Below are 57,460 nucleotides of genomic sequence, written 5' to 3'. Positions count from 1 at the left end.
CCAAATGGTGAACTCCCGATCCTTTTCATTTCATTGTGAAACGGAATGGGGAGTGTCGCTGCCGGGCAGTTGTCAGGTCAAAGAGATGGACGAACTGGAAGCAGCAGTCGCTGATCTGGCGGCTCAGAAGGGAAAGGAAGAAACAGCCTGGGTGCTCAAGGCCGATTTCAGCATGTCCGCTCGCGAGCGGATGCTGGGCAGAGGAGACGGCGTGTCCAACCCGATCAGAGACTGGGCGAAAAAACGATTCTCTTATCCGCAGCCTCTGTTTCTGGAACCGTGGGTACAGCGCGTCGCGGAAGCCGGTCTGCAGTTCGAAATACCGCAACAGGGGGAACCCGCATTTCTGGGGCTCGCGCAATTGTTGTGTGATGACCGCGGTCAGTATCGCGGCAGTCGCATCTGTGTGGATGCGCAGATACAGGAAACATGGCAGCCCGCGATTGAAATGGGGCAGCGCGTCGCAGCGCGCGTGCAGCAGGCTGGTTACTTCGGGCCCCTGGGCATCGATGCGATGCAGTATCGCGATGAGCGGGGAGCGTTGCAGTGCCGCCCGATTCAGGATGTGAACGCGCGCTATACCATGGGACGGCTGGCACTGGGTTTTAAACGGTTCCTGAAATCAGGGCAGGTAGCCAGCTGGCTGCATTTCCCCTGGAAAGAGTCGTATGGTCAGCCCTTTTCAAAGTGGTTAAGATGTGTCGCGGACACGCAGGAGTCAGGCACGCGATTGGTGGCGACATCTCCTGATCAGATCGATGGTCAAACGCTGCGACTGGTCAATGTACTGCTGATTTCCGAGACGACTGATGAATTAGACCGAAACGAAGAGGCACTGATGCGGGCGGTTGCTGTTTTAGCAGAGACTGCCTGTTGAGGCAGGCGAAGTATAGAAGAGAATTGAACACGGCGTATGACCGAACAGCGGGAATCTGAACCACAACGACGCAGCTGGCCTCGTCGTCTGCTCAACCGAATGGAAGTCAATCGGGCTGTGTTTTACGCGCTGGTCGGTCGAGGCTGGCAGTTTGTCTCCGGCCCGGTCACGATGCTGCTGATCGTCGCCTTTTTTTCCAGTGAACTGCAGGGGTACTATTATACCTTTGGTGCCCTGATCGCGCTGCAGACCTTTGTCGAGATGGGGATGCAGGTGGTGACGCTCTACCTGGCCAGTCATGAATGGTCGAAGCTGGAAATTGACGAACAGGGGGCGTTAACCGGCGATCCGGATGCGCTCGCGCGTATTCGCAGTCTGGCTGTACTGGTTTTGAGATGGTATACGATCGCCGGGTTGTTGTTCGTCGGTGGAATTGGTATGGCCGGCTATTATTTCTTTTCCGCGCAACCGGTCGGTGGTGTCGACTGGCAACTTCCCTGGTTGTGTGTGGCGGGTTTGACGGCACTGACTTTGATCGCGACCCCCTGTCTGTCACTGCTGGATGGTTGTGACCAGGTTTCGGTTACCAACCGCTATCGGGCCTTTCAAAGTATCACGGGCACGCTGGTGGCTTGGGTCGTGATTTCCAGCGGAGGCGGAATCTGGACCAGTGTTGCAATTTGTGCCGTGCGCCTGTTCTGGGAACTGTGGCTGATTGGTGTTCGCTATCGGCAGTTTTTCATCTCATTATTGCCTCCACGCTCAGGGGAACAGGTCAGCTGGTCGGAAGAGGTCTGGCCAATCCAGTGGAAGCTGGCGGTGCAGGCAATGGCGACGTACTTCACCAGCTCCTTTGTCATTCCGCTGATGTTTGAATATCAGGGACCCGAGGTTGCCGGCCGCATCGGTCTGACGTGGACCGCGCTGATTACGCTGCAGATGGCGGCCTGGTCCTGGCTGATGACACGCGCTCCTTTGTTTGGTTCGCTGGTCTCACAGAATAACATTCCGGAACTGAATCGCGTCTTCCGCCGCCTGACACAGGTTTCCACGATTGTGCTTCTGAGCGGCGGAATTCTGTTCTGTCTGATAGTCTGGGGGCTGCAACTGTTACGAGGCGTGGAATTACCAGCAGGCTGGGATGTGCTGGAACCGGTCTGGTATCTGATCCAGAAACTGCAGGAACGGATTCTGCCTCTGTACCCAACGGTCCTGCTGGCGCTGGCTCTGGTTCCCATTCATATCTCGCAGTGTGTGATGGCGTATATTCGTCCGTTTAAACAGGAACCCTTCCTGATTTTGAATACGCTGACGCAACTGGTTACGGGACTGCTGGTCTGGTACCTGGGGAAAATGTACGGGCCTGTCGGCGCTGGTTGGGGGTTTCTCATCGCAGGCTATTTACTGACGATCCCCGGGTTTCTACTCATTCTGCAGCGATTTATAACCCGACAGAAATAACGTAACTTCCGTGGACCATTGATTGACGCATCGGTGTGTCACAATTTCGTCAAGAAAAAAGTTGACAGCTCGATATCCTGATTTTACTATCAGTAGATATTCATCCATTCATTGCATGCTCGTTCTTATTGTCTGATTTCATTTCTTTCATCGTTCAGATTCGAGGCCCGGGTAAAGTTCATTCGCGCTGCTGGCATCCAGTAGATACGGGCATCTTTGACGAGTACATGGTTATCGCTTCTGAATCATTCTCTCTATGGATTTTCTGAGAGTCGGTGAGATAGATCAATTCGAGATGACATTAGTAAGGAGTGCGCATAATGAAATGGTTTATAAAACGAAATCACCTGTTTACCCTGTTTCTGTGCATCTCCGCAGGCTGGGTGCTGATGACCGTCAGTGCGGAAGTGGAGCAGAACACCAGAATCAACGATCCCGAGCTATTGCCTGAGTCAGATCACAATACCACAGATCGAGATTTCTTTGCCAGTTTGCAGAAAAGCCAACCTCTTCAATCGGATCAAAGGAATTCAGAGGCCTCGGGAAAGAAGATCATTGAGTCCTTCTATCCGCCGTTGACACCAGGGGAACAGGCCGTGCTTCAGGAACTCAATGCGGCAACAATAGCGAAGTTTCCTGACGTGCCATTATCAGAAGCCCTGAATACCTTACAGAAACAGCATGGCATTAACGTTTTTCTGGATGGGCGGGCATTGCGTGAACAGGGGCTGACCACAGAAGAACCCATCAATGTGTCGCTGCACGGGGTTACGCTCAAGTCCGCACTCGACACCATTCTGAGACCTTTGGGCCTGGATTATGTCGTCGATCAGCAGGTTCTGAAGATTACGTCGATTGAAGAAGCAAATCGTACTCTGATATTACGGATCTATCCGATTGCCGACTTAGGCAGCTCGCCAGAAGAATTCAAGGCACTCGAAAATGTGATTCGCAATACCTGTCTGCCTCCTTCTCCGATTCGAGAAAAATATTATCCGGTGGATGATCTGGTGATTGGTGGAACTGCAAATTCAAGTCGAAAATCAGTTGCGCAATACTCCAGTCGCAGTTTTTCCGTGGTGCCCCAATGCCAGGCACTGGTGGTGAATGAAACGGATCGGGTGCATTTCAAAATAACAGAATTACTGAAACTGCTCAGACAGGTTCGCGATGATCAGGCCAGCCTGAGATCTGAAGTGAAGTGATTTTCAATTATCAAATTTTTCAAGCAGAGGACTGGTTATGAATTGGCTACTGAAACAGAAGATGGTTGCAGTCCTGTTTTGCTTCCTGGCAGTCGGAAGCACGGTACTGGTGGCGACTGCGGAAGTGAAGAAAAAAACGGTTGCTCCTGTAACAAAAAATCCTGTGGCCCAGTCGATGGTGTCATTTGAAACAGCGCTGACAAAATATCAGGTAAAGAAAACGCAGAATTTTTTTCCGGCGCTCACGAAACGCGAACTGAAGATAGAAGAGGCTCTGGGAACAGAAACCGATTGTAGATTCCTTGACCAGCCTTTAGCGGAAGTCATGGCGTTCTTTGCAGAGAAACATGCGATTCCCATTATCATTCTGGGTATTGACCTGGGTGAAGAAGGCTTGACGGTGGACGAGCCTGTTGATTTCGATGTCAATAATGTGACTCTGCACGATGCACTGGAACTCATTTTAAAACCCATCGGTTTAACTTATATCGTGGAAAATGGTGTCGTGAAGATTACGACAACATTTAAAGCGAGTGAGAAACTGACCTCGCGTGTTTATCCTGTCGGCGATCTCTGCCGGACTGTCGAAGATTATCTCACGCTGGAATCCGCGCTCAGAAACGCCGACCTGGGTGACTGGCGGGAGCGGAAAACCGGTTGTGCATCGGAAAAGACCCAAAATCAACCACAAAAGCCCGGTGCCTCTCATCCCGGAGGAGGAGGTTTTTTCAACATACCCGATGGGAATTTCAAGGGAGGGGAAAGTGTCGCTCCCCTGCTTTATGAAGACGGAGATGGCGGAACGATTACGATTGTTCCGCAGAGTCATGCACTGGTCATCACACAGACTTACCATGCGCACAAGGCCATCGTCGATCTGTTAACGCAAATCAGAGAAGCCGGTGTTCAGGAATAGGTGACGCAGAGGAAACAGTTCGAACATGTAATTGGAATCAGAGTGGAATTTATTCTGAAGACAGCTATCGCAGGAGAGGGAGATGAAACAGATTTCCGATATCGGAAGCCGAAGAAAAAAAGTTACGTTTACACTGTTGAGCTGCCTGGTAGCGGCGGGTTTTCTGATCACGGCAAATGCGGAAGAGAAACAGAAGCCGAAAGATGCTTCTGCGAAGAAGCCTGCTGTCAACGCGAATTCGAAATCAAGTGCGCCCGTGGTGCAGAATAAAGCGAAAGCGGCAATGCCGGTCTTTTATCCCGCGCTTACTGATCGCGAGCAGACATTCGAAGTCGCACTGAAATCGGATACCGACGCCGAGTTTGTCGAAACGCCTCTGGAAGACGTGATTGGGTATTACATTGACAGACATAACGTACCGATTGTGATCCAGGCGAAAGACCTGGAGAATAATCTGGGGATTACCATCGAAGAACCCGTTACTGCAGAGTTTTCCGGGATCAGTCTCAGTAATGCATTGCTGCAGATTCTGGATCCACTGGACCTGACTTATATCGTCGATCGGGGTTTGATTCAGGTACTCTCAAAAGAGACTGCGAACAACACATATAAAACCCGGGTTTACCCGGTCGCCGATCTGTGCATTATCGATGAAGATTACCTGGTCCTGGGAACTTCGATCCTGAATGCAAATCTGGGAGAGTGGAAACCCAGTCGTATCAATACTACATTGAGTAATCCGAAACCCAGTCAGGAGCAAAAAGCAGGTGGCGGCACAGGATATTTTAATGTCCAGGGTGCGTTAGGTGGAGGACTGGGAGGTGGCGGATTCGGTGGTGGCGGAGGATCAATGGCTGATTACACGAATGTACCGGGGGGCACGATCTCCGTGGTGCAGCAGTCACATGCGCTGGTGATCAGTCAGACGTATCACGCCCACAATGCGATCGTCGAATTACTGACACAACTCCGTCAGGCACAACAGGACAGTGAATAAAAACACCCGTTATCAGATCGACTGCACGCCAGTCGTTTGATTTAAAACAGGGAGGAACTTTGATGAATCGTTTTCAGAAACAACTTCGTTCCCCGCTCATGTCAGTGGGTCTGGGGGCTCTGCTCTGCGGAGTATTTACACTGGCAATCCAGGCAGAAGAAAAAAAAGCGACACCGGAGAAGAAAGCAGAGCAGAAGGTCGAACCACCACTGGTGACTGTGAAAGCACAGCCTGTCTTTTATCCCGTTTTAACCAAACGGGAAGAATTGATCGACAGCATGTTGAAGCGGAATACGCATGCAAATTTTCCCAAAGTCCCGCTCTATGAAACAATGGTGTATTTTTCCGATCTGCATAATATCCCCATTATGTTACAGGACAAATATCTGGAAGAAGTCGGCATCACCCGGGAAGAACTGATCGACGTCAAATTTACAGATCAATCCCTGCAGAATGTCCTGGAATATATCCTCGAGCCTCTCGATCTGACGTTTGTGGTCGACAAGGAAATGGTTCTGATTACCACAAAAGAAAGGGCGGCGCGGACATTCATGACGCGCGTCTATCCCGTGGGAGATTTATGCCAATCCGGTCCCGATGATTATTCTGCCCTGGAAATGGTGATTCGCAACGCACGGATCGGCGAGTGGAAACCTGAGGGAATGGATAAGCTGACTCCCGTTTATGGTTCTTCGGGTAGTGAATCCTGGGTTGATACCTTTCAGTTTAAAGGGGGAACCATTTCCGTGCATGAACCCAGCAAATCACTGGTGATCAGCCAGACCTGGCATGCCCACGAAGCGATCATCAAACTGTTGCAGGATCTGAGAAAAGCCCAGGCCGCACTGCAGAAGACGGTTGAACAGAAAATTTAAACAGTCATCGACGCATAAAAAATGGAGCAGACCGAGGGGAGCAGCCCGCTCCATTTTTATGGTCGTTATTTCCCGCCGTTGGGCGTTCGGCTCATGATATAGTTGAAGAGATCTTTCACTTCCTGATCACTCATGTTTTTGGTCAGGCCATCCGGCATTAATGACAGATCCAACGCTTTGAGGATTTCGATCTCATCTTTATTGATGAGTACCGTCTGTCCTTTGACATCCCGTAGCGTGAGAGTCTTGGTCGTCTGCTCATCTATCAGGCCTGTCACCGTTCGCCCGTCGTCTGTGACGACCAGGAAGTTGGTGAATTCTTCCCGAATCGCAGCACTCGGGTCCACGACCGCCAGCAGCATGAAGTCCAGGTTGTCCCGTTCGTAACCGGTCAGCTTGGGACCTGCTTTGCCCCCTTCGCCATACAGCGTATGACAGACGGCACACGTTTTATTGAACAGGACTTTCCCGGCTGAGAATTCGCCGCCCCCCGCTTTCACCAGTGCAGCCACCCGTTTCATCTCCTCCTGTTTTTCTGCAGGAGAGGAGCCGCGAACTTTGCCCCAGTGCTTTTTGATACTGGCTTTGATTTCGGGATCGTCGTGCAGTGACATCTGCTGTACCACATCCAGAGGAATTGTATTGGCTTTGATCCGCCACGCATCCACTTCCGTCAGGAACTGTTTGCTCCACGCTTTGCGGCTGGCGAGCACCCGTTGTGCGGTTCCGCGGACGTCGTGTTCGTCGAGGAGAGTACTGTGGTAGCGGCTTAGAATACTCTTGCCGATACTCGGGTTTTCAAAATTCATCAGAGCCTGCAGCGCGACCCGTTTCAATGAGTGAGTATCAGCTCCCGAGGAAGACAGAATCGCGGTCAACGGGCCGACGGCATCTTTAACTTTCAACTGACCCAGGATTTCAATGTAGGTCAGGCGTGTGGGGCGGTCTGCATTTTTGTCGGCAATGATTTTAATGGCGCGTTGTGTCGCTTCCTTATCACCCAGGCGTAACGCTAATGCGAGATCCGATTCTCCCAGGCTCTTCTGGTATTCCGCCAGACCTTTGCTGAGCTCTTCAGGCAGGTTGTCAATCTTCTGGCCGCGGAATGCTTCCAGCATGCCTACCATCAGTTTTTCTTTACTCTGATCCGAAGGGGCCAGCTTCAACAGTTTGGCGCACATGGCGTAGTTTTCATCGCCGCCCGCCATCGCGTAACGCTGCATGATGCGTTCGAGGATGAAGTCCTGAACCATCTGCACTTTCCAGAAGTCGGGCTTCGAGAACAGCTGTAACACCAGTTCCCGGTCGGAAGTCGCTTTACTTTCCAAGGCCCACCATAACAGCAGTGGAATATGCAGGTCCTGCAGATCCTCTTCCCGCTGCAGGAGTTCAGCGGTAATCGCCAGGCCGGCTTCCGCGGGAAGTCGTTTGGCGGTTGATGCCAGCTGAGAACGTACCTCGGCGTACGGTTCTGTTTTCGCCAGACCGACGAGTGAGGCCGTCAGCTTTTTCGAAGTCGTATGCGAATCGCCGAGCAGACGGATCGTCCAGCGACGCATGTGTTCATCGCGGTGTCCCAGCAGTTCCAGCGCCAGCTCCTTATTGAAGGCACCGAGCTGATTCAACGCCCAGAGTGCTTCCAGGCAGCGATCATCATTCTGATCTCTGGCAATCGCCAGCAGTGCGGGAACCATCGACGTGTCGCCACGCTCGCCAATCACCTGCACGGCTTTCTGACGGAACCATTTGTTTTTATGTCCCATCGTTTCGATCAGTTCCGTATTGGTCTGCTTGGAAAGGTCGAACGGTTTGAGGGGTTTATAATCGGTCGGTTTGAGACGATAGATACGACCGCTGGTTTTGTGCCAGTTGTCGCGGGGGTCAACGTGCGTCAGGCGGCTGTCGTACCAGTCGGCCAGGTACACGCTGCCATCGGGGCCCACCTTGATATCGACGGGACGGAACCAGCGGTCCTGCGTCATCACGATGGGGGGCATGTCTTCTGTACGATACGTGGATGTGTCCGGAATAAGATTACTGGCCATCACGCGGTTATGCAGTGAATTCGCAGCGAAAACGGCGCCATTGTATTTGGGAGGGAACGTGCCCCCTTCATAAATGGAGAAGGTCTGGCTGAAGCGTTCCTGATACCCTTTGTGTCGCATGTGTTCGTAATAACCAAAGGCGAACGGGTTGGTCAGTGGACCATGTTTGCCCCAGTTCTTATGAGCGTAGCCCCCTTGTGCATAGTGCATCCCGCGGGTGCCGCCGTTATTCGTACCCGAGAAGACCCGGCCTTTAGAATCGATCTCCACACTGAAGGTGTTTCCGCCCCCTTCCGCGAAGATCTCAAAGATTTTGGTTTCGGGGTGATAACGCCAGATCATCTGGCCTTTGAAGTGCACGTTTTTCGTGACGGCTGAACTCACGGTTCCCGTCGTCGTACTGCCGTTGGCACCATACAGCCAGCCATCGGGACCCCACTTGATGCTGTTGGCAACGGAGTGAGTGTCTTCCAGACCAAAGCCGGACAGATGCACTTCAGGATCGCCATCGGGAATGTCATCGCCGTCCGCATCGGGATAGAACAGCAGGTACGGAGGATTCAAAACCCAGATGCCCCCTTTGCCGACAGTGACGGCGGAGACAATGTTCAGACCGGTGATCACGTCTTTGATTTTGTCGAATTTGCCATCGCCGTTGGTGTCTTCGAGCACCGAAATCTTGTCGGCCCCTTTGAAGTGATTTGGCGGTGCAGGGGGGACCTTATCGAAGACCGCCCGCAGGTACTGGTCGTACTTCACGACTTTCAGACCGGCGGGGAACGGGTACTGCAGGTACTGTACGACCCACATTCGGCCGCGATGGTCGAAGCTGAGATAGAGGGGCTGCATGACTTCGGGTTCCGCAGCGATGCTCTCCATCTCGAAGTCTTTGTGAACCTGGAATAGTTTGACCGCATCTGCAGGGGGAGTCGGGTCCGATTCGTCGCCGACTTCACCTTTCCCTTTGAAGGCTTTCATGACTTTGTCAACCTGCTCGTTGGCAGCGACATTTTTCTTGAAGCGATCGCGGGTGATCTTGCCGGCGACATCAACCTGCGGTGGTTCTTTTTTAAGACACCAGTAGATGGCGTTGACCAGGGTGTGTGTAAACGTATTGATTTTGAAATCGCTGGCATGTCCGAGTGATGTATAGAATACCAGAGATTTTTTATAGCGGTTGGTCCAGGCGACAGGCATGTGAACCGGTTGTCCTTCTACGTTGGACAGGCCGATTAATAATGTCTTCGTGGAGCTTTTGAGGTTGGTGCTTTTATACATCGACCCTTCGCTGCGGAAGTATTTATTGCGAACGGTCGCCATGATCGGGTCCTGCTCGGCGCGCAACTGGGTGGTTACATCGGTTGGTGTTTTATTATTGAAGTCACCCGCGTATTCGCCCCCCAGAACTTCCGCGTCGAAGTTCTTCCACTCGACATATCCTTCCGCCGGTTCCCCTTTGCTGAGGGAGAAGCCGTGACTTGAGGTGCGAATGGCAACCAGGGGTTTGCCGGCGTCGAGGTAATCTTTCAGCATTTTCATCTGGGCGGCTGGTAATGTTTTTCGACGCACACTCAGGAACAGCAGGTCTGCATCTTTGAGCGATTTCAGGCCAGGAAACGAATTTGGATCCTCTTTGTCGGCGAAGACAAACTCGGTCCGAAATCCGAGAGGCTGCAGATGTTCTTTGGCAAAAGCAGGCAGGCTTTCGGCCGTCTTGTATCCTTCTTCCCCAATCACGAACAGGATCAGAGGATGGTCAGCGGGAGTCGCCGCCTTACTGGTTTGGGATTTTTCTTCAGCAGAGAGCGGGAAAACAGCCAGACTGCAGAATCCGAGAACGACAGACAGGGAGAGCACGTGCTTCAAAATCACTCTGTTGAGCATGGGGACCACTTCTTGGTGAGGTAAAACTAAAGGAAATTAAAAAATGGTGGTTCTTCATAATAACAGCCCTTTGAATGCTCTGTCACCCGTCAAAACGGATTTTTTGCGAAGAAGTGTTCACATTGCCGAAATCGACTGAGACGTTTTGGAATGCGACTTAAGTCTCTGTAGTAAATGAAGATAGAATACGGAATCCTGTTTCGTCTACACCCGATTTCTGGTATTTTGCAAGGAACGGATTCCCGGTGTTTCCTCCTGAGCTGGATTTGTCTGCATGTCGCGCCTTTATCAGCTGGTTTTTCTCTTCTCACTGCTCTGCGGCTGCTGGCTGGCGATGATGGGAGTGCACGAACTGGGGCACGTATTGGGAGGCCTTTTCTCGGGGGGCTCGATTTCACGGGTGGTTCTGCATCCGCTTTCGATTTCGCGTACGGATCTCTCCGTCAATCCTGTGCCCGCGCTGGTGGTCTGGGCGGGACCTGTTCTGGGGGTGCTGCTCCCTCTATTGTTCTGGCTGGCAGGGCATCTGCTGCGAATGCCGGTTGTCGCATTGTTACAGTTTTTCGCGGGTTTCTGTCTGATCGCCAACGGCGCTTACATCGCCGGCGGTTCTGTGGAAGGCATCGGTGACTGTGGTGTGATGCTGCAGACAGGGACGCCGCTGTGGGTGATGTGGGGGTTCGGGCTGATGACTGTTCCCGCTGGTTTCTGGCTCTGGCATCGGCTCGGTTCGTTCCAGGACTGGTGGCGGCAGCCGGAAAAAATAACCCGACGCTATGCTCTGAGCCTGTTTTTCTCTGTGGTCCTGCTCACTACTTTACTGATCTTTTTATCGCCCCGTTTCTGATTCCTGTTTGCTTCCGACGGGTTTCATCTGATACCTTGAAAGCAGCGCGGACTTTCATTTTCAGGAGAACGTTCCATGTCAGAGGTCTTCAATCGTCGCCAGATGCTGGGAATCTGTGCCGCTTCGGCTTCCGCACTGTGGTTGCCGGAACTCACGTATGCTAAAGCGGCCAAACCTAAAGTCAAAACCTTCACCTTTAAAACAGTGGGTGACCTGGAGATCAAAGCCGACGTCTATCGAGCCGACGATAATCAGAAGCGGCCCGTGATGGTCTGGTTTCATGGCGGTGCGCTGATCGTGGGACATCGCGGAGGGGTGAGTGGTCGCGTCCTGCAGGACATGCTCAATGCCGGCTACACGGTAGTCTCGTTTGATTATCGTCTTGCTCCCGAAACGAAACTGCCGGAAATCATCGCGGACCTCGAAGACGGATTTACCTGGCTGCATGAAAAGGGTCCCTCGCTGTTCAATGTTGATACCAGCAAGGTTGCCGTCTCAGGTGGTTCCGCAGGTGGCTGTCTGACGATGGTCGCCGGTTACCGGGCCAAACCCAGGCCCACGGTTCTCGTCCCTTTCTGGGGCTATGGCGATCTGATTGGCGACTGGATCGGCAAGCCGAGTCCGCATGCACGTCATCAGACGAAACGGACAAAAGCCGAAGCACTTCAGGAAGTCGGCACAACGCCAATTGCCGACTCCCGGGACAGTAAAAAAGAACGGGGGGAATTCTACAAGTATTGTCGCATGCACGGACTCTGGCCCCAGGCGGTTGCCGGCTGGGATCATCACAGTGAACCGGAAAAGTTCTACCCGTATATGACAATTAAAAATGTCACGAAAGAGTATCCGCCCACACTCATGATCCATGGCACAATAGACACTGATGTGCCTTACGAGCAATCCACAATGATGGCGGAGCAGTTCCAGCAGCATGGCGTGGAACATGAACTGGTCACCATCCCGAATGGCGAACACGGACTGGCGGGCGGCGATCCGAAACTGATTGAAGACGCCTATCAGCGGGCGTTTACCTTCATGCACGATCACATGCAGTGAACCTGTTCCTGGCTTCCGGGAAAAGAAAATAACGTGTACGACGTTCAACAGGCTCAAGTTCTGAAGCGAATTGGTCGAGAGATTCATCGTAGCCACTGTTCCATTGCTCGCTGATCAGGCTACGATCGCGTATGTGTTTTAGACTTAAAAGGATGTGAGTCTATGTTTGAGCTCTGGATGACTTTGATTCCGATTCTGATTGCGGATGTCGTCAACCCTGTCTTATTCGCTTTTCTGGTTTACGCCGCTGGCACGGATCGCCCGATTGTCAACTGTTGCGCTGTCCTGCTGGGGCATACGCTGGCTTATTATCTTGCTGGAATTGTGATTGCAGTCGGCATCGAACAGATTTCCGATCATCTCTCGCATCCGCAACTGATCGATTACATCATCGGGTTTGTGATCGGTCTGATTCTGCTCTGGGTAGGTTACCTCTCCTGGAAAACTCAAACTAAAGAACAGGCGGAAGAAAACCGCACGGTGACGCCACTCAAGGCGATCGGTCTGGGGGCAGTGGTCAGTTTCATGGGCATGCCATTCGCGCTTCCGTATTTTGCGGCGTTAGACCAAATGCTCAAGGCCGACATGACACCAGTGACGGCGCTGGTTGTGTTGGCGGTCTACAACGTGCTGTATGCACTGCCGTTTGCCCTGGTGCCCGTTCTGATAGCCACTTCCGGTCAGAAGAGTCAGGAAATCTTACGCACCATTAATTCGTGGCTGGTCAGCATCAGCAATTTTCTGATGCCTATTCTACTGACGCTGGTCGGGCTGGCGCTGATCGTCGATTCGATGATTTATTTTGTGACCGGATACGAGATGTTTTAATAGATTCCCGGTTGTCGCATTGTGTATGATAGAATCCTCTGATTCCGCCATTACTCAAATCGATTTGAATTGCGCGGTGACTTTGCCGTTTCCGGGGATTGATAGATGGATCAAAGGGATTCACCAGAACATACACAACAACTGCCAGGCGATGAGACGCCTTGCTCTGAGCAGATTCGTTATTCGCCGATCTCCATGACGGCTGTGATGTCAGCCGGGCTGGGTGTGTTCTGTATGTCGGGATTCATTTTCCCTACTCTGGCATGGCTGGCGATACCCGGCGTTGTGCTGGGATGTGTCGCGCTCAAGTCCATTCGCCATTACGAACTCAGCGGGCGGAAAATTGCGCGACTTGGAATTCAGCTTTCCCTGGTCTGTGGAATGCTTGCACCCATTTGGCATCTGACCTGGTACGAAATCCGCTTCTACTCCGAAGCGCTCCCCGGCTACCAGCGTGTCAGTTTCGGAGAGATCGTGAATGACAGAAAAAATTTCGACAGCCGAATGGAATCTCTGCTGGGAAAAAACATCTGTTTCAAAGGATTTGCCATCTATGCGGGGCAGGGATCCCACAAGCAGCAGTTTGACTTGTATTACTCTCAGCCCAGAGGGGGCTTCGGGTTTCAACCGGGACACAGAGAGGTTGTGTCAGTCCAACTGCCCCAGGGAAAAACCTGGGAATGGGATCATCAACCGATCGCTGTTTCGGGCAAACTGGTGCGTAATCCGGATGCGAAAACCGATCCGGAAGCACCGCAATTCCTGCTGGAACAGAGTGCCGTTTTCCCCGCGCGGACTTCCGATCATTTTCAGGGTCCATTCTCAGCGAGGAGAGGCTGTTGAGAACCCTGTTAACGAATCTGGTGTCTTGAGAACTGAATCTCATTTTAATCTGATCCTTGTTCCGATCCTGAAGTGCAGACATTCATGGATACAAAATCGTTTCCACCGCGCGTGCACATTTTACTCGCCCGCGACAGCCCGCATGCTGTTGTGATCAGACGGGGACCCGCTAAGCAAACCTGCATCCTGGGATGGGATCGACGTCGCAATACATTTACCGTGGGACAGTGGCTCAAAGGGCGGATTTATGAACGTCGCTGTGATATCTCACCTGATGGCAGTCACTGGATCTATTTTGCCATGAATGGGAAATGGAATTCCGAAACCGGAGGCTGCTGGACAGCGATCGCCAGAACTCCTTATCTCAAGGCATTGGATCTGGCGGGGCAAAGCAGTACCTATTACGGAGGGGGCCTGTTTATCGACAACAGGACCATCTGGGAAATGGGAGGTGACAAATATCTGCAGAGATCGGGTCTGTTCCAACAGGGCGATCCCGATTTCATTACCCGCTATTATGGCACCGGATGTCCGTCCGTGTATTATCCCCGTCTGGAACGGGATGGCTGGAACCTGCGGAGTACGACCATCAACGATACAAAGTATTCCGGTGTACTGTTCGAAAAAGAATTACCTGCCGACTGGAAACTGATCAAAGTATGCCATGTCTGGGACGAACATCTGCTGATCAGAAAAGATGGAACGATCGATACGTTTTCCAACTGGAAATGGGCAGAATGGGCAGATGAATCGATCTACTATGTTAGAGAGGGACGTCTGTTTCAAATGAAGATCATCGATGAGAAACAGTTGAGTGAACCGGTCTGCCTGCACGATTTTCATCCGTACCAGTTTGAAGCGAAGCCGGCGCCTTATTGAATGAAGCGGGAGTGATTACTGATGAACTCACATCTGTCGGAAGCCTTTCTTTCATTTGCAGGACCGGAGTGCCGGGAAACTTCGCCGCTGTACTGCAGTCTGACGGAAGCCATTGCCGCTGATGAAGAGCTGTTGCTGATTGCCGGGCAGGCTCCCGCCGGTCAGCCGGTTCCGAATCTGCTGTTTGCGGCGGTGCATTATCTGCTGGTTGCCGATCCCACTCATCCACTGGCAGAATATTACGCGACGTGCACACCGCAGCCGAAAGATCCTACCCAGGCCTTTCCGGCGTTCAAAGATTTCGTACTGAGTCATCAGCGTGAGATCATCGAACTGCTGCAGACACGACTTGTACAGACCAACGAAGTCCGCCGCTGTGCGTTTCTATTACCTGCGTTTCAATTTGCCTTGCGGCATCTCGAGCCTCGGCCTGTTGCGCTGCTGGAGATTGGCTGCAGTGCCGGGCTGAATCTGCTCTGGGACCGTTACCGTTATGAGTATGATGAGAGTGAAGAAATATATGGCGATCTTTCCTCGCCGGTACTGATTACTTCTGAATTTTGTGCAGACCATCCTGCTGTACTCAGCGATCCGATGCCTACTGTCTCAGAGCGGATTGGCGTTGATCTGAATGTGATTGATACCTCAATCCCCGCGGAAGCAGACTGGATAAAAGCGCTGATCTGGCCTGAGCATCACTGGAGACGATGTCTCATGGATGCCGCGATAAAGCGGCAGTCTGAATTTGATCTTGATCTGCGCAACGGCAACGGTTTCGTACAGGTGGAAGAAATCGCAACAGAGGTTCCTTTGGGTTCATTGCTTTGTATCTATCATACGCATGTGGCGAATCAGATTTCTCAAGCGGAGCGGGAATCCTTTTTGAAAACGTTGAATCAACTGGGACAGCAGCGCGACCTGGTTCATATGTTTAATAATCTACATGATGCCCTGTTGAGATTACAGATTTATCGGGATGGTCAGCTGAGTGAAATACCATTAGCGAACACGGACGGGCATGGTGACTGGATTGATTGGCTGGCCTAAGTGGTCTGAAATACGCTTATCTTTCAATACACGTGTATGACAACAAATTGAATAAACGACAAGCTGGTGATTCATAAGCAACACCGGACACAATATACTGCTTGTAGAATACCAGAGCACTTCAGTAGGAATTTCCAGGAAATGATTCAGAGGTAAAGCCATGCAGAAACCCATACGAGGAATGACGCTGTTGGTGATTACGGCGTTTACGATTTCGTTACTCGCCGCTGACCAGACTGAAAAGAGAACGTTTCAGGAACCGCAAACGTATGAAGATGCAGAAGGTTTGTCCCGGAAAACGGCTGGATTTAAGAATCTGCAGAAAATCGGACTGGCCATGCATAACTACCACGACCTGTTTGGGCAGTTTCCGTCGGCGGTCGTGTATGCTGCGGATGGGAAAACGTCGCACAGTTGGCGGGTGGAACTGCTGCCGTTACTGAGAGAGTTCGTTGATGGTGCAGCGCCTTTCAGGCTCAAGTATATGGATCGAGAATTGTATAATGCGGCGATCAAGGAGTGTGGTTACGATATCAACCAGCCTTGGGACAGCCCTGAAAACCTGAAAGTTCTCGATCACATTCCACCCGTCTATCACCACCCTGGAGACAAACCCGATTCTACCGAAAGCGCTTACTATGCTGTGGTCGGAAAAGGGACGGCTTTTGCTCCCGGCGAAGTTACCAGCTATACGGACATCAAAGAGTGGCCCGCTTCAACATTGATGTTGGCCGAATCGCGCAGCAGAGCGCCCTGGACGAAGCCGGTTGACATCGCTTATTCAGAAGATGCCACCGTCCCCCGCTTTGGCGGCTTCACTGCGCACGGTTATCTGACTCTCAGCTGCGATGGCGGTGTGCATTTTATTTCAGACTCCGTCTCCCCCAAGAATCTGCGGGCCTTCATCAGCAGAGACCGGACTGATACCATTCAGATTCCCGGTGTGCCTTATCGGTATTAACCGCAGTAAGCTTCTTAAAGACAAAGTTCCTCAGTATGCAAACGACAAATCGCATTGTGATCGCTGGAGGCAGCGGGTTTCTGGGATTAAACCTGGCGCAATATCTGACGGAACTGGATTATGAAGTCGTGCTGCTCTCGCGAAACGAACCCCAGCGTCAGGGGGCCTGGCGGTTTGTACGCTGGGATGCCCGCAGTGTCCGTGAGTGGTGCCGGGAACTGGAGGGAGCAACCGCGATTGTGAACCTCGCCGGTCGCACGGTCGACTGCATCAAGACTCCCGATCACTGTGACGAAATTCTGCGTTCGCGGGTAGAAGCAACGGAGGTGCTCGGTAAAGCAGTGCGGAAGATTTCCTCGCCGCCTCCGGTCTGGGTGCAGATGTCGACAGCACACCGGTATGGCGATCCGCCGGAGTGCGTCTGCGATGAAGACGCTGCCTTCGGATATGGCCTGGCTCCTTTCGTGGCGCAGGAATGGGAAGCTGCTTATTCCCGAGCGGTCCTGCCTGAGATGCGGCAGGTCATTCTGCGAACCAGTTTTGTCGTCGGCCGCAACGGAGGTGCTTTGTCGCGGCTGAGTAAACTCGTTCGCTGGGGACTGGGGGGAACTGTAGGCAGTGGTCAGCAGGGGATGAGCTGGATTCACGAACTGGATATGAATCGCCTCTTCTTTCGTGCGATCATCGATGACAGTATGCAGGGAGCTTACCTGGCAACGGCTCCGGAACCGGTTTCGAATGCCGAATTCATGCGCGCTTTACGAAAAGCACTCAAGAGGCCGATCGGTCTGCCCGCGGCAAGCTGGATGGTACGGATCGGCGCGCCGCTGCTGATGAAGACCGATCCCGAGCTGGCTTTATATGGTCGCTACTGTGTCTCGCGTCGTTTGCGGGAAGAGGAGTTTGAGTTTTCTTTTCCCGATCTGGAATCTGCGCTGCAGAACATTTATAGTTGAGGTAAGTCAGATTTGAAACGGACCGAAGCCACAGGTGTTTTTTATGAGAACCCGATTGATGACATACCAAAAGCTGACACTGATGTTGTTACTGCTCACAATGGGGTGTGAGTCTGCAAACAGCATGGATGAGGGAGTGGCTGATTCAACTGAAGTCGAAAAATCAACCCAGCCTGAAGTCATCCAGTCACCGTCGGATTCATTCGATCCGATGTATCGACCGGTGATCGTGATCATGAAAAATCTGCCGGGAGGTGCGTCGTCTTCGGTCAAATTCAGTCCTATGCATCGCTCTCCCAATAAAACGGTAAAATACGGTTTGTCTTTGGGCAGTGAGCTCCCGCAGGGAGGGTCCAAAGTAACCTGTCAGTATCTGCGAACGGATCAACAGGGAGATCATTATCGTTTCGAACGCACGTTTCTCCATGATCAATCGACACAGAAAATGGTGACGAAGGAAGTTGTCTACACAGGCAAAGACCTGGTGATCTTTCAAGACGAGGCGCAGCGCATCAGTATGCGGCCTGCAGAGGATGAATCTGAATAGCTGCAGATGGTTACGATCCAGCAGTTCAAAATAAGTCACGTTCTCATAACGTGCTGACTGAGAAGGTCACCGCTTTTCGGACCGGGTTGGATTTCGATGCAAGGCCAGACTGCGACATTCTGCCTGCATTTTTATGAACGCCTGTTTTTTAAGCGACAAACGACTTTGACTGTTGTATACTCGTACCTGGAACAGAAAATTAGTTTTCTATAGAAAATAGTCCTGAGCAGAACGACTCAGCGATGCTGTTCCGAAGAGTTGATTGATTGAACATTTTATGGAGAGGACAAGTATGTCGATCATTACTGCAAGTCGGGTCTTTCTGAAACATGCGCTCGGTGATTCAGAAACTGTCAAAGTGGAACGCATCCTCGATGATCAGGAAGGGGAAGTTTCTTTTTCTCCTGAGGATCGTCGCTGGAAGCTGAATCAGAATCAGCTGATTATTACCATTGACGTCCAGCCGACAGAAAACGTGGTGTTTGAATGCCACGACGAGCTGACTGCACTGGGCCTGCAGATTGCAGATGTTCCCGAAGTGATTATTGTCGAAGGTCTCGCGGAGTGCTCCGATGTGTGCCGTCAGATCGCAGAGCGACTGGCAGCAGAATTAGGGGGCATCACGCGTGGTGCAGAACAATGCAGTTGAGACTGCGCTCAGTCAAACTTATCAGCCGATGAAAACCGGCTCTCTGTTTCAGAACCGGTTTCGCGGCTGATTGCCGCTGATTTTTGTTGAAGAAATTTTCGTGACTCTCATGGAGTCTGCGATTGGGAAATGAATACGGCCAGTGGATTGTTGCTCCACTGGCCGCACCTGTTTTCAGCAAGCTGGCGGGTCAGATTTAATACTCGCCGATCACATTTCCGTCTGATTTACTTCCCAGGTCCTGCCAGGTGCCCAGGTTGATGTTTTCGGAAATAAACTGAATCCGTCCATCTGCGAAGAGTACATGCACGCCGCCTGTATGCTGGCTATGCGAACCCATTAGAGCCGGTCCGCCGGTTCCGCTGGAGCATTCGAGTAAGTCGGTATTCGGTCCGACCAGGGTCGTGTAGCTCCACATATGCATTGCCTGTCCCCAGAACCAGGTGTAACCTCGCAGCATCTGGTTGGCAGTACCGGTGCAGACTGTATTGGAGGTGGTATTGGCACTGGCGTAGGGAAGTCCCACGATACATTCGGCAGCGATCATGGTATTCGAAGTTCCGTCGGTAATGTCACGAATGCGGGTGGCGCTGTTCAGGAACATGATCGATTTTCCGTTGTTCGCAAAGTCAGTTCCGCCGGCTGAGAAAGTGCCGTACTGGGCTGAGCAGACAACATAGTTGGTCGGGCCATAAGCAGACTGCCCTGTGGTTCCGCGGCTGCCGGGATCGCTGGGGCAACGAAAGACCGGCAGTTCCTCTTTCATGACGGAAGTATTGGCGGTTCCGGTATTACCAGGCTGGATGCTCCAGTCGATCAGGTTGTACAGATTCGCCTGATCCACGTAAGGGAGAATGCGTGCCTGCCAGCCAATCTGGCTCGACAGCCAGCTGTTCGTGACAGTGCGCACATGGGCGGAGGGGAACGTCAACGCTGTATCGTGATAGTTATGCAGAGCCAGACCGATCTGCTTCAGGTTATTCTTACAGGTGGAACGGCGGGCTGCTTCACGCGCCTGTTGCACGGCTGGCAGCAGCAGTGCGATCAGAATCGCGATGATGGCAATCACCACCAGCAGCTCAATCAAAGTAAATCCCTGGCGGCGCTTCAGAAAAGTAGTTTTCATAGTGTTTGTGTTTCCCTCTAAGAATAGAAATAGAATGATCAATCAGATCATCGGACTGCAGAAAAATCGCTAGCGGGTCTGGAGTGAAAAATCAGCGGTGTTTTCACCGGTCTTCACTTCATACCTGAGCGTGGAATCAGCGTTGTATTTCGCAGGAATATACTGCTGCATGATTTCGGTTTTAACGCCGTCAAAGTTCTGGAATTTACCCGTTTTCCGGGTGGCGTTAACCATGATTTTATTCGCACCGACTACCGGTCCCTGGTCATTCGTCAGCGAATAGACGCCGTTGGTGATAATGGCCTGAACCGCTTTGCCATGAACCCGCTGCCCTGTAGCATCGATGTCGGGGATGAACTGAATACTCCCCTCGGAGAGTGGCTTGCCGTCAAAGCTGACCGTTCCTGAAACAGCGGCGCGTTCCAGACCTTCTTTCGAACCGCCAAAGCAGCCAGTGAGTGTCAATGCGCACAACGTCAGCGCAGAAAAAGTCGAGCGGGGAACGGAAAGCATAGTGCCTGTACTCTCGAAACAAATGGGAAAGCGTTAAAGGATCAAAGCAATTGAGCTGCGGGTCTGGCTGGTTGAGAAAGCGAGTCTTAGAGCGTCTTCAGTGAGGATCGGGGAGATCAAGGCTTGCGCCGGGCAGGTTTCGTGTCGCAGCAAATCTATGTATCTAACCCCCATTATATGTTGACCGTTCGCGGAAATTTAAAAAATTATGAAAAAATGAGGTAGAGGCGCGCTGCTAATCTTTACTCGTCTGAAACTGGTAAACACTGAAACACTTTTCAAAGCCCGTGAACTGGAAGATTGATCAGGTCATTCAAGGTCGAACTGATACGTGTACGGATATATTTGTCCTTTTTCATTGTGAATGGGTACCAGTGTCTCTTATACTTGAGAGCAGATAGAAACAATCATTCCTCAGACTCCTGCCTTATTGAATCATATGGAACCCTCCTGATTTGGACCCATCGGTCGCTTTGACAGCTGAGATTTCAAACCGATTGCTTTTCTAAACCCGACAACTGAATTTCGAAATTGTTAGAACAGACAGGCTCGCTATGTTCCCCGTTTCGCGAAAGAATTCCGTTGCGCTCTTTCTGTGCGCAATCACCCTGACCGGCTGTTTTGGTGGCTCTGCCGAGTACATCGAACGCGCTGCCGTCTCTGGTTCTGTTACCTTCGATGGCAAACCGCTGCCCGAGGGGAGTATCCAGTTCGTACCCGATGTCGACTCCGCCGGTAAACCGGTACGCGGCAAAATGGCCCAGGCATTGATCAAAGACGGAAGCTATTCCCTCTCAGCCGAAGAAGGCCCCGCCGTCGGCAATAATAAAGTCCTGATCAATGCGACCCGGAAAACGGGCAAATTTCAGGAATCGGACGGTCAGAAAACTGAGATCATGCAACAGTACATTCCCGCCCGGTACAACACACAGACCACTCTGCAGTACGAAGTCAAAGCGGGTGAGAATACCGCCGACTTTACACTCGAAGCCAAATAAATATTTTCGTCCAGTATGTATTCCGCGTACTGATGTCTTTTCTTCCCGTTTATCATTCAGAGGGATTAATCAACACTATGAAAGCGTTATTTCTGAAGCGTCGCCAGGGGTTTACTTTAATTGAACTGCTGGTCGTCATTGCCATCATCGCGATTCTGATCGCACTGCTGTTACCGGCTGTGCAGCAGGCCCGTGAAGCAGCCCGCCGTTCCAGCTGTAAGAACAACATGAAGCAGATCGGCCTGGCATTGCATAACTATCACGATACATTTGGCACTTTCCCGCCGGCCACCATTCGCCGCCAGGGAGCAACCAGCGAATGGGAAACCAGCATGATTGGCTGGCAGGCCCGCATCCTGCCTTACATGGATCAGGCGCCCCTGTTTAATAAAATCAACTGGAGTGTCGAGCCCGGAAATGGGGGCACTGCCAATACGGAAGCCCGGAACTATGAGATTCCCGCCTACCGTTGCCCCAGCGATCCCGGTAACCGTGGAAAGACCGGACAGACCAGCTATGGCCCGACCAACTATGTGACCTGTACCGCGAATACGGGAGGCTACGCAGCCGGCGGTTCGACCTACCAGAACAACGGTCGTTCGGTCATGTTCCTGAACAGCAAAACGCAGATCAAGGACATCGAAGACGGGACCTCCAATACCATGCTCTCTTCCGAGTGTGTGGTGGCACATCCATATGCCAACATCAACGCCACTTCCGGCACTGTCTGCACCGGGACGGCAGATCAGAAGCAGCGTGGTTTTTCCTGGTTCTTTGCCCAGTCGATGTATGCCTGGAGCTACACCACACTGATCGGTCCCAACTCGGACTTACTGGAATGTGCTCAGAGCACCGGGGGATCGGCTCTGCTGGGATCACGCAGTAAACACGTGGGTGGCGTTCACACACTGTTTGCCGACGGACGCATTCAGTTCATCTCGGAAAACATCCACCTGGGAACCTGGCAGAACCTGGGTAACAAAGCGGATGGTAATGTGATTGGCGAATATTAAGTCGCTTCATCGCTGAACGGTAAAACAGAAACGGCCAGAGAAACTCATTTTCTCTGGCCGTTTTTTTGTCGAGGTAAGCCGTTTATTTCTTTGCGGGGATCACGGGCAGCACGATGTGCGAAGGATGTGTGGCATCGTGGTAGATCGTATTATTCGCCTGCTGTGTGCGGCGGTTGTCGTTCAATGGTTCACCCGTATTGGGATTGATGTCGAAACGCGGGAAGTTGCTGCTGGAGATATCAACGCGGATGCGATGCCCTTTCTTGAAGACATTCGAAGTCGGATAGAGTTTGATGGTCACGGGATAGATGGTGCCGGGCTCCATCAGCTTCTCTGAGTTGATGGAATCACGGAAGCGGGTGCGGATGATGCCGTCGCCGATGTTGAGGTCGAAACCACCCGGGAAGTCAGAACTGGGGGGATACACGTCGATCAGCTTGGCGGTGAAGTCGGTGTCTTTGGCATCGGATGAGATCCAGAGGTTGACCGCCAGTTCGCCGGTCACTTCCAGATCTTCTGCCAGTGGTTCGGTCTGAAAGACGATTACATCATTGCGGGCGGAAAGGGGGATCGGCTGCGTCCAGTTCCAGATGAATTCGCTCCCTTTCTGATCCCAGCCCCCCTGCACGAGGATGTCGTTACCGCTGGAAATATTACCGCCAATCGTGGGGACCGGATTGGCAGGATCAAACAGAAAAGTCGTAGAAGACTGCTCCGCTTTCGGTGCCTGAGTCGCGAGACCGCCTTCCGGTTGCAGATGGTATTTTGTGTAAACGGTCCGTTTCAGCGGCCATTCACTTTCATTGCGCCAGTAGCCGCCATGATAAAGTTTGCCGTCCTGTGTTCTGGTTCCGTCGCCGGTTCCCATCACAAAGATCCGGACTGGTGTTTCAAAGGGAGCTTTCGTCCCCACACTATTGTCGATGCCTTTGAGCCAGTGATCGTACCATTCCTTACGCCAGCCCAGGGGATCGGCGATGGCGGCTTCTTTGCCGAAGGTCACCTGTCCGTGTGAGTAGGATCCCTGCTGCCCGTGAATCCAGGGACCCATGATCATATACACGGGGCCTTTGATGGTTTTCGACAGGACCTGGAAGTTCGCTGTGTTGTTTCTGCTCCATGAATCGTACCAGCCGCTCACCAGGTAGACGGGGATGTCTTTGTACTTCTCCGGGTAGTCGATGATGTTGTTCTGAATCCAGAAGTCATCGTTAGCGCCATGCTTCATACCCTCGACGAGCCAGTCTTCGTATTCGGGCGCCAGCTTCATCGGCGTGGTCCCTTTGCGAAGCGGGAGCTGAAACAGGTACTGCACGCGGTTCTCTGCCATTTCCTTCAGGGCAGCTGCGGTGCCGGGATCGTGTGAATGACGACTCCCTTTGCCGGCGTTGAGATAGATCCAGTTCCAGAAGCGGAGCTCAAACGCGCCCCCGTTCCGCATACTGGCGTAACCCAGGTTAGACATCGCATCGACGGGAATCACGGTTTTGAGTTCGGGTGCTTTCTCCATCGCCAGCGCGTGTTGTGTCCCGCCGACATAGGAGGTGCCGATCATGCCGATCTTTGCGTTCGACCAGGGTTGTTTCCCGATCCAGGCCGCTGTGTCGACACCGTCGACGCCATCATCGGTCAACATGTGCCACACCCCTTCGGAGGCATAACGCCCGCGCGTATCCTGCGCGACGAAGGCGTAGCCATGCGAAGCGTAATACATGCCCGACGATTTACAGCCGTTTTTGTTGTAAGGGCGTCGTTCCAGAATAGTGGGCAGTTTCTGATCCAGGACGTCACCATCTTCCACGGGAAGATAGACGTCGGTCGCCAGCTTCACGCCGTCCCGCATGGGCACCATTACATTCTTGCGTACTTCCACCGCATACGGACCACTGGCGGCAAACGCAGCTGATGTGATGAGCAGACAACAGAGAAAACCGGAAACCATCAGCCGCAGCTGAGAACGAAAAATGGAGCGGGAGATCATGGTGAAAGCTTTCTAAATCAATTCATATTCGGCGGAGGCTCATGCCGAAAAGCTCAGGTGGGAAACAGAGTTATTGCATTAAACACTGTCTCTGCAGGCTACTTGGAAGCGGGAAGGATGTCAATTAAGGAGCCTGTCGTGAAGCGCCAATTCGTGTGACTCCGGTTTGATGTATTGAATGAGGCTGCAACTTGAGAGGATCTGTTTTGAAACGGATCTTGTCTGTATTTCTGTTCTGGCATAAGATCCCAGCTTGTTCCAGCAGGCACTGGTTATCTTTTCTCAGAGGAGAATCAGAGAGATGCAAAAAACTTCTTTCACTTTGCTGGCAGGTTTGTCGCTGGCTCTGTTCAGTCTGATGCCGTTCGAAGTGCAATCGGAGGAACCGGAGAGCCCTGTTACTGCTGTGAAACCGCATGAGCAAATTATTTTGTCACACATTCCTGTGTTTGAATACTGGGAATCGGAAAATGGTCCGGTCGATTTGCGGAAACATTATCCCCGGAAAACGGCAGAGAAACGGCTGCAGAAAACTCTGGGAATCGATGTTCCGCAGCTCAAGTTTCATTATGGACCAGGCCCACGGGTTTACTATATCAATGGTCTGCCCACCAGCCAGCTTGGTTACCGTCTTCAACAGTTGAACAGTCTGTAACGGATTTTATGTCAGGCTCACTTATCTGTTTTTAGTGAAAGGCAAGTCAGATGCAGCGCGTGCTCACATTCTTTGTTCCGGTCCTGGTACTGTTGCTGATTAATCTCACTGCAGAGACGGGCCGTTCAGACCAGGCCCTGCAGCCAACAGCACCCCAGGCACCGCCTTCCAATAGAGGCAGCTCTGAGGCCACTGAAAATACACCGGATCTGAAAGTCGCAGAAAATGTAAGGCGCCTGGAAGAGGATCTGGCAGGGTGTCGTTTATTTCGAGCTCATCTGGAACTGAGCCGCCTGGTTCAAAAGTATCCTCACACAAAAGCCGGTCAACGAGCCCGTCAACTTCTCGAGGGAGGAGGCATGCACATCATCGACTTCCCGATGAAAACCTCTGATCACTATTACTACAAAGGCGTCCCCATTTATCGATATTCTTGTGGGTTTTACATCTCCACACCGGAAGATGTGATAGAGGGAATTCGCTTTTTTTGAAATGCTGGGCACGCATTTCACTCTACCGAACTCTTAACCAGATACCGTTTCAACATCGCTTCATCAATGTCCACGCCCAGTCCCGGTTTGGTTGGCACTGCCATTGTTCCCTCTTTGATCTCAAACCGTTCGGTGATGATGTCGTTCTCCAGACTGTAATAGGTGCAGTCGTTGGCGAGGGGGAAGTTCGGGGAGGAAGCCGCCATGTGCAGCATTGTCGCAGTGCGAAGACCCAGGTCGTGGGCACAGTGAAAGATACAGGGGACGTCTGCTGAAGCCGCGACTTCGCCGACAAGTTTGACGGCCCAGATCCCGCCACACTGATAAGTGTCGGGCAACAGATACTGGGCGGCGTCCAGCTCTAATATCTTGCGAACGTTTTCCATGGTCGTGACCGATTCATTCAATGCCAACGGCGTCGTGGTCTGCTTGCGGATGTCCGCCGATTCCTGCAGCAGGTCTTTGTGCATCGGCTGTTCGAAGTACTGCAGCTCATAAGGTTCCAGGTCGCGGGCCAGCTGCAAAGCGACTTCGGGTGTGTAACCCATGTTGGGATCGATGCGGAGATTGAGCTTGTCTCCGACTGACTCGCGGATCGCGCGGACCATCGCCAGATCTTCTTCCGGCGCACGACCTGCTTTCGTCTTAAGTGTGGAGAAGCCCTGCTCGACATAATGTTTTGAAATGGCAGCTGCTTCTTCCGGTCCCCGAATGCCCATACAGCAGGTGACCTCGACACGATCCCGATACAATCCTCCCAGCAGTCGATGCAAGGGGAGTCCCGCCTGTTTGCCCAGAATGTCCCAGCAGGCCATCTCGACCAGCGACTGACGGTATGGTTCCTCCCCCATTCCCCAGTCAGCGTACAGCGCGGCGATGTCGGTCGGATCTTTGCCCAGCAGAATCGGGCGGAAGTAGTCGGCTTCTGCGCCGGTAAAGCTGACAGCGTTCTGGAACGAGAGCCGTTGTGGCGTTTCGCCCCAGCCAGTGATGCCGGCATCCGTTTCAATGCGAATCAGCAGGGCACCGGTGCTCGTGGAGAAAATGTAGCGGGACTGATAGGGGGAGACAGGTGTCTGCAGGGGGACATCTACCAGAAACGTATCGACGCCTGTGATTTTCATGGTGTTTCTCCAGAGGAAGGTTCGTGCGATCGCTGGATTAATGCTAGCAGTTCGCACATTGAGCAGCAAGCAGATTGAGTATTACCTGAAGTACCCCCAGTAATCTTGCTGGGATTGAGGGGATATAAAAAAGAAAGGGTAGGCCCGAATGTAATTCGGGCCGAGCGGAGCGAGCAGGAAACTGACAGAGCAAACGATCAATCCGGATAGAGGCGGAAACTCGCTGCTCATTCAATACTTTCACTGTCAATTTCCAGTTGTCTACATCAACCCCGAAGTTCATTCGAGGCCACCCCTACTGTTTAAGAATGATCAACGGGGCAGGTTCCTGAAACATTGCACGTCGACCACGGTTGTTGTGACAGCCTGGCTTCCGTAAAGTAGAATCCAGCTCTGCTCCAGATGCTTTCCATTCCAGTAAGGCTCCGCCATGATCCCTGACATCACCAACCTGTTCACACCCTTTGAAAGTCTGCCTGATGATGAGCAGTTCGAGGAACTCTTGCGGGGCAAGTCGTGTCGGGTAGAGCGGATTGTATCCACCGGTCAGTCCACGCGGGAAGGGCAATGGTACGATCAGGAGCACGCCGAATGGGTTGTTCTGCTCTCGGGGTCGGCGGTACTGCGATTTGAGGGAGAAACCGAGGGGCGGTCCCTGATTCCCGGGGATGCAGTGAACATTCCCGCGCATTGTCGGCACCGGGTGGAAGCGACGGCAGCGGACCGGGAAAGCGTTTGGCTTGCAATCCACTATGAGCCTGTCGAGAATGGGTAGAGTAAACGACAGTTTTCAGCATACTTTTATTCCAATCGATTACAGAAAAGAAACACAGACTGATGAAAAAGAATCCGGTCAAGGCGGCGTTGAGTGAAGGGAAACCTCAGGTAGGAACATGGCTTTCATCGGGCGATATCATGATGACCCGACTGATGGCCCGCGTGGGTTTTCCCTGGCTGACGGTTGATATGGAGCATTCTCCCATCGACTGGTCGCAGGCGGCGCATCTGTTCGGTGCGATTGCGGATGCGGGTTGTGTCCCTCTGTGTCGCGTTCCCCTGGGAAAATATGAATTGATCAAGCGGGCGCTGGACGCCGGGGCGCATGGAATTATCGCGCCGATGATCAACACTGTCGAACAGGCAAAGACCGTCATTGATGCTGTCAAATATCCGCCGATTGGAAATCGCTCCGTGGGTGGCGTATTGCATGCGATGAACTTCGATGCGACTGCCGGCGACTATTACAAGCATGCCAACGATGAGATCCTCGTCATTCTGCAGACCGAATCTCCCGAAGGTGTTGAGAACGCCGAAGAGATTTACAGCCTGGAAGGCGTCGATGCGATCTTCGTAGGACCTAACGACCTGACATTCCAGATGAGCAAAAAGACCGGCGTGCATCCTTCTCCCGATGAACTGGAAGCGATGCTGCAGAAAATTCTGGAGACCGGTAAGAAAACCGGAACGCCGGTCGGCCTGCATGTGCAGACCATCGAAGCCGTCCAGCAGCGGATTGAAGAAGGCTGGCGATTCATCGCGTGTGGCAGTGAAGTGAAATTCATGGTCAACGACGCGCAACGGATTGTGAGCGGTTTGAATCTCAAAGCCGAAGCTGCCGACCTGGCGCGGTATTAAGCGAAACAGAGTCTAAGAACAACAGGCGGCCTTGTCGAAAAGCAGGGCCGCTTTTTTGTTTACTCTTCGCTGATCTGAATGATCGTGCGTTCCCGGTGTTCCCCTTTGAGCATCGCATCGACTGTGTCCTGAACCTGTTCGAGCGAGATGACTTCCGCGCGGGATTCGAGGTCGGGCAGTTTCCAGTCGGTCGCCAGTTTCTGCCAGAGCGCCGTTCGTTTCCGGATCGGATACCAGGCCGAGTCGATGCCGTCCAGCGTGACACCACGCAGAATAAAGGGGAAGACCGTCAGATCAAGTTCTGCGCCTCCCGCATTCCCACAGGCGGCGACGCAGCCATTTTGCTGGATCGAGCGAATCACGTGACTCAACATCGGACCTCCCACAGTGTCGATGGCGGCAGACCAGCGGGCTTTGAGCAGCGGCTTTTTTGAATCGTCTTCCAGTTCATCGCGACCGATGACTTCGCGGGCTCCCAGTTCAATCAGGCGGAGGGCCACGGAAGGTTTCCCCGTGACCGCGACCGGATGAAAGCCGCCACGTTTGAGCAGAGACAATGCGAAGGAGCCAACGCCTCCTGAAGCGCCGGTGACAAGGATGCTTCCCGCATCGGTGGGAATCTCGTGCTGAATCAGACTGTTGACACACATGGCGGCGGTCAGGCCGGCAGTGCCGAGAATCATGGATTCTTTCAAGGTTAGTCCCTCAGGCAGCGGGACCACCCATTCCGGCTGGACGCGAATGAATTCAGACCAGCCTCCCCAGCGTTCGACCCCCAGTTCATAACTGGTGACGATCACCGCATCTCCCACTTTGAATTGATCCGACTTCGACTCTACTACAAAGCCGGCGGCATCGATGCCAGGGATATGCGGGAAGTGTCTCACGACGCCGGGATGCCCGGTTGCCGCCAGCGCGTCTTTGTAGTTGATGGAAGAATAGACGACCCGGATTGTCACATCGCCTTCAGGGAGATTGTCAGAAGGGACTGACTGCAGCCCCCCTGTAATTTCTTTCTGTTCGTTTTTGTTAACCAGAAAGCAGGAAAGGGAGTTCTGCATGATGACGTCTTTCTGTCTGAAGTGTGCGTTTACCAGGGGCCGTCGGGTGTTTCCATTTCCAGGATCCGCCAGCAGTACCAGCTGGCGACAGTACGATAAGGCTGCCAGCGTTCGGCGATTTCGATACAGGTCTTTTTGTCCGGGCGGGTTTTGAGTTCGTAGATTTTCTGGATCCCGTTCTGAATCCCCAGGTCGTCGTGAGGAAAGATATCGGGACGACAGAGGCCGAACATCAGAAACATCTGCGCGGTCCAGACGCCGATCCCTTTGACCTGGATCAGCTCACTCGTGACCTCTTCGTCGCTTAACTGATGCATTTTATGCAGGCGGACTTGATTGTCCATCACCATTTCAGCCAGATGACGAACGTAGGTTGCTTTCTGATTGGACAGGCCGACCGAGCGGAGCTGTTCGTGCGAGAGCTGCATGATTTTTTCTGCCGTCGGTTGACCCTTACCGGTCAAAGCATGCAGCCTGAGATAAATCGTACGGGCAGCGGAAGTCGAAATCTGTTGTGAGACAATCGAACGCAACAGGAGTGCAAACCGAAAACGGTACGGTTTGAGCGGGCAGGGGCCGATGCTGTCGATGACAGGTTTCAGCAGCGGGTCTGCCTTACTCAGATGCTTTGATGCTTTCCGGAATGTTGCGGCGTGATCGCTCATTGCAGCTTTCCAGCGGGGGTATGTGTGGCCAGATCGGCAATCATGTCAATTGTGGCGACTTCGACCGCCTGTTCCCATTCCTGAGGAGCAAACTTTTCGGAGTACGGCGCTTTGCGGATTGCGAAGTTGATGCCTCGCGAGCTGTTGATGATCGCACCCAGGCCCTGTTCGTCAAAGGCACCCGCGACATCACCGGCACCTGCGCCCTGACTGCCATACCCGGGAACGAGTAGGGGAGTGTGTGGCATCAGAGCACGCAGCTGATTGAGTTCTTCGGGATAAGTCGCACCAACAACGGCACCGATAGATCCGTAGTTGCCGTCCCCTTTGGTTTTGAGAGCCAGTTCTTCGACGACGGAGGCGACGCATTCGTAGAGATTGGTACCTTCCGTTTTTCGATCCTGAAAGGTACCCGCTCCGGGATTACTGGTGCGGACGAGAACATAAATTCCGGCACCCCGTTCGACGGCGACATTGACGAATGGTTCCAGCGTGTCACTCCCCAGGTAAGGGTTCACCGTCAGACAGTCGGCGGCCCAGATTGCAGATTCCGGATTTTCACCGGCAAGGTAACCGCGGGCATACGCTTCAGCAGTAGAACCGATGTCACCCCGTTTCGCATCACAGATCACAACCAGACCGGCTTCGCGGGCTTTCAGAATGACACGCTGCAGAGCGGCGCAGCCGGCGGGCCCCCATTCTTCAAAGAAGGCCGCCTGCGGTTTGACTGCCGGGACAAACGGCGCGACCACATCGATAATACGGAGGCAGAACTCTTCAAAGGCCGCCGCTACGATCTCTGCCTGACTGTGATGATTCTTGCTCACATTGCTGACGATATCGGCGGGGAGCCAGTCAAAACGGGGATCGAGGCCGACCAGAGCGGGAGTTTTCTTCTTCTGGATGGCGGCGTTCAGTCGATCGGAAAAATGATGCATCGTGTAACTGCTTTCGGTGATTCGGTTTAGGTTTGTTTTTATGTTTTGAGTATGGCAGAATTCTTTCATGAATCATACTAAATTAAGCCGACAATGGAATAATACCGGTTTTGGAATTCCGGAGCGGAATGAGAGTTTTGCGGCAGTGCGAACCAGAGATGATGCAGGCCTCAAATGTATAGACGACCGAACTCTCATTAACACAACTCAGGTTGTCTGCAGTGCTTGCGCAGCAGGGTTCATTGCAAATCCCGGATTCAAGGAAGAATCATCGATATGCTGGATATTCTCAGCCCTTATCAGTACAGCCAACAACGAGCCGAGTATGATGCCGGCATTGCCCGGATGCGTCATTCTCATTATCTGGACTATCCCCGCCACGTGCATCTGGAGACGCTGGCACGGTGTAATGCGAGTTGTAATTTCTGCCCCTATCCCAATCTGAACCGTAAGCATACGAAGATGAGTGACGAGCTCATCGATAAGGTGTTGAATGAACTGACCGAGATTCCCCCGGAAATGAACTTTCAGATCTCACCGTTCAAAGTCAGCGAACCGTTTCTGGATACGCGTCTGTTTGACACACTGGAAAAAATCAATCACTTACTGCCTCAGGCGAAGATCACGTTGACGTCCAACGCATCGGCGATCACGGAAGGCAAGCTGGAAGCGTTACAGGAAATTAAAAACATTGCCTATCTCTGGATCTCGTTTAATGATCACCGTGAAGCGGAGTACGAACGCGTGATGGGGTTGCCTTATCAGCGAACCATCCAGCGACTGGAGATGATTCACGATATCTTTGCCGAAGGTGATGTTTATTTTGGAGTGGTACTTTCACGCGTGGGTGATGGAACTCCAGCGGATCAGGAATTTGTGCAGTGGTGTAGTATTCATTATCCGTTATTCAAATCGAATGTATTTCCCCGGATGGCGTGGACCGGACAGGTTGAAGGGTTAACCGTCAATGAAGTTCCCAACATGGGTTGTGAACGCTGGTTCGAACTTTCGATTACGGCGACCGGTGAGGTGGCCCATTGCTGTGCCGACGGGCAGGCAGAATATTCGATCGGCAATGTGAACGACCAGCATGTGCTGGAAATCTACAACTCTCCCGAGTACCGAAAACTGAGAGAAGCCACCGTGTCGCGACTGAGTGTGTCGCCGTGCAACAAATGCACGTTCATGTAAGACCGCTTCCTCTGCCGGGTACGGTTCGCGCCTCAATCTTTTTTGGGTGTGGGTTGTTTCAGATACGGCTTCAATTCAGGAACCGTTGTCGGAATTTCTTCCGCGACAAGTCGCGCGATCTCGAGTGCTCCCTTACGTGAGAAGTGTGTGCGATCGGATTCACTGGGACTGAAGTCACTGCTGCCTGCATCTCCCAGTTGATTAAACAGCGCCACACTCTTTTTGTGCAGATCGATCACGGGGACATTCTTCTCTTTGCCGACTTTGATCATGGCGTCTGCATAAGGTCGCAGGATGGTCCAGATCTGTCCGTTTTCAAAACGCCTGCGGGTCATGGGAGTGACCAGGATCGGCTTGATATTCGCAGCCCGTGCTTCATCGATGTACTGTTTCAGGTACTGCTGATAAGTTGTCGCGGGATCGGTTTCGCGGTCCCCTTTGCCGGGACAGTCGTTGTGGCCGAACTGAATGAAGAGGTAATCAGGCTTTTCTTCCAGTGCTTTTTTCCAGCGTCCCTCCCGGATGAAGCTGCTGGAACTGCGGCCGGAGGCGGCCCGGTTAAAGATGGTGACATCATTGGTAAAATATTCGCCAAAGATCTGTCCCCAGCCGGTCATGTCGGGGCGGTCTTTGGGAGGCTTATTGTAAGTCGCGACTGTTGAATCGCCGATTAGTTGAATACGGATTGGGGGAGCTGCTTGAACGGGACTGGAAAATGACAGCAGGCTGGTCAGAAGAACGATGATCAGAGTAAGCTGAATGCGGACAAGAGGTTGGGGCATGGTATCTGTTTCCTGATTCACCGGGGGAACATTGTTGATAATAGCGATGCCTGGGAGGGAATTGACAGACTCTGGTAGCGTCACGGTCTCAAGTGGGTTAATCTGATTAAAAATTGAGTTGACAGGACCAAAGTAGCAATTAAAATGGACAATGCTATCCGATATTGTTTGTATTCCTGCCTGTTTCCGGTCTGTTCATGCTGTCTGAGTTTTCAACAGCAAAACCAGACTCCTGCCATTGAGTCAATAGAGTAGCATGCCGATGTATCATTGTGAAGAATTAAACCGGGTCTCAAGAACTTTGCAGCGGGTGATTTTGACAGCGGGTCTGCTGGCAGGTTGTCTGCTCGTTCCAGCAGTTGTTTCAGCCCAGCTCAGTTTTGAAGAAGCACCCATCAATTACAACAAGGCGGAACCTGATAATCTGATTTCCCGATTTCAGAAACGCCTGGATGCGGGTGAAATCAAGCTGGCCTATGAGCGGAAGAACCGGATTGGTTATCTGCCTGCGGTTCTGGATGCATTGAAGATACCGGTTTCTTCTCAGACGCTGGTGTTTTCCAAGACGAGTCTGCAGGTGAAGCATATCGATCCGCAGTCGCCGCGCGCGTTGTATTTTAATGATGACCTGTATGTGGGATACGTGCAGGGGGGATCTGTACTCGAAGTCTCTGCCAGTGATCCTAAGCTGGGGACTGTGTTTTATACCATGTCTCAATCGCAGACATCGCATCCCACGTTTGTGCGCAAGACCTTTGAATGTACCCAGTGCCATGCGTCTTCAATGACGCAGGGAGTTCCCGGACACATCATGCGCTCGGTTTATCCGGGGCCGGACGGGATGCCCGCATTTCGGGAGGGAACGTTTCGCAGCGATCATTCCAGCCCGTTTTCTGAGCGTTGGGGGGGCTGGTATGTGACGGGCACACATGGAGAAATGCGTCACATGGGGAACCTGATCTTTCGCCAGGGGGACAGTTCCCGCAATCTGAATCGCGAACCGGGGGCGAATGCCGTTGACCTGGAGAAGTGGTTTGATACCAGCGCCTATCTGTCGCCTCACAGCGATATTGTGTCGCTGATGGTACTGGAGCATCAGGTGAAGATGCATAACCTGATTACCCGGGCGCAGATTGAAGGACGCATTACCGAGCGGGACGCTGCTGTTATGAATCGAATGCTGGAGCGCGAAGCGACGTTTCAAAGTGACAGTACAAAACGCCGTTATGAGAGCGCAGCGAATCGACTGGTGGATTACATGCTGTTTGTAGACGAACTGCAGCTGGACGATCAGATACGGGGAACGTCCCGATTTGAATCGGAGTTCTCCCGGTCGGGTCCCCGGGATAAGCAGGGGCGCTCGCTGCGGGATTTTGATCTGAAACGCCGCCTGTTCCGGTATCCGTGCAGTTACCTGATCTATTCTGAATCGTTCGATAAACTGCCGCGACCAGTGCTGGATGTGGTGTATCGGCGGCTGTGGGAAATTCTGTCTGGCAAGGATCAAAGCAGTGAATATGCCCACCTCAGTGCCGCAGACCGGCGGGCCATACTGGAAATTCTGATCGAGACGAAACAGGGGCTCCCTGAATACTGGAAGCCTGCCGAGCCCGATACCCGGCCGACGGGTGGCTGATAGCGGAAGGTTCTTATTACTTTCGAAAATCGGGCTGAATACCACCACATCTGCTTTGATAATGGTTGTTTCAGTGAATTAGCCTGCATAGAATGACCTGCGTAATGAGATTCGACAGGGTCAGTCTTCTCCGAGAACACCTCACGTATGAGCATGCTTTCCTGCTCGATCTCTCTTAACCAGTCATTTCCTGTCTGGATCATTGAAACCAGTAACCGCGCTTAGACCACGAGGAGCTTACGGGTATGCTGCCCCGCCGCGAAGTATTTCCACACGTTATTGAAATCAACTATCAGGCCAGACAGCGTTTGGGATGTTGTGTCTATCTCGTCTTTAATGACCAGAACGAATGGCTGCTGATTGATATCGGTTATGAAGACACGGTTGGTGAAATCATCGAAATGATCCGCCAGATGGATTTTCCGCTGGCCAACTGCAAATATCTGATTGCCACACACGCTGATGTGGACCATATTCAGGGATTGAGCCGCGCCAAAGAACTACTCCCCTCCGCGCAGGTTGTGGCGCATCCGAGTGCTGCCCGCTTGCTGGAAGTCGGCGATCGCATCAGTACTTATGCAGAAATCAGTGCGCAGGGAATTTCGATTGATATGCCCGCCTGTAAAGTCGATCTGGAAGTGAAAGAGGGAGACGTGATCGACCTGGGTGGGGATGTGAAGCTGGAAGTCTGGCACACTCCCGGGCATACCGACGGTCAGCTGGCATTCCGGTTTGGCGACTTGCTGTTCTCCGGAGATAACATCTACCGGGACGGCTGTGTGGGCCACATTGATGCCCATCATGGGTCTGATATTCCTGATTTTATCAAATCACTGGAACGCATTCGCGATTGTGATGCCAAATGGCTGCTGCCCAGCCATGGACCGATTTTCCAGAACAGACGGGAACTGCTGCAGTCGACCATTGATCGTTTGAATACATATCTACATATGGCTGATTTCGGAACCTGTGCTGTCGACTGGCCTCTCCAGGACGAATGGGACGAGGAACTTTTAAAGGGATTCGACCCCAAAACCGCAGAATAACTGCCTGAGGGTGTGTGGATTTTTGTTCATTTTGGCGACGATTCCCGTTGATGATTCGTCGTAAGAATGATGAACAGTTTGTCTGAAGCGGCCTTTGAGCCGCTTTTTTTGCACATTTTGCATCAGATCAGGGGGCGGACAGCGATATTCCTGCTGCCATAATCCGCAAAACTGCTATTATATGCATGATCTTCATCACAATCACAAATGTTGTGTGTGGTACGACAAGTTCAACCCGATACGGCGACGAAGAATACCAGGATGGAGCGATCGTAAAAAGCGATTATGCTTCAGCATCCGAAGCGGGCAATTCCATTTTTTTGTGCATTCGAGATTGATTCATTTAGCGAAACAGTGACAATTCAAGGGATCTGATTTGGAAAAGAACCGGCGATTACCGGAAATAAATTCAAGTCGGATGCAATCGAAATGCAGTTTTGGATCAAACAATATTCTATTTGAATTTTAATTCCCGCCTTTCTGGGCTGAAATTCATAGATTAGATAAAGCCTCTGTGGCTATTGGATTAATTAATGGCTTCGTTTTTTGAAAAGCGCGATCCATGGGGACATAGTCTGTCATTGTGGGTTGTCGTTTTGATGATCTTCGTCACTCCGCTTCTCTTTGGAGTACTGCGGGAGATCCGTCAGGAAAATAACGTCGAGAACTGGCTGCCTGAAGATGATCCCCAGTCAAAGGTTCTCTCATGGCATCGTCACAGCTTTGGCATTGAAGACCGTCTGCTGCTTTCCTGGGACGGCAGTTCGCTCTCCGATCCGCGTGCGGATCGTTTGAAACTGGCTTTGATGGGAACTCCTGATGAAGAAGGAGTTCGTCGTGGAGGCTCCCCCTATATTCAGGCAGTCTTTACGCCTCAGGACGCCATCCAGAAAATGGTGGATTACCATATCGAACCCGAAGAAGCGCAAAAGCGCCTGAAAGGAGTTCTGGTTGGTACGGGCATGCTGAAAGTTCAGCTTACTGACGCAGGCCGCAAACGACAGGAACAGACCATCCAGGAACTGATTTCCAAAGCGAAACAGGAACTGGGAGTGGAACTGACGGTCAAACCCGCTTTTAAAGAGTGGGTCGAAATTGTCGATGAAACTGAGGTAGCAGATCCGGCTGCAGAACCCGTCGCAGACAACGACGATGAAGACCGGGTTGATTTTGAAGCCCTGGTGGCCGCGATTCCCGCTCACGATTTCCAGCTGATCTGGCCGCGGATGCAACCTGATGCGGAACTGACAAAACAGATTGAAGCACTGGCACTTTCTCTGAAGCGGCCTGATATCAAGCCGGAAAAGACTACAGACGACAACCAGGACGGGAATGAGAACTCCGAGTCCCATCCCGCCTTGGTGAAAGACTGTTTCTTTGCTGTCGGGACACCGATTGCGATCGCGATTGAACTCTCCGATACCGGTGACGCCGACCATGCCGCTGCCGTTACTGCAGTGAAAACAGCTGCTGTTGAAGCAGGGATTCCTGCAGACAGCCTGCGCATGGGGGGGCGACCTGTCGCCGGCGCTGCGTTGAACCGGATGGTGAAAGAGTCCTCCTGGAATACCGCTTATCCGATCTGGCAGTTTCATCGACGTTCTGTCACGCTGTTTTCCGGATTGATTGGTATCGTACTGGCATTTCTGATGCTCAAGAGTGTGCGTCTGGCCTGTCTGGTGCTGCTGGTCTCCTACTACACCACTTTCGTCGCTGTTTCGATTGTGCCTTTGACAGGGGGCACCATGAATATGGTGCTGGTGGTTATGCCAACCCTGTTAACGGTGTTGACGCTATCCGGTTCGATCCATGTTGCCAATTACTGGAAGCATGCGGCACACGTTGATATGAAAACGGCTGTTACCAAAGCGGTCGAAATGGCAAGAGCTCCTTGTGTGATGGCCAGCCTGACGACGGCGATCGGTCTGGCTTCGCTGATGACCAGTCCGCTGTCGCCAGTCCGTGATTTCGGGCTGTATGCATCGATCGGTTGCGTGATTTCGCTGGTGATGGTGCTATACGGTTTACCTTCCCTGTTACAGTTATGGCCCGCCAAGCCTCCGAAAGCGTCTGAGATTGACGTGAAGCACTGGCACAGCTTTGGCCGGATTCTGGCGCGTCATCAGATGCTGGTGTCTGTGAGCTGCCTGGTGATCTTTGTAGCCGCCTGCTATGGATTTAAATGGTTTCGAACGGAAACCAAAGTGATTCGCTACTTTCCGGATTCCTCGCGTGTCATTCAGGACTATCTGTTCCTGGAAGAAAACCTGTCAGGAATTACGCCCGTTGATACCGTCATCTGTTTTGACGAAACGGCCCAGAAAAACATGAACTTCGTCGAACGGGTGGAACTGGTCCGTCAGATCGAACGTAAAATCGCCGAGCACCCTGAAATCAGTGGTTCGATTTCTCTCGCTGATTTTCGACCGACTTACAAACCCTTACCACCCGATGCGAGTACCTTTCAGAAGCTGCGGAATGCGAAGCTCGTCAATGAAACCGAACGCCGCGTGAAGGAGTCTTTAAAAGGGGAAGACGCCGAAGGCAGTAAGAAAGGGGCATTGAAAGACGGAACGGTCAAATCGTTTCTCCATGTCGCTGACAAGACGGCTGAGATGGAACAGGAGACTGAGAACGGGACGCGGACCGTAGTCGTGGAAAAGGGAGATGAATTGTGGCGGATCACCGCCCAGGTGGCGATTATGACCGACCTGGATTACGGTGATCTGACAGATGATCTGAATCAGATGACACAGTCCGTGCTGCGTGATCACGCCGGGACGACGCATCTGGTGACAGGCACAATTCCTCTGTTTTTAAGGACTCAACAGGCGGTTCTGGAGAGCCTGATTAAAAGCTTCGGCCTGGCGTTCATTGTGATCGCAATTGTGATGATGGTCCTGTTACGCAGTATTCTGGGGGGGCTGATTACCATGTTGCCCAACCTGATGCCCATCGGCGTAATCTTCGGGCTGTTATCCTGGATGCGAGTCTCCGTAGACATCGGCACGATGATTACCGCATCGGTGGCGCTCGGAATTGCCGTAGATGGAACGCTGCATCTGTTGACCTGGTTCAAGATTGGAATTCAGGAAGGCAAGACAAAAAGTGAAGCGGTCGCCGCTGCGTTGGGCCATTGTGGTCCTGCGATGTGGCAGACCAGCGCTGCCGTTGGCATCAGCCTGGCAATGCTGTATCCGGCGGAACTGCTGCTGGTAAGTCGCTTCGGGGTGCTGATGTGTGCATTGATCACTGCAGCGTTACTGGCTGACATCATTTTTCTTCCGGCATTACTGGCAGGACCTCTTGGATCTCTGATTGTGTCTTCGTTGAACAAAGAGCGGGAACTTGCTGAAAACGTGCCTTTGCTGCAGGACGGCAAAGAAACGAAACCGCATCTCTCGCATGCCATCAAGAGATCACAGTCCGAGAAGTCTCTCGAGACCTGAAGGGCGTCAGCGGTCTGCGGGCGAATCCGCTTTAACCATAGTGTCTGTCAATCTAATGTACCCGGTCCAAATCGACCTGGAGACGCTACAGTAAAACGGGACACAGTCTACTCGGGCTGGTCTTCAGTCGGTTCGAGTTCCCGTTTCTTCATGAAGTGAATGTCCATGCTGGATTTTTGCAGCAGCTCGTAACGTTCCCAGACGGGCGGGCATTCGAATTCCGCATCCCGGGGTGTTCTCAACAGCAGATGGCAGTCTGCGGAGGAGACATTCTCTTTCGACATGCGTTCTATCGATTCATACAGACGCGAGCCTGGTTTGAGATCGTCAATCATTTTGTAAGGCGGGTCTAAAAAGATCAGGTTGAAAGGCACAAAGTCCGGCACATTTTTGGGCCGAAAGGAAGAGAGCAAGGCATTGGTTTTCCAGCAGAGTGTGGTGTCCTCGGCTCCTATACTTTCCACATTGCGTTTGAGCAGTTCGTGCGCTTTGCGGTCCTGTTCAATGAAGACCACACTCGTGGCGCCTCTGCTGAGTGCTTCCAGGCCGAGGGAACCTGTTCCTGAATAGATATCGGCCACACGCTTGTCTTTCACGGTGTCCCCCAGCCATTCGAAGAGGACTTCTTTGACAAAGTCGGTAATGGGTCTGGTGGTCTGTCCGGGGTTGGAATGCAGTTTCCGACGACGATATTTGCCTGCAATAATTCGCACTGTAATGCCATTTCACTAGAACGGGTGTGAACCATTATCTGCGGGTGCACACGAGGTATCAGGTTGCTTTTCTCAGGCGATTGTATAGAGGCTGTTACGGAATGAGAAGGATCACTGCTTTTCCTGCTCTTTCCGGGCAACCCGTTCCCAGTGCTGTTTGATAATTTCGGCGGCTTCTTCCGCGACGGAGTGGAATTCTTTTTTCACGCGGTATGCTTTGACCGCAGGTTTGCCTGCAGCATTATCCGGGGGAGGTAACTGTGAAGAGTGAATAATAGTTGTGTCGCCTGAGTTCGCTTCTGTTTCATCTGCCTCTTCTGAGAGCCAGGTTGAGATTTCATCATCGGAGAGGGGCGCCGATTTGTCAGGACTGAGATTAGCCGGTTTGGGGATTGCCTTTCTGGCTCCCACCAGTTCAAACAGCATGGGGCCGACGCGTAAGTGGTCGCCGGGATGAAGCGGACTTTCTGTCTGCACCCGTTTATCATTAACGAATGTGCCATTCTGACTGTTAAGGTCAACGACAAACAGCTGTCCGTCACGGCTCTGCAGTTCGCAATGTTTGCGGCTGACATCCGGGTCAGAAACGCGGACATCGCAGTCGAGTTCTCGTCCGATCGTAATGTTCCTTTCTGGCAGCTTCAGAGTTTTTCCTTTGTATTTCCCCGATTGAATAATGAACTTTGTCATTTGCTGTGCCTTTAATGATGATGAGAACTCAGGGATGTAAACACGGAATAAGGTCGGGTGTTTGAGCCGGGTTGAATGACAGGTATGATCTGATTCTGGCGGTATCAGTTTTCATTGATTGCATCTAATGAAAAACAGAAAAGGAGAACTGCCCATCAGAAACAGAAGCGAGTTCTGCTCCTGAAAAACAGTGTTTTATGATCAATCATGCAGTGGAACAATCAGTGCTTCTCTGCAGGCAGGGCAGGTCAGAGTACGTCCGCGATGTTTCACTTTGACCTTGATTCGTTTCCCGCAGCCGCAGAAAAAATGAATGTGTTCTTCAGAGGAATTCGCAGGGGTTTCACTGTGAGCGTGTTCCCAGACATCGTCTGAAATGACTTTGATTAATTCGAGGAGTTCGTCGGTGTTAAATGGCTTCAGCAGGTAGCCATCTGCGCCGACTCGATTTGCCAGATGACGTGATTCCGGTGAGTCGATGGCAGTCAGAATCAGAATGGGGACGTCGCTTTCTTTCTGCTTCATGCGTTCGCAGATTTCAAAACCGCTTTCCTGTGGCATGATCAGATCCAGAATGACGAAATCCGGTTTGTGCATGCTGAAAGAAGAGTGGGCCTGTCCGCCATCTTTTGCGACAGTCACATGATAAGCGTGCTCTTCCAGCAGTGTTTTCAGGAAAAAAGCGGTGTCCTGTTCGTCTTCTACAACGAGAATATGATTGACGATGGAAGAGGTAAGTTCCGAGCGAATTTCATTGATAGCCATTGTGGAGACTCTCCATTTCAGTGTCCCCGATTCCGTCGGGCGGGTTTGCGATATGGAATAATCTGCAGAGATTTCAATTTGCAGAGACTGCCTTGGTATCAAATCTGTGGAGTTAAACAGCGGTTATTCGTCAATAGAAGTCCATTATGAAATTGAATGATCTTGTAATAAAAGCCTGATATTTATTGTCCCACATCAGTAATTAATTAACACGGCAAAAGTTTTTTTTTCGAAGGAAATAGCAAAAAGTCCTGAAAAACAGGGCAAATACATTGACTTTTGGAATTAAGATTACTTTACTTACGCTTGGCTCGGAGAGAGGGAAACCTTGAATCCAGGCCCAAAAACAAATTGGCAACTCATTATGACGAGGTGGGAATCCACTTCTTTCATTTTCAAATTTCAGTATCAGGAGTTCACGATGGCAGCAAAGGCTACGACTAAAGATAAGCCACTTACCAAAACAGAGATCCTCAATGCACTGGCTGAAGGTTCTGGACTCACCAAGAAAGAAGTGACCGCAGTTCTGGATGAATTAAGCTCTCTGATTTCCAAAAATCTGGGCAAGCGTGGTCCTGGTGTTTTCAACATGCCTGGTCTGCTGAAGATTCAGGTTCAGCGTAAACCTGCCACCAAAGCAACCACACGACCCAACCCATTCAAGCCTGGCGAAATGATGCAGGTTGCTGCCAAGCCAGCTCGCAACGTCGTCAAAGTACGACCTCTCAAAGCACTGAAAGAGATGGTATAAGTTCCATCGCTTTTCGCTGATGATACAACCCTCAAAGATGCAGCTCCTGATTCAGGATGCTGCATCTCGACAGGTTAATCGGCAGTTCGCGTTTCCGTTTCGGTGCGTCATTCACTTATCTAAGCCTGTTCTGAATCGACTGAACTTTTCGCAAGTACAGTTGAATTTGAGGGCTTAGAGTCCCAAAACACCAAATTTTCTTTGAAATTTAGGTGTTTTTTGTAAAGAGTGATTTTGTGTCGACCGTGAATATGTCAATTGCCGTAAGTCTTTTTTGAGTTGTATCTTGCGATTGCAGTGTAATACCTCAGATGCTAATCAGCTGATTCTCTCCAGCCCCGTTTGCTGTATCAGTGTGCTGCTGCGTTGCGCCAGCCTCTTGACGCTCTAAATACGGACATGTAAAATCTGTACGTTAATGGATCATCAGTATTTTCACTGATAGATTGCAGTGGTGTAAAGCCTACCAGTCAACACCACGTCAGGATTTACGCAGGATGCTTTATGTATCCTGAGAGAGAACAATGGCATGTTAGTTTTATCCCGAAAGAAGAATGAGAAAATCGTGATTGACGAGAACATCGTCATTACGATCGTCGAGATACGCGGTGACAAAGTCCGCCTGGGGATCGAGGCACCTCGCGAAGTCCCCATTCACCGTAGCGAAGTCTACGACGCAATTCAAAACGAACAGAATTCCGTTCCCGAAGAACCAAACTCAGTTTCCGATACTACAAAGAATGACGCATCGGAGTTGCTGCAGTAAATATTCTGTTTGTACATCTATGAATACTAACGTGCCGCTTCACAGCGGCTTTTTTTAGCGATACATATTCATCGGAAATCAGTCCAGCCAGAGCAATTAGAAGTTTTTTTCAGAGATCCTGAATTCTATTAACGCCGTCCGCTTGACTTATCCGATGGAAAGCTTAGATTACTATCTCTTGACGGCCCCATCGTCTAGTTAGGCCCAGGACATCGGGTTTTCATCCCGAAAACAGGGGTTCAAATCCCCTTGGGGTCATTTACCCTGCAGCGACTATTATCCTGGATAGTCGCTGCTTTTTTATGCGCCTGGTTTCTTATTCTTTCCCCTCTGCGGCGAAACTGAGAATGTCATCGGCATACTCAGCGATACGAGCGATCGCTCCTGCAATGGTTGCCATGTTTTCTTCACTGGTCAGCAGGACCGGGTGATGCAGCACAATCATGTTGTGGTCGCATTCCGTCGCGATGTTGAGTTCTCCAACTTGTCGGAATCGACGCCGGCTGTGAATCGCGTGGAGCGATCTGAATCCCGGGTAGACGGCAATCCCTTCTGCCTGCATCGCCTGGCAGAACAGATCACGTGTGAGCCCTGAGAATGACTCAGGCTGATACAGGAAGCCTAGCTTGTAGTAACCTGGCACGTTGGATGTTTGTGGGGAGAGCTGCTTATTTTGGAAAGCGATCAGGCCTGAATTGTCGCCAAGCTGTGTGAGAAGAATGTCCACGTGTTTCTGGCGAATCTGATTCTGTGAATCGAGCGTTTCCATCTGAGGAAGCAATAAGCCCGCCTGCAGTTCGGTCAGCGGGTAGGCTTCGTTGCCACGATGGGAATAGAGGCGAATCCGTTGTGCAATTTGTGGCGATTGTGTCAGGATCGCGCCCCCTCGCCCCGCTGTGAGCAGTTTGCTGCCGCCGAAACTGAGAATACCAGTCTCGCCCCAGCTGCCCGCGATACGGCCTTCTACGAGGGCTCCGGGAACCTGACAGGCATCTTCAATCACGGGAATCCCACGCTGGTTGGCGATGCTGGTGAGTATCTGCATGGAAACAAGTCCACCATGCAGGTGTGAGACCAGAATGCCTTTTGTGGAATCGGTAATGGCCTGTTCCAGTCGATTCAGGTCGAGATTAAAGTTCTCCGGGTCGACGTCTATCAGGACAGGCGTTGCACCGACTGTCACAATATTCTTGAAATTTCCTTCAAAGTCATAAGCGGCAAGAATGACTTCGTCACCAGGGCCGATTCCCAGTCCCCGTAAAGCGAGTTCAACAGCAGCAGTCCCGCTGGAGCAGAGAATAACCTGTTCTGTCTGATGCAGAGTGGCAAGTTTCTGTTGCAGCTGTCCGGAGCAGGGGCCATGATACTTACCCCAGTCACCCGTCTGTTGGGCCTGTTGCAGTACCTGGTTGATGGCGGGATCGGGGAATGGCCACTCGGGAGGCCCTTCAGGAAAAGCAGGAACTCCGCCTAGAATTGCTGGTTTTTCAGAGAGCAGGCTGTTCATTGGTGCGGGAACCGATTCAAATATAAGGTAGGAAATCGGAATTCGTGGATAACATAGTATTATTCTGAAGAACGTTTGATTAAACTGGAGTCAGCACAGCTTGTCGACGGAATTCCGAGGCGACCTGCGAAGCTTCCTGTTTGTTCTTCAACTTTAATATTCAAGTGAGTCATATTATGTCACATCAGATCAAATTTATCATGGTGGGTGGTTTTTTAGGAGCAGGAAAAACCACAACATTAGGACGGCTGGCAAAATATTATTCCGATCAGGGTTTGAACGTGGGTGTGGTCACCAACGATCAGGCAGCTGATCTGGTTGATACAAACGCGCTGCGGTCACAGGGATTGCATGTGGGTGAAGTCGCCGGTGCCTGCTTCTGTTGCCATTTTAATGCATTGATGGACACGATTGAGGAACTGGGTTCGCAGCAGAAGCCGGATGTCATTCTCGCGGAACCAGTCGGCAGTTGTACGGATCTGGTGGCGACGGTGATTCAACCGATCAAACGCCTGTTCGATGCCGACTTTTCGATTCATCCCTACGCCGTGCTGATGAAACCCAGTCATGGTCTGAAGATTCTGAAAAATGATCAGGGCTCCGGCTTCTCGCCTAAGGCGGCCTACATTTTGAAGAAACAGCTGGAAGAGGCAGACCTGATTCTGATCAACCGGATTGATGAATTGGCTGCAGAACAGGTGGATGAGATCACTTCACTGGTGAATGAGCAGTTTCCGGGAACTCCCGTGTTACGCACATCAGCACTGACCGGGGAAGGTTTTGAATCATTGGTCGAATTTCTGGAACAGGATGGCGACTTTGGCAGCAAGATTCTCGATATTGATTACGATATTTATGCAGAAGGGGAAGCAGAGCTGGGCTGGTTGAACAGCAGTGTCCACATTTCCTCTGAGAATTCGTTTTCTCTGGATCAGTTGCTCATGGATGTCATCACACAACTGCAGGCATCGTTCAAAGCAAAGTCGGTTGAAACGGCACATCTGAAAACAATCGGATTATGGGAAGGATTTTTTGGTGTCGCCAATCTCGTCAGTAATGACAGCGCACCCAAATTGTCGTTATCATCTGATTGTACGGTAACGGAAGCGGATCTGATTGTGAATGCGCGTGTGGCCTGTGATCCCGAAGCGTTGACGGAGCAGGTAACACAGGTGCTGGAGAACTGTGCCCAGGCTTTGAACGCGAAGCTGGAATTTCGTCAGACACAGAGTTTCCGTCCGGGGAGACCTGTGCCTACGCATCGATATGCAACGCCACAATAGGCGGCGGTTTCCGTTAAATGAATTGAGAGTGGCGACCAGCATTTAATGGAATTCAATGTCTGAGCTAAGTGAGAGTTTTGATGCGGGTCGACGGCAGAAGCTGCGCCGACAGTTACAGGCATGGTACACATCTCATCAGCGGGATTTACCCTGGCGGCGACAGCATGATCCTTATGCCGTCTGGATCAGCGAGATCATGCTGCAGCAGACCGTCGTGGCGGCAGTCATTCCTTACTTCCAGCGCTTCATGTCTCGCTTTCCCGATGTGCAAACGCTGGCGGCTGCGGAAGAGAGTGAGGTGCTGCAGCATTGGGAGGGGCTCGGTTACTACAGTCGCGCCCGGAATATTCATAAGGCGGCGAAGCTGATTGCCGGCGAACTGGAGGGGCGTTTTCCCCGCGATGTCGATTCGCTTCAGGCGCTGCCGGGCATCGGCCGCTACACCGCGGGGGCCATTTGTTCGTTTGCCTATGATACGCGGGCTCCGATTGTTGAAGCAAACACGTTGAGGTTGTATTCGCGTTTGATCGGGCTGGAAGAGGATCCCCGTTCGAAGTCGGGCCAGAATCAACTGTGGGGGTTTGCAGAACTGATTCTGCCGCGCAAGTCGCCGGGAGAGTTTAATCAGGCTCTGATGGATCTGGGGAGCCTGGTCTGCACGCCGCAGAATCCGGACTGTGAGCATTGTCCTGTGAGTGCGTGCTGTGAAGCGTATCTCCGTCAAAGGCAGCATCTGATCCCGGTTCCGAAAGCGAGGCTGGAAATCACACCGCTGACCGATGTGAGTATCGCTGTTTTCTCAGGGACACAGGTGATGATTCGGCAGCGAACAACGGGAGAACGCTGGGCGGGGCTGTGGGACTTTCCCAGGCTCACGCTTGAAGAAATGAGCGGGAGTCCGCATCCGACGTCAGTTCGCAAAGCGGCAGGCCAGCAGAAAGAGTTATTTTCTGCACAGCAGAGTGCAGGGGTTGAGATACCGGAGGGGCTTTCTCCCACTGTGATTCCCCGCCTCGAAAGCTATTTGAAAGAACAGGCGGGCATTGAAGCCACAATGCAGCAGCTGATCACGGAAATCCGACACAGTGTGACCCGGTATAAAATTCGACTGCTCTGTTTCGTTGCGCAACTCGAGCAGCGATCGACGAAAAAACAGTCATCTCAACTCAACAGTCAAGCCGGTGACGCGGGGTATCAGTGGGTATCGGTGAATGAGCTGGAGTCCTATCCGCTGTCGGTGACAGGCAGGAAGTTTGCGAAGCTGCTGGCAGAGCGGATATAACACACTGCTGAATGTGCTGCTCCTGGACGCATTCAAAAAGTAACCGGCGCAAAAAAATCCCCATTCTCAAAATTGCCTGAGATTGAGAATGGGGAAAACGCATTTGACTCAAGAGAAGAAAGCGGCATCCGTGCCAAAAAGACCTTCCATGGAATATAAGCCTTTAGGGTTACCGGATGTGATGGGGATACTGAATGAGTCGCAACCCTCTCCTGTAGTCAAAGACGCTGTAGAACAATGGATATTGTTACTTGATTGTGCGTTAACCGGATAAATCTTTGAAGAGGCTGCCGAATTCAGGCATGTCCTGTTCCAGTAGATTTTGCCAGGCTTCCAGGTTCCAGATTTCCACGCAGATGACTGCGCCGACAATCATGACTTCCTGGTTGGGCTGAACCCCCAGAAACTCGCGGAAGCCTTCCGGAATTGTACAGCGAGAGCGATTTGCTAACTGAATGGTACGATTTCTGGTGGACAGTAATCGTCCCAGGCGTTGCACTTCGTCCCAGCGGTTTTCCAGACGGTGTGACTGAATTTTCTGTTTAATCAGATCCACACCCTGCTGCTGTCTGTTTTGCCAGTCGGCAGCTTTCCAGAGACTGAGACACCCTGCTCGTTCCTTGGTTAACATCGTTTCCCCCGACTCGTCAGTGATAGCCTGAGCCATTTCTGCGGGAAGCGAAATGCGAAAGCGGTCGTCGACCGTTCGCTTTGTCTCTCCCGTAATAAATGTGTCACTGCTCATAACCAGCCTGTCCATGGGGGGCGTGTATCACCTCTCAGCGATATCGAAGATGTTCGATATTGTACTGGGCGGATAACCCACAATCAACTAGTTATCAAAGATCAATTGGGCAGGAAACCCACTAAGGACCGAATTTACCGTTGGATTTCCAAAAAGGCAATCACTGATTGTTTAATTCTGTCGATTTTATCAATTTTTCTGATCAGCGTTTTTTCACGTGAACAATCTGGCTCACGGTTTATCGCCTGGCTGAGATCAATGTCAGTATTCATGGGACAAGACATCAGAACGGATATCGTGCGCAGCTGCTGGCCTGGATTCCCCTGCGTAGACAGGATTCTGCTGAATATCAATCGATGAATCCGAGTTCATCTGCAGCAGGATGCAGAGAAGAGAGCTTGATCGTCGTGTGGCACAGTGACACACATCGCTTTCTTTGTGTGAGGTCGATGTGTCACTGGGTTACCAGCGACTGATTAAAAGTGAAGCAAAAAAAATGCCCGGCGGAGTCGCTGAAAAGAGATCAGGATCCGCCAGGCATGAGAAGTAGATCGACCCGTCTCAGAGACAGGACGAGTGAATCTTAATATTCACGATTTTTGAGAATCCCGGGCAGAGGCACGGGGTAAGAACCATCAGCGCGGGCGATCACAGGCGCTGGTGAATCCATTGTCAGTTTATCGACATCGGGAGCAAACTCCTGTTTGCAGTTCAGCATCTCATCGTAGGTAACGATCTGGCCGGTGTGTGCAGCCATACGTCCCATGGATGTCACCAGACTGGCTTCTGCGCCACGTCGCACTTCGTTGTAAGGCTGATCGTTGCGGATGGCGTTGATCAGATCATCCCACTCCAACTGGTAGGGGTTAGGTTCTGGTTGCGGGTAAGCCCAGAGTAGATTCTCATCGGTTTCGTTATAACCTTTGTAGATGCGTGCTTTCGCAGGATGGTGGGCTGAGGTTGAGATGACAGCCAGCCCTTTTGTTCCGTGAGCGAAGCTCGCAAACTTCTGACGACAGCCGGGAATCGTACGACCACGCAGGAACAGTTTCGTGCCGTCTGCGAAGGTGTATTCTACGCTGTAGGTGTCGAAGTTCTGATCGACGTTGTCGCCACGGTAGTGACGTCCGCCGGAACCATCTGCCTGAACGGGCCAGGCATCTTTCATCCAGCAGCTTTCGTCGATGTTATGAATGAGGAAGTCGCTGAAGCCGCCACCACTGGCCCAGAGGAAGCCATGGAATCGGGAGATCTGATACAGCAGTTCGCTGCTCATGTTTTCCGGTTTAGGTCCTGTGGCTGCAGAACCGGTCGGGCCGGCCATGCGGTAAGCACGCAGTTCCAGAACGTCGCCGATCTGACCATCTTTGATGCGATCGTGAAGTTCCTGACGTGCTTTACAGTGACGGCACATCAGACCAACGCCGACTTTCAGGTTTTTCTCTTCTGATTTTTTGGCAAGCTCCAGCATCTTGCGGGTACTGGGCCCATCAACGGTGATGGGTTTTTCCATGAAGACGTTGATGCCTTTTTCGATCGCGTAACCGAAGTGCACCCAGCGGAAAGCAGGAGGAGTCACCAGCAGCACGACATCTCCCGGTCCCAGGCAGCTGATGGCTTTTTCATATCCGTCGAAGCCGATAAATTTCTGGTCATCGGGTACATCAACTTTATCACCGAACTGTTTTTTCAGACTCTTGTAGCTGGTGTTGAGACGATGGTCGAAGACGTCTGCCATTGCAACCAGTTTGATCGGGCCACTGGTGGTGGAGAGGGCGTTGGCTGCTGCCCCCGTTCCACGACCGCCACATCCGACGAGGGCAATTTTAATCGTGCTGTTATCAGCAGCGTAAACGTGGGGGATCGACGTACCGGCTAAGACAGAAGCCCCGGCTGCGAGTTTACTGGAGTTCTTTAAAAATTCGCGGCGGGATGAGACATTCTGGGGCGCTTCACTCATTCTGGGCTCCTTGGCAGTTCAATGAAATAAGTTCAAGTTGTTGATCGTTTATCTGATACGTCGATTGAACGAGGAGTGCTGGTTGACAATCGAGATTCTGTGGGGACAGAAGCAAAAGAACATCAGATAAATACATATGAGAATATCTGATTATATCAATGCAAAAGAGGCACTTGCAACTTGTTCTAATGATTCTCTACGAGGAATTGAGGGGGCAATCACAATAAAAAAAGCCGAAGACTGAAAGGGAGTCTTCGGCTTTTGATTTATTAGTGATGTTTAATATTGTGCTTAGAAGTTGTAGCCAGGGTTTTTAGGATCGAAGTCAGCATCCGTTAATCCAACGTTGGTGCGGATGTTGGTGTAGGTGTATTCTTCGACCAGTTCCGGTTGAGCGTTTCTTCTGGTTGGCCAGTCATACTGTTCAACACGGACAGGCAGGTTGGTGGCCTTGTCGATGTAGAGTCGAGTCATCTGAAAGCGGATACCCTGTTTCTGCTGTGGGTAGCTGGTCTGCAGCACTTTGCACTGCATGTTCCCCAGTTTGGCGTCCGGGAAGTATTTGACTGAGACACCTGCATCATGGGCTCGTTCTTCTTTCCACTGTTTCAGGATCTGATACAGCATTTTACGAATGCCGATTGTTGTGATCGGGTAGCGGCTCTCATCCATTGCCTGAGGGCTGTTGGGTTGCAGAGAGACCGTTCCTACCAGACCTTTGATTCCGGTTTCATGGGCAAGAATCTGATTTCCGTTACGACCGTGAAAGTAGATGACTTCGCGACCAGCGTGCGGCTGCTGGAAACCCAGGTACACACTCAGTGGGCTTTCACGGAACTTGATAGACATGGTATGAGTCGGCTGCATTTTACGGCCAACCTTCTCGCGTTTAATGAATGTTGCCTGGAAGTCTTTTACTTCCGCAGTTGTTTCGTAGCTTTTCATCGCCAGGCGAATGGCAGGATCCAACGCGTGTTCAGACTGTGCCTGCAGCGGGCTGGCCTGTGTCAGGCAGGCAGTCGCGGTCAGAGCCAGAACTCCTGCGATGGCAACGAACTTCTTCGTCTGGCGGACCAGAACAGTGTTTTGTAAGTAAGAGTGCTGTTTAACCATTGAATTCCGTGACTCCCTTTGTCGAAATCCACTTGTTTTGGACTGATTTCCGACTGAGCACTGTTGGCGGAAAAACTGTCTAAAACCAGTAAGAAATATAGACCACACAGATTTACGAAACCGCTGAAGGGTTTCCTGCAGTGAAATGATAAGGTCTTTGTAAATGAATACCGAACACAGATCCAATCTGCATTTTGACTTGATCGTGTATTATTAAGATCGAACCTCAAGACAAACCGTAATCAATTAGATCACGTGTTCTCCCTGTTTTTTTATAAATTGTCAAGACAGATTCTTCAGATTGACTCTTCGCATTATTGCGATGCGTACTTTTTATCTTGGCCAGGGCAGCCCGGTGACCTATTTTAACAATTGGTGTGATCTCTGGAAACAGGAGATTTTGAGTAGATTTCCCGAAAAGAAGAGAATTCATTAAAGTTCAATTGTTCCATTTACAGTCTTTCTGTATGATCCGCACCCCTGAAGCAGTTGATTGTGGTTGCATCTTTTAACAGATTGATTGTTTCAGGCAACAACGCTTAACTGAGTTCCCGGTTGTAATCGAGCCGGGAACAGGCCATTGAGTGATTGTGAAAGTGGTTGGCCAAGATGGTTTCTGGTAACCAAAACATTGAGAACAAGGAGTGTTCCCATTGTTCAAATCGGATGGTTTCCGATAGCGTGATTGCGAACATGGAGGAGAAACGCAAATGCGCTCCAAATCAAATGACTTTTTTTCAACGCTGCTCGTACTGATACCTCTGGTCGCAGTGCCGATGCTGGCGATTTTTGGAATTCCGGAAATCGCTCCCGTTAAAAAGTCGGCTCTCAATGAAAATGATCTCTTCGAAAACGAAGATTCTACCCGTTCCCCGTTCGAAGAAATTTCGTTCGATGGCTCACCGCATGAAATTGATTTAGGTAACGAAACCGCTTTAACAGATCGATCCGGTCAACCTGGATCGGGAATGCGCAATCCCTTCGGTGAAGCTGCGACAGCGCAGAACGGACAGCGGAATAATGAAGAATGGTTGCCTCCCGCCGGTGCTCTGGACGGCTGGGAACTGGAATCACCTCCTGCTCAGAGAGAACCCGATCAGAAAATGGCGGGACTAACGCCGCCAGATCTGGAAGAACGTCAGCCACTGGGCGGCAATCCGATTCAGCAGGCATCGTTTGACAGTCAGCCTGCTGCAGGAAATTCACAGAATCCCTTTAATCAGGGAGGTGTGCAGCAGATCGACACGGAAACAAATCCATTTGCACAGAACACACAAATCCCTACCCAGACAGAAACAGCGCAAAAGGAAGTCATTGATCAGCAGTTTCGAGAGCGTGCAGAAACGATGCTGCGACGAGATCCGGTTACCTGGAGTGCCGCCGTTCAAAAACTGAATGAGCTGGGAATTCGCGATTATCGTCTGGAGCCTGGTGCACGACCCAACGAATTTTTATTCAGCTGTTCCTATTCCCCCCCGCACAATCCGCGCGTCTCCCGGCGGTTTGAAGCAGAAGCACTTGACCCGCTGATGGCGGTCATCAAAGTGTTACAGCAGGTCGATGAGTGGAATCAGAGTCGCTGAAAAAGCCAATGCAAAAAGCCCTCTCTGAATCGATTCAAAGAGGGCTTCTTTTATTTCAAGCTGTCAGAAGTTCCCGTTGATCAGGCTTCATTCTTCTTTTTCTTCTCTTTGTTTTTCTTCTTCTTTGCTTCCATTTTTTTGCGCAGCTCTTTGGATTTGGGGGGAGCCTGACGCTTCAGGTTGGAACGTGGGTCAACTGTTTTTTCAGCAGCTTCAACCTGTCCACACAGGTCTGCCAGTGAAACAGCCACATCCTGCTGACGATAAGAGGAAGAAGCCGTCCAGGCACGACAGCTTTTGTGTCCCTGGATGTGGTAGCTCTGATCGAGGCTGCGAATCGCCTGGCTGAACTCAACCATTTCATCATTGATCGCAGTCGAAGCCGCACTTAATCCAACGGTTGCCCCCAGGACTCCAACAGTTCCAAGCATGACCAGTTCAGCGGACATCACTAAACCGGCTTCATCATTCCAGAAATTTTTCAACAGATTCATTACAGACCTCTCAAGAAAGCGGTGACAGTTTGATTGAGAGTGAGGTGAGAGTGAGTTCCGCCTGTACCGATTGTAGCGATTATTCGGATAAATCGGATTGTAGCGATTTTTCTGGTCGTGTTAATATGAGTTGATTGGAAAATATGGATAAAAATAAAAATATCCAGGAAGATTTGTATTATGTCTATATATGATAATGGGATACAGCTTGTTTGAGTGGTTTGGAGCTGTGAGTATCGAATTGCTTCCGCTCCTTCCTGGTTGGCAAATGGGCAATGCTGAAGACCAACCTGTTCCGGATCGTGACAAAAAAACAGGTCTCGGGAAGAACAATTGCCGCTGATGAAGAGCATTCCGCAGAGGGGACAGTGATCTTTCAGGAGAAATTCGCGGGAGTGAATCCCTTTATACTTGCCTGATTTGTGTTTTCGGGACATGATCGTAGCGATCATTGATTCAGAGCTCACGGTAATACGCCACAGATCAGAAGAAGGGCCAGCCCAGCATGTCATCACAGCAATCACCAGTCGTAATCGGTATTCGACTTTCCATTATGATGTTTCTCGAGTTCTTCGTGTGGGGAGCCTGGTATGTAACCGTCGGTAACTACATGGGAGCCAACGGCATGGGCGATGCAATTTACTGGGCCTATACCGTCGGTCCGATTGCCGCCATTCTTTCTCCCTTTATCCTGGGAATGGTTGCTGACCGCTTCTTTTCTTCCGAGCGAGTGCTGGCAGTCCTCATGATCATTGGTGGGGTTGCACTATATATTGCACCCAGTGTCGTGGGAGAAGGGGGAGCTGGCAGTAAAACATTTATCTTATTGCTGTTGCTACATATGCTTTGTTACATGCCTACATTAGGGCTGACGAACACGATCGCATTTTCTCATCTGAAAAATCAGGAAGTATGGTTTCCGCTGGTACGCGTGTTTGGAACCTTCGGCTGGATCGGTGCCAATATCCTTGTGAGTAAAGTAATGAAGGCCGACCTGACCTCCCAGCCATTATTAGTTGCAGGTGGCGCAGGTGTGCTCATGGGGATTTACAGTTTAACACTGCCTCACACGCCCCCTCCTTCCAAGGGAAAGGCGATTTCTGTTCGAGATATTCTTGGGCTCGATTCCCTGTCTCTATTAAAAGATCGCTCCTTCCTCGTATTTATGGTGAGCTCATTACTGATCTGTATTCCGCTGGCCGCTTATTATGCCTATGCCCCTGTTTTTGTGGCAGATGCTGGTATATCTGAACCTGCCTATCGGATGTCGTTCGGTCAGATGTCGGAAGTTGTGTTTATGATATTGATGCCGTTCTTCTTCAAATTCCTGGGTGTTAAACGCATGCTTCTGTTTGGTATGTTCGCCTGGGTGGCCCGATATGCCTTGTTCGCAGCGGGTGCCGGGGAAGGGGCCGTTGATATAGGAGCAGGCAGCGTTTACTGGATGATCATTTTCGGGATTTTACTACATGGAATCTGCTACGATTTCTTCTTTGTCACCGGCCAGATTTATGTTGACCAGAAAGCGGGGCCTGCTATTCGTGCTCAAGCGCAAGGCTTTCTGGTATTCGCGACCCAGGGGGTCGGGATGCTGGTAGGTGCTCAGATCAGTGGTAATTTAATCAATAGTATTGTGGTTGGCGATGGTGCTGCGAAGCTGGAGAACTGGAAAGAGTTCTGGATCATCCCCACTGCAGCTGCATTCGTCATTATGGTAATCTTCCTGATCCTGTTTAAGGACACTCCTAAAGCAGCTGTCACCGAAGAAGATGTTGCCAACGCGGCAGGGACAGAAGAGATGGTTTAAGTTCTTGCCTGTTGAAACTAAAACAGCCCTCTGTTCCAGGTGAGCAGAGGGCTGTTTCTGTTTGCAGTCTATGAGGTTTGCAGCACGGTCAATTACTGGCGTGGTACAGGAGCCGCCTGGAGCCGGACAGGCATCATGGATTCGACGAGAATGTATTCCCCGCGTAAATCATTGCGGAACCAGCGTTTTCCGGTTACGCCGACAGGTCGTCCGAGGGCCGCATCCAGATTGATTTGTGGTGAGACCGGCTGCAGATAAGCCAGAAACTGACCGTTCGGGGCGGTCAACGCATGCGCTGGCATTCCCGGTCGAACATTATTTAACCGGCGCACAATACCCGCACCTGAGAATTGTGGCTGTGCAGGCGCGGTTGGTTGTGGTGTTACGCCTGGCTGTGGAACCGAAGGTTGAGGCGCGTTTGGTTGTGGCAGTGGTGCCACCGGTTGAGTGGGAGCAGTCGGCTCTAAAGCTGGTTCTGGAGTCGGCGGCAGTAACGATTCTGAACCAGGCGAGACGGTAGTACCAGGTGTGGGATACCGGCTGGTTTTGTTTTGATCGGGAGCCATTGAGACCAGTTCCGCATCGCGTTTGCTGGTTTCTTCGGCCAACTTCAGGAAATCCTGGTATTCAGCTTGCACTTTTCGATAACGATTTACGGCTTCAATACGCAGATCAATTTTGCTGGCAATTGCAGGATGTTTGATTTCCTGTTGCAGGGTTTTGTAATCCTGTTCCAGTCCATCCAGATCCCAGGCCGTTGGTTCTGCTTCGATCATGGCACGGAACTGCGTGTCGATCGTTTTGATTGCCTCTTTGGCAGCAGCCATCTGTTCTTCTTCCGGAACACTGCGGCGGGCTGAGCCATCTGTAGGTGTTTTGATCATTTCCTGTCTGGGAGCAGGTGAATTGTTGAGTGGCTTACCCTGGCTGAACGGATCGTTCTGATTTTCGGCGATCGGTTGATCGACGGGTGCTGGTGGCATTTTTCCTGGTGAAAACTGATCGGTGGGGATGATCAGATGACCTTCAATCCAGCGCCATTCGCCCGTGGGCGGTTTGATCTGATACATCAGCACATTCCCAAATTCAGTGGGAACATTTTTACTGCCGAGAATGGTCACTTCATCATTTTTAGAAAGGCGAATCTGTTCCACATCGCGTGATTCACCAAAGGCGCTTCCTACACGAACGACGACGCCGTTCTCCGTGACTCTTCCTGACTGGTTTCCTGTTTTCTGTACATGTTCTGCACGGATCCAGCTGAAACTGCCCTGGGGGGGAGAAATCATGAACCAGCCACCCGGATCATGTCGATGCACGGTCACGTGGCTGCCTTTTTTGAGTTTCAGTGTTGGATAATAGCGGGTTCCATTCCCACTGCGAACCAGTGCCTCTTCCGCATTCACGACCGCGTCGTAGGGAAAAGTGCGTTTCGCCGCAAAACTATCGTCAGCAAGACTGAGCAAGAGCCCTGTGATTAATAAAGGTGTCAGAATCCAGCGGTCTAACGGACACATGGAATAAGCCTCCGTGCTGACTATAAAACAGCCCATTTGAAAGGTATTTATTAATTTGTCGAATGTGAGTGATTCAACAGAAATGTTCAGGAATTTCGAATCGAAATAGATTCAATTGAGGGGAAAGGTCTCGGTAGAGATGTTGAAAGAGATGCGTTTAATAATCAAAAACAAATTATAGGGCAAGGCCAAAAACGGAGCTGGGTGTGGACGTCCGGGATTTACCGGGAAGATTAATGTCAAACAGCGGGGGTTGAGTAAAAAGAGATTGAAAATCGATCTGAAATTGAATGCAAATGCTCACTTTTTCGTATTGACGTAAAATCCAAACTATGCAAAATTATCGTTCTCTCAGTATGGTTAGCTGGCTCATATGACATGAATCCGGCTGTATCATTAAAGTAAAATCACATTTCCTAGAGACTTTGATTTCAAAACTGTCAATCTGAGGCTGGGTACAGTTTTGTTACCAAATCAAGAGAAATTCTAATTCGTTTGATCGCCACTACGGAGAGTGGTCCATTCTGCAAAGGAGTGCTTCGGTCGTGAAAAAATTAATTGCTTCAGCTACGGTTATTGCCATCGCGGGTTGTTTTACCTGTTTCACTGAAACAGCGTCAGCACAGGGTACCGCACCTGCCGCTGGGGGAGCCCCTGTGGTACACAAAGTGGGCCTGATTGATATGGCTCATGTGTTCAAGAACTACGAAAAGTTTACAGCGCTTCGCGAAGAGCTGAAAGAAGAGATCCAGCAGAGTGATGCCAAAGCGAAAGCGATGGCAGAACAGATTCAGGCAATTCAGAAAGAGATGCAGGATTTCAAACAGGGAAGTCCTGAGTACCTGGCTCGCGAAAAACAGCTGGCCCAGGCTGCTTCTGATTTCGAAGCATTTCGTAAAGTGGCACAGCGCGACTTTCTGCGAAAGGAATCACGGATCTATCACACCATTTATATGGAAGTGACCGACACCGTCAAGAAGTATGCCAAGATCTACAACTACACTCTGATCATGCGGTTTAACCGGGAAAGCCTGGATACCGATGATCCTAAGAAGCTGATCCAGGGCATGAATCGCCAGGTGGTATTCCACCGTGCCGACGATGACATCACCCTGTCGGTTCTGGATTACCTGAACCGCAGCTACAAGCCTAAAGGGACCGCTACTGGCCCTAAAACCAGCACTTCACGCTAAGTGGAATGCGGTGTGAGCACTCTCTTGGATGCAGTGCAGGTAACTTCTGCCTGCCTGCATCCTTTTTGTGATTTTTCAGGCACTTGCCAGTAGACCGTCAGCGAAGGAGTAGGC

Annotated in this window: 51 protein-coding genes and 1 tRNA gene (1 of these 52 only partly in view); 33 read left to right on the top strand and 19 right to left on the bottom strand. The window is 51.4% G+C overall.

Translation table 11 applies throughout. The annotated features are described in order from the left end of the window. From ACN0YN_RS19220 to ACN0YN_RS19195, 6 genes are all read left to right on the top strand, one after another. Positions 1–877, top strand: the 3' portion of a protein-coding gene (locus ACN0YN_RS19220) for a hypothetical protein (protein WP_417386625.1). It extends 347 nt beyond the left edge of the window; only the last 877 of its 1,224 coding nucleotides appear in the window; the start codon falls outside the window, past its left edge; the stop codon is at positions 875–877. Positions 878–913: 36 nt separating this feature from the next. Continuing rightward, positions 914–2,338: a lipopolysaccharide biosynthesis protein gene (locus ACN0YN_RS19215; protein WP_417386624.1), complete on the top strand. Its 1,425-nt coding sequence runs from the start codon at positions 914–916 to the stop codon at positions 2,336–2,338. Positions 2,339–2,658: 320 nt separating this feature from the next. Next, a complete protein-coding gene (locus ACN0YN_RS19210; protein ID WP_417386623.1) occupies positions 2,659–3,543 on the top strand; it encodes a hypothetical protein in 885 nt (294 codons plus the stop codon). Positions 3,544–3,580: 37 nt separating this feature from the next. Next, on the top strand, positions 3,581–4,459 hold the full coding sequence (locus ACN0YN_RS19205; protein ID WP_417386622.1) for an STN domain-containing protein: 879 nt from the start codon (positions 3,581–3,583) through the stop codon (positions 4,457–4,459). Positions 4,460–4,541: 82 nt separating this feature from the next. Continuing rightward, complete coding sequence (locus ACN0YN_RS19200; protein ID WP_417386621.1) at positions 4,542–5,456, top strand: hypothetical protein; 915 nt, start codon at positions 4,542–4,544, stop codon at positions 5,454–5,456. A gap of 62 nt (positions 5,457–5,518) precedes the next feature. After that, positions 5,519–6,331 carry a hypothetical protein gene (locus ACN0YN_RS19195; protein ID WP_417386620.1) on the top strand — a complete coding sequence of 271 codons (813 nt, stop codon included), beginning with the start codon at positions 5,519–5,521 and terminating at the stop codon, positions 6,329–6,331. A 65-nt stretch (positions 6,332–6,396) separates the two neighbouring features. Here ACN0YN_RS19195 and ACN0YN_RS19190 read toward each other — a convergent pair whose 3' ends face one another. Then, positions 6,397–10,260, bottom strand: a complete 3,864-nt coding sequence (locus ACN0YN_RS19190) for a PVC-type heme-binding CxxCH protein (protein ID WP_417386619.1) — start codon at positions 10,258–10,260, stop codon at positions 6,397–6,399. A 274-nt stretch (positions 10,261–10,534) separates the two neighbouring features. On the opposite strand from ACN0YN_RS19190, the gene ACN0YN_RS19185 reads away from it, so the two are divergent. From ACN0YN_RS19185 to ACN0YN_RS19140, 10 genes are all read left to right on the top strand, one after another. Next, positions 10,535–11,107, top strand: a complete 573-nt coding sequence (locus tag ACN0YN_RS19185; protein WP_417386618.1) for a hypothetical protein — start codon at positions 10,535–10,537, stop codon at positions 11,105–11,107. A gap of 75 nt (positions 11,108–11,182) precedes the next feature. Continuing rightward, positions 11,183–12,163 (top strand): alpha/beta hydrolase, encoded by a 981-nt coding sequence (locus tag ACN0YN_RS19180; RefSeq protein WP_417386617.1) that lies wholly within the window; start codon positions 11,183–11,185, stop codon positions 12,161–12,163. Positions 12,164–12,325: 162 nt separating this feature from the next. Beyond that, positions 12,326–12,991, top strand: coding sequence for a GAP family protein (locus ACN0YN_RS19175; protein ID WP_417386616.1), 666 nt, complete (start codon positions 12,326–12,328; stop codon positions 12,989–12,991). Between the two features lie 105 nt (positions 12,992–13,096). After that, positions 13,097–13,834 carry a DUF4190 domain-containing protein gene (locus ACN0YN_RS19170; RefSeq protein ID WP_417386615.1) on the top strand — a complete coding sequence of 246 codons (738 nt, stop codon included), beginning with the start codon at positions 13,097–13,099 and terminating at the stop codon, positions 13,832–13,834. An 84-nt stretch (positions 13,835–13,918) separates the two neighbouring features. Continuing rightward, on the top strand, positions 13,919–14,713 hold the full coding sequence (locus ACN0YN_RS19165) for a hypothetical protein (protein WP_417386614.1): 795 nt from the start codon (positions 13,919–13,921) through the stop codon (positions 14,711–14,713). 21 nt (positions 14,714–14,734) lie between these two features. Further along, a complete protein-coding gene (locus tag ACN0YN_RS19160; RefSeq protein ID WP_417386613.1) occupies positions 14,735–15,760 on the top strand; it encodes a DUF2332 domain-containing protein in 1,026 nt (341 codons plus the stop codon). Positions 15,761–15,920: 160 nt separating this feature from the next. Beyond that, positions 15,921–16,721, top strand: coding sequence for a DUF1559 domain-containing protein (locus tag ACN0YN_RS19155; RefSeq protein WP_417386612.1), 801 nt, complete (start codon positions 15,921–15,923; stop codon positions 16,719–16,721). Between the two features lie 35 nt (positions 16,722–16,756). Then, complete coding sequence (locus tag ACN0YN_RS19150) at positions 16,757–17,677, top strand: TIGR01777 family oxidoreductase (protein ID WP_417386611.1); 921 nt, start codon at positions 16,757–16,759, stop codon at positions 17,675–17,677. A gap of 43 nt (positions 17,678–17,720) precedes the next feature. Next, positions 17,721–18,224 (top strand): hypothetical protein, encoded by a 504-nt coding sequence (locus tag ACN0YN_RS19145; protein ID WP_417386610.1) that lies wholly within the window; start codon positions 17,721–17,723, stop codon positions 18,222–18,224. Positions 18,225–18,516: 292 nt separating this feature from the next. Beyond that, positions 18,517–18,873, top strand: coding sequence for a hypothetical protein (locus tag ACN0YN_RS19140; RefSeq protein WP_417386609.1), 357 nt, complete (start codon positions 18,517–18,519; stop codon positions 18,871–18,873). Positions 18,874–19,069: 196 nt separating this feature from the next. Here ACN0YN_RS19140 and ACN0YN_RS19135 read toward each other — a convergent pair whose 3' ends face one another. Together ACN0YN_RS19135 and ACN0YN_RS19130 are read right to left on the bottom strand one after the other, a co-directional pair. Continuing rightward, on the bottom strand, positions 19,070–19,999 hold the full coding sequence (locus ACN0YN_RS19135) for a DUF1559 domain-containing protein (protein ID WP_417386608.1): 930 nt from the start codon (positions 19,997–19,999) through the stop codon (positions 19,070–19,072). A gap of 69 nt (positions 20,000–20,068) precedes the next feature. Continuing rightward, positions 20,069–20,512: a hypothetical protein gene (locus ACN0YN_RS19130; RefSeq protein ID WP_417386607.1), complete on the bottom strand. Its 444-nt coding sequence runs from the start codon at positions 20,510–20,512 to the stop codon at positions 20,069–20,071. A gap of 554 nt (positions 20,513–21,066) precedes the next feature. On the opposite strand from ACN0YN_RS19130, the gene ACN0YN_RS19125 reads away from it, so the two are divergent. After that, positions 21,067–21,510 (top strand): hypothetical protein, encoded by a 444-nt coding sequence (locus ACN0YN_RS19125; protein ID WP_417386606.1) that lies wholly within the window; start codon positions 21,067–21,069, stop codon positions 21,508–21,510. 77 nt (positions 21,511–21,587) lie between these two features. Continuing rightward, the gene (locus tag ACN0YN_RS19120; RefSeq protein WP_417386605.1) at positions 21,588–22,523 is read left to right on the top strand and encodes a DUF1559 domain-containing protein; all 936 of its coding nucleotides are present in this window, start codon (positions 21,588–21,590) and stop codon (positions 22,521–22,523) included. Positions 22,524–22,605: 82 nt separating this feature from the next. Here ACN0YN_RS19120 and ACN0YN_RS19115 read toward each other — a convergent pair whose 3' ends face one another. Continuing rightward, a complete protein-coding gene (locus ACN0YN_RS19115; protein ID WP_417386604.1) occupies positions 22,606–24,504 on the bottom strand; it encodes a CocE/NonD family hydrolase in 1,899 nt (632 codons plus the stop codon). A 301-nt stretch (positions 24,505–24,805) separates the two neighbouring features. Between ACN0YN_RS19115 and ACN0YN_RS19110 the strand changes: the two genes are divergently transcribed. Together ACN0YN_RS19110 and ACN0YN_RS19105 are read left to right on the top strand one after the other, a co-directional pair. Next, positions 24,806–25,159, top strand: a complete 354-nt coding sequence (locus ACN0YN_RS19110; protein WP_417386603.1) for a hypothetical protein — start codon at positions 24,806–24,808, stop codon at positions 25,157–25,159. Positions 25,160–25,209: 50 nt separating this feature from the next. Beyond that, the gene (locus ACN0YN_RS19105) at positions 25,210–25,650 is read left to right on the top strand and encodes a hypothetical protein (RefSeq protein WP_417386602.1); all 441 of its coding nucleotides are present in this window, start codon (positions 25,210–25,212) and stop codon (positions 25,648–25,650) included. A gap of 17 nt (positions 25,651–25,667) precedes the next feature. Here ACN0YN_RS19105 and ACN0YN_RS19100 read toward each other — a convergent pair whose 3' ends face one another. Together ACN0YN_RS19100 and ACN0YN_RS19095 are read right to left on the bottom strand one after the other, a co-directional pair. After that, complete coding sequence (locus ACN0YN_RS19100; RefSeq protein ID WP_417386601.1) at positions 25,668–26,774, bottom strand: mandelate racemase/muconate lactonizing enzyme family protein; 1,107 nt, start codon at positions 26,772–26,774, stop codon at positions 25,668–25,670. Positions 26,775–27,069: 295 nt separating this feature from the next. Next, positions 27,070–27,465, bottom strand: coding sequence for a hypothetical protein (locus ACN0YN_RS19095; protein ID WP_417386600.1), 396 nt, complete (start codon positions 27,463–27,465; stop codon positions 27,070–27,072). A gap of 146 nt (positions 27,466–27,611) precedes the next feature. On the opposite strand from ACN0YN_RS19095, the gene ACN0YN_RS19090 reads away from it, so the two are divergent. Beyond that, entirely contained in the window at positions 27,612–28,409 is a 798-nt protein-coding gene (locus tag ACN0YN_RS19090) for an HpcH/HpaI aldolase family protein (protein ID WP_417386599.1), read from the top strand. A 59-nt stretch (positions 28,410–28,468) separates the two neighbouring features. On the opposite strand, the gene ACN0YN_RS19085 is transcribed toward ACN0YN_RS19090, so the two are convergent. From ACN0YN_RS19085 to pyrF, 3 genes are read right to left on the bottom strand one after another with little or no spacing between them, the layout of a single operon-like run. Further along, positions 28,469–29,470: a YhdH/YhfP family quinone oxidoreductase gene (locus ACN0YN_RS19085; RefSeq protein WP_417386598.1), complete on the bottom strand. Its 1,002-nt coding sequence runs from the start codon at positions 29,468–29,470 to the stop codon at positions 28,469–28,471. 29 nt (positions 29,471–29,499) lie between these two features. Further along, positions 29,500–30,135 (bottom strand): DNA-3-methyladenine glycosylase family protein, encoded by a 636-nt coding sequence (locus tag ACN0YN_RS19080; RefSeq protein ID WP_417386597.1) that lies wholly within the window; start codon positions 30,133–30,135, stop codon positions 29,500–29,502. After that, on the bottom strand, positions 30,132–31,073 hold the full coding sequence (pyrF, locus tag ACN0YN_RS19075) for an orotidine-5'-phosphate decarboxylase (RefSeq protein ID WP_417386596.1): 942 nt from the start codon (positions 31,071–31,073) through the stop codon (positions 30,132–30,134). Before pyrF ends, ACN0YN_RS19080 begins: the two co-directional genes overlap by 4 nt. 276 nt (positions 31,074–31,349) lie before the next feature. Between pyrF and ACN0YN_RS19070 the strand changes: the two genes are divergently transcribed. After that, the gene (locus ACN0YN_RS19070; protein ID WP_417386595.1) at positions 31,350–32,264 is read left to right on the top strand and encodes a radical SAM/SPASM domain-containing protein; all 915 of its coding nucleotides are present in this window, start codon (positions 31,350–31,352) and stop codon (positions 32,262–32,264) included. A gap of 32 nt (positions 32,265–32,296) precedes the next feature. On the opposite strand, the gene ACN0YN_RS19065 is transcribed toward ACN0YN_RS19070, so the two are convergent. After that, entirely contained in the window at positions 32,297–33,046 is a 750-nt protein-coding gene (locus tag ACN0YN_RS19065) for a rhamnogalacturonan acetylesterase (RefSeq protein WP_417386594.1), read from the bottom strand. Positions 33,047–33,302: 256 nt separating this feature from the next. On the opposite strand from ACN0YN_RS19065, the gene ACN0YN_RS19060 reads away from it, so the two are divergent. From ACN0YN_RS19060 to ACN0YN_RS19050, 3 genes are all read left to right on the top strand, one after another. Continuing rightward, the gene (locus tag ACN0YN_RS19060) at positions 33,303–34,682 is read left to right on the top strand and encodes a hypothetical protein (protein WP_417386593.1); all 1,380 of its coding nucleotides are present in this window, start codon (positions 33,303–33,305) and stop codon (positions 34,680–34,682) included. A gap of 245 nt (positions 34,683–34,927) precedes the next feature. Then, complete coding sequence (locus ACN0YN_RS19055; protein WP_417386592.1) at positions 34,928–35,728, top strand: MBL fold metallo-hydrolase; 801 nt, start codon at positions 34,928–34,930, stop codon at positions 35,726–35,728. Positions 35,729–36,261: 533 nt separating this feature from the next. After that, positions 36,262–39,177, top strand: coding sequence for an efflux RND transporter permease subunit (locus ACN0YN_RS19050; RefSeq protein ID WP_417386591.1), 2,916 nt, complete (start codon positions 36,262–36,264; stop codon positions 39,175–39,177). 107 nt (positions 39,178–39,284) lie between these two features. Here ACN0YN_RS19050 and rsmD read toward each other — a convergent pair whose 3' ends face one another. The 3 genes from rsmD to ACN0YN_RS19035 form a co-directional block, all read right to left on the bottom strand. Then, positions 39,285–39,890, bottom strand: a complete 606-nt coding sequence (rsmD, locus tag ACN0YN_RS19045; RefSeq protein WP_417386590.1) for a 16S rRNA (guanine(966)-N(2))-methyltransferase RsmD — start codon at positions 39,888–39,890, stop codon at positions 39,285–39,287. Positions 39,891–40,001: 111 nt separating this feature from the next. Continuing rightward, on the bottom strand, positions 40,002–40,580 hold the full coding sequence (locus ACN0YN_RS19040; protein ID WP_417386589.1) for an FHA domain-containing protein: 579 nt from the start codon (positions 40,578–40,580) through the stop codon (positions 40,002–40,004). A gap of 201 nt (positions 40,581–40,781) precedes the next feature. Continuing rightward, positions 40,782–41,345 carry a response regulator transcription factor gene (locus ACN0YN_RS19035; RefSeq protein WP_417386588.1) on the bottom strand — a complete coding sequence of 188 codons (564 nt, stop codon included), beginning with the start codon at positions 41,343–41,345 and terminating at the stop codon, positions 40,782–40,784. Positions 41,346–41,766: 421 nt separating this feature from the next. On the opposite strand from ACN0YN_RS19035, the gene ACN0YN_RS19030 reads away from it, so the two are divergent. From ACN0YN_RS19030 to ACN0YN_RS19020, 3 genes are all read left to right on the top strand, one after another. Continuing rightward, on the top strand, positions 41,767–42,096 hold the full coding sequence (locus ACN0YN_RS19030) for an HU family DNA-binding protein (RefSeq protein ID WP_417386587.1): 330 nt from the start codon (positions 41,767–41,769) through the stop codon (positions 42,094–42,096). A gap of 529 nt (positions 42,097–42,625) precedes the next feature. Then, positions 42,626–42,862 carry a carbon storage regulator CsrA gene (csrA, locus tag ACN0YN_RS19025; RefSeq protein ID WP_417386586.1) on the top strand — a complete coding sequence of 79 codons (237 nt, stop codon included), beginning with the start codon at positions 42,626–42,628 and terminating at the stop codon, positions 42,860–42,862. Positions 42,863–43,045: 183 nt separating this feature from the next. After that, positions 43,046–43,120, top strand: a tRNA-Glu gene (locus ACN0YN_RS19020). Positions 43,121–43,178: 58 nt separating this feature from the next. On the opposite strand, the gene ACN0YN_RS19015 is transcribed toward ACN0YN_RS19020, so the two are convergent. Next, positions 43,179–44,369: a DegT/DnrJ/EryC1/StrS family aminotransferase gene (locus ACN0YN_RS19015; protein ID WP_417386585.1), complete on the bottom strand. Its 1,191-nt coding sequence runs from the start codon at positions 44,367–44,369 to the stop codon at positions 43,179–43,181. A gap of 176 nt (positions 44,370–44,545) precedes the next feature. Here ACN0YN_RS19015 and ACN0YN_RS19010 point away from each other — a divergent pair, with 176 nt between their 5' ends. Both ACN0YN_RS19010 and mutY read left to right on the top strand, forming a co-directional pair. After that, a complete protein-coding gene (locus ACN0YN_RS19010) occupies positions 44,546–45,652 on the top strand; it encodes a GTP-binding protein (protein ID WP_417386584.1) in 1,107 nt (368 codons plus the stop codon). Positions 45,653–45,707: 55 nt separating this feature from the next. Continuing rightward, positions 45,708–46,934 (top strand): A/G-specific adenine glycosylase, encoded by a 1,227-nt coding sequence (gene mutY / locus ACN0YN_RS19005; protein ID WP_417386583.1) that lies wholly within the window; start codon positions 45,708–45,710, stop codon positions 46,932–46,934. 262 nt (positions 46,935–47,196) lie between these two features. On the opposite strand, the gene ACN0YN_RS19000 is transcribed toward mutY, so the two are convergent. From ACN0YN_RS19000 to ACN0YN_RS18990, 3 genes are all read right to left on the bottom strand, one after another. Further along, complete coding sequence (locus ACN0YN_RS19000) at positions 47,197–47,679, bottom strand: division/cell wall cluster transcriptional repressor MraZ (RefSeq protein ID WP_417386582.1); 483 nt, start codon at positions 47,677–47,679, stop codon at positions 47,197–47,199. A 583-nt stretch (positions 47,680–48,262) separates the two neighbouring features. Continuing rightward, on the bottom strand, positions 48,263–49,639 hold the full coding sequence (locus ACN0YN_RS18995; RefSeq protein WP_417386581.1) for a Gfo/Idh/MocA family protein: 1,377 nt from the start codon (positions 49,637–49,639) through the stop codon (positions 48,263–48,265). A 291-nt stretch (positions 49,640–49,930) separates the two neighbouring features. After that, entirely contained in the window at positions 49,931–50,752 is an 822-nt protein-coding gene (locus tag ACN0YN_RS18990) for a DUF1571 domain-containing protein (protein ID WP_417386580.1), read from the bottom strand. 710 nt (positions 50,753–51,462) lie between these two features. On the opposite strand from ACN0YN_RS18990, the gene ACN0YN_RS18985 reads away from it, so the two are divergent. Continuing rightward, entirely contained in the window at positions 51,463–52,335 is an 873-nt protein-coding gene (locus ACN0YN_RS18985) for a hypothetical protein (protein WP_417386579.1), read from the top strand. 80 nt (positions 52,336–52,415) lie between these two features. On the opposite strand, the gene ACN0YN_RS18980 is transcribed toward ACN0YN_RS18985, so the two are convergent. Continuing rightward, on the bottom strand, positions 52,416–52,829 hold the full coding sequence (locus ACN0YN_RS18980) for a hypothetical protein (protein ID WP_417386578.1): 414 nt from the start codon (positions 52,827–52,829) through the stop codon (positions 52,416–52,418). Between the two features lie 505 nt (positions 52,830–53,334). On the opposite strand from ACN0YN_RS18980, the gene ACN0YN_RS18975 reads away from it, so the two are divergent. Then, complete coding sequence (locus tag ACN0YN_RS18975) at positions 53,335–54,636, top strand: MFS transporter (protein WP_417386577.1); 1,302 nt, start codon at positions 53,335–53,337, stop codon at positions 54,634–54,636. Positions 54,637–54,728: 92 nt separating this feature from the next. Here ACN0YN_RS18975 and ACN0YN_RS18970 read toward each other — a convergent pair whose 3' ends face one another. Continuing rightward, a complete protein-coding gene (locus tag ACN0YN_RS18970; RefSeq protein ID WP_417386576.1) occupies positions 54,729–56,153 on the bottom strand; it encodes a hypothetical protein in 1,425 nt (474 codons plus the stop codon). 545 nt (positions 56,154–56,698) lie between these two features. Here ACN0YN_RS18970 and ACN0YN_RS18965 point away from each other — a divergent pair. After that, positions 56,699–57,346 carry an OmpH family outer membrane protein gene (locus ACN0YN_RS18965; RefSeq protein WP_417386575.1) on the top strand — a complete coding sequence of 216 codons (648 nt, stop codon included), beginning with the start codon at positions 56,699–56,701 and terminating at the stop codon, positions 57,344–57,346. Positions 57,347–57,460: the final 114 nt, after the last annotated feature.

This window comes from Gimesia sp. (assembly GCF_048260065.1).
Taxonomy (GTDB): domain Bacteria; phylum Planctomycetota; class Planctomycetia; order Planctomycetales; family Planctomycetaceae; genus Gimesia.
This window is presented reverse-complemented; position numbering and strand designations above follow the sequence as displayed.

Bases quoted from the DNA above. Each gene is read 5' to 3' on its own strand.
- ACN0YN_RS19090 (WP_417386599.1), top strand. From the start codon at position 27,612: ATGAAAAAGAATCCGGTCAAGGCGGCGTTGAGTGAAGGGAAACCTCAG.
- ACN0YN_RS19035 (WP_417386588.1), bottom strand. From the start codon at position 41,345: ATGGCTATCAATGAAATTCGCTCGGAACTTACCTCTTCCATCGTCAAT.
- ACN0YN_RS19145 (WP_417386610.1), top strand. From the start codon at position 17,721: ATGAGAACCCGATTGATGACATACCAAAAGCTGACACTGATGTTGTTA.
- ACN0YN_RS19185 (WP_417386618.1), top strand. From the start codon at position 10,535: ATGTCGCGCCTTTATCAGCTGGTTTTTCTCTTCTCACTGCTCTGCGGC.
- ACN0YN_RS19200 (WP_417386621.1), top strand. From the start codon at position 4,542: ATGAAACAGATTTCCGATATCGGAAGCCGAAGAAAAAAAGTTACGTTT.
- ACN0YN_RS19150 (WP_417386611.1), top strand. From the start codon at position 16,757: ATGCAAACGACAAATCGCATTGTGATCGCTGGAGGCAGCGGGTTTCTG.
- ACN0YN_RS19205 (WP_417386622.1), top strand. From the start codon at position 3,581: ATGAATTGGCTACTGAAACAGAAGATGGTTGCAGTCCTGTTTTGCTTC.
- ACN0YN_RS19015 (WP_417386585.1), bottom strand. From the start codon at position 44,369: ATGAACAGCCTGCTCTCTGAAAAACCAGCAATTCTAGGCGGAGTTCCT.
- pyrF (WP_417386596.1), bottom strand. From the start codon at position 31,073: ATGCATCATTTTTCCGATCGACTGAACGCCGCCATCCAGAAGAAGAAA.
- ACN0YN_RS19135 (WP_417386608.1), bottom strand. From the start codon at position 19,999: ATGAAAACTACTTTTCTGAAGCGCCGCCAGGGATTTACTTTGATTGAG.
- ACN0YN_RS19190 (WP_417386619.1), bottom strand. From the start codon at position 10,260: ATGCTCAACAGAGTGATTTTGAAGCACGTGCTCTCCCTGTCTGTCGTT.
- ACN0YN_RS19140 (WP_417386609.1), top strand. From the start codon at position 18,517: ATGTCGATCATTACTGCAAGTCGGGTCTTTCTGAAACATGCGCTCGGT.
- ACN0YN_RS19050 (WP_417386591.1), top strand. From the start codon at position 36,262: ATGGCTTCGTTTTTTGAAAAGCGCGATCCATGGGGACATAGTCTGTCA.
- ACN0YN_RS19085 (WP_417386598.1), bottom strand. From the start codon at position 29,470: ATGCAGAACTCCCTTTCCTGCTTTCTGGTTAACAAAAACGAACAGAAA.
- ACN0YN_RS19000 (WP_417386582.1), bottom strand. From the start codon at position 47,679: ATGAGCAGTGACACATTTATTACGGGAGAGACAAAGCGAACGGTCGAC.
- ACN0YN_RS19115 (WP_417386604.1), bottom strand. From the start codon at position 24,504: ATGATCTCCCGCTCCATTTTTCGTTCTCAGCTGCGGCTGATGGTTTCC.
- ACN0YN_RS19130 (WP_417386607.1), bottom strand. From the start codon at position 20,512: ATGCTTTCCGTTCCCCGCTCGACTTTTTCTGCGCTGACGTTGTGCGCA.
- ACN0YN_RS19060 (WP_417386593.1), top strand. From the start codon at position 33,303: ATGCCGATGTATCATTGTGAAGAATTAAACCGGGTCTCAAGAACTTTG.
- ACN0YN_RS19080 (WP_417386597.1), bottom strand. From the start codon at position 30,135: ATGAGCGATCACGCCGCAACATTCCGGAAAGCATCAAAGCATCTGAGT.
- ACN0YN_RS19180 (WP_417386617.1), top strand. From the start codon at position 11,183: ATGTCAGAGGTCTTCAATCGTCGCCAGATGCTGGGAATCTGTGCCGCT.
- ACN0YN_RS19165 (WP_417386614.1), top strand. From the start codon at position 13,919: ATGGATACAAAATCGTTTCCACCGCGCGTGCACATTTTACTCGCCCGC.
- ACN0YN_RS19100 (WP_417386601.1), bottom strand. From the start codon at position 26,774: ATGAAAATCACAGGCGTCGATACGTTTCTGGTAGATGTCCCCCTGCAG.
- ACN0YN_RS19120 (WP_417386605.1), top strand. From the start codon at position 21,588: ATGAAAGCGTTATTTCTGAAGCGTCGCCAGGGGTTTACTTTAATTGAA.
- ACN0YN_RS19170 (WP_417386615.1), top strand. From the start codon at position 13,097: ATGGATCAAAGGGATTCACCAGAACATACACAACAACTGCCAGGCGAT.
- ACN0YN_RS19010 (WP_417386584.1), top strand. From the start codon at position 44,546: ATGTCACATCAGATCAAATTTATCATGGTGGGTGGTTTTTTAGGAGCA.
- ACN0YN_RS19095 (WP_417386600.1), bottom strand. From the start codon at position 27,465: ATGCGCGGGAATGTTCACTGCATCCCCGGGAATCAGGGACCGCCCCTC.
- ACN0YN_RS19110 (WP_417386603.1), top strand. From the start codon at position 24,806: ATGCAAAAAACTTCTTTCACTTTGCTGGCAGGTTTGTCGCTGGCTCTG.
- ACN0YN_RS18995 (WP_417386581.1), bottom strand. From the start codon at position 49,639: ATGAGTGAAGCGCCCCAGAATGTCTCATCCCGCCGCGAATTTTTAAAG.
- ACN0YN_RS18980 (WP_417386578.1), bottom strand. From the start codon at position 52,829: ATGAATCTGTTGAAAAATTTCTGGAATGATGAAGCCGGTTTAGTGATG.
- ACN0YN_RS18985 (WP_417386579.1), top strand. From the start codon at position 51,463: ATGCGCTCCAAATCAAATGACTTTTTTTCAACGCTGCTCGTACTGATA.
- ACN0YN_RS19215 (WP_417386624.1), top strand. From the start codon at position 914: ATGACCGAACAGCGGGAATCTGAACCACAACGACGCAGCTGGCCTCGT.
- csrA (WP_417386586.1), top strand. From the start codon at position 42,626: ATGTTAGTTTTATCCCGAAAGAAGAATGAGAAAATCGTGATTGACGAG.
- ACN0YN_RS19030 (WP_417386587.1), top strand. From the start codon at position 41,767: ATGGCAGCAAAGGCTACGACTAAAGATAAGCCACTTACCAAAACAGAG.
- ACN0YN_RS19160 (WP_417386613.1), top strand. From the start codon at position 14,735: ATGAACTCACATCTGTCGGAAGCCTTTCTTTCATTTGCAGGACCGGAG.
- ACN0YN_RS19070 (WP_417386595.1), top strand. From the start codon at position 31,350: ATGCTGGATATTCTCAGCCCTTATCAGTACAGCCAACAACGAGCCGAG.
- ACN0YN_RS19195 (WP_417386620.1), top strand. From the start codon at position 5,519: ATGAATCGTTTTCAGAAACAACTTCGTTCCCCGCTCATGTCAGTGGGT.
- ACN0YN_RS18990 (WP_417386580.1), bottom strand. From the start codon at position 50,752: ATGGTTAAACAGCACTCTTACTTACAAAACACTGTTCTGGTCCGCCAG.
- ACN0YN_RS18975 (WP_417386577.1), top strand. From the start codon at position 53,335: ATGTCATCACAGCAATCACCAGTCGTAATCGGTATTCGACTTTCCATT.
- mutY (WP_417386583.1), top strand. From the start codon at position 45,708: ATGTCTGAGCTAAGTGAGAGTTTTGATGCGGGTCGACGGCAGAAGCTG.
- ACN0YN_RS19175 (WP_417386616.1), top strand. From the start codon at position 12,326: ATGTTTGAGCTCTGGATGACTTTGATTCCGATTCTGATTGCGGATGTC.
- ACN0YN_RS19105 (WP_417386602.1), top strand. From the start codon at position 25,210: ATGCAGCGCGTGCTCACATTCTTTGTTCCGGTCCTGGTACTGTTGCTG.
- ACN0YN_RS19055 (WP_417386592.1), top strand. From the start codon at position 34,928: ATGCTGCCCCGCCGCGAAGTATTTCCACACGTTATTGAAATCAACTAT.
- ACN0YN_RS19125 (WP_417386606.1), top strand. From the start codon at position 21,067: ATGTTCCCCGTTTCGCGAAAGAATTCCGTTGCGCTCTTTCTGTGCGCA.
- ACN0YN_RS18970 (WP_417386576.1), bottom strand. From the start codon at position 56,153: ATGTGTCCGTTAGACCGCTGGATTCTGACACCTTTATTAATCACAGGG.
- ACN0YN_RS19065 (WP_417386594.1), bottom strand. From the start codon at position 33,046: ATGCCCCAACCTCTTGTCCGCATTCAGCTTACTCTGATCATCGTTCTT.
- ACN0YN_RS19155 (WP_417386612.1), top strand. From the start codon at position 15,921: ATGCAGAAACCCATACGAGGAATGACGCTGTTGGTGATTACGGCGTTT.
- ACN0YN_RS19040 (WP_417386589.1), bottom strand. From the start codon at position 40,580: ATGACAAAGTTCATTATTCAATCGGGGAAATACAAAGGAAAAACTCTG.
- ACN0YN_RS19210 (WP_417386623.1), top strand. From the start codon at position 2,659: ATGAAATGGTTTATAAAACGAAATCACCTGTTTACCCTGTTTCTGTGC.